The sequence below is a fragment of the Acidobacteriota bacterium genome (assembly GCA_030774055.1).
Lineage (GTDB): Bacteria > Acidobacteriota > Terriglobia > Terriglobales > Acidobacteriaceae > JACPNR01.
Genome location: JALYLW010000120.1, coordinates 1 through 42,536, shown reverse-complemented (window position 1 = coordinate 42,536; position 42,536 = coordinate 1). Strand labels below are relative to the sequence as shown.

Genomic DNA, 42,536 nt, shown 5'->3' with positions numbered 1-42,536 from the left:
CGTCTCCCATGCTCGAGAAAGTCCTGCAACTCCTCTCCATCACCTGCCGGCATAGCCGGACGTCGCAGCCATTTACCGCCTTCACCGCCGCCGCCACTTCGCCGAGCGCGTCGTGGGACCCCGTCGGACTCGGATCATCGCACTACGTGGTCTGTTTGGGGTGTGGCAAGAGGTTCACCTACGACTGGGACCATATGCGCGTCGTGCGCTAGCTCCGTTTCTAGGGTGCCATGCCGCGGTCTTCGCGGTCGGTCTCATCCACCTCGATCGCATCGGCGGGCACAGCCTCGCTCGGAATCTCCGGCGCTGTCGCCGGTTCCCGCCGCCGCAGCAGCATCGTCAGCAGGTCGGAGCTCGTTACCCACAATCCCGCGGCCACCGCCGCGGCCCACGTGAGGGTGACCACGGCGAGGTTCAGCACGTCTGCGAGGCGGGTGCCATCCAGATAGACGAACTTCGCCAGGCCGAATCCAGAGGCCGCGGCCACGCCCGCAGCGAACAGCGCCTTCATCAAGCCTCCCCAGGGCAAGCGGGTCAGGGGGACGACCTTGCGGGTGGATAACAGCAGCGCCAGCACCACGGTATGCAGCACAATGCCGATGTCAGACGCGATGGCGAGGCCGACCACGCCGTAGCGCGCGAACAGCGCCGAGTACACCGGCAATGACGCTACCGCGATGATGGTGCCGGCGACCATGGGAGTCAGCGTGTTCCCTGCCGCGTAGAAGGCGCGTGCATACAAGCCCTGCGCCGCCCAGAACGCGAGCGAGAGGGCGAAGCACATGAAGAAGAGAGCGGTCTCGCGCGCGTCCGAGATCTGGAAGTGTCCGCGGCGGTAGACCAGGTCAACCAGCGGGAAGGCCGCAGCCGCCATCCATGCACTCGCCAGCAGCGCGAGCGCGGTCACGCGGTAGACGGCGCCATTCACCGTGGCGGAAAAATCATCGTAGCGCTTCTCTCCCCAGAGCCGCGCGAAGAAAGGCAACGAGGCCTGCCCGGTCGCCTGCCCCAACACCGCGATGGGCACCGCGAACAGGCGCTTGGCATAGTTCAAGCGCGTGATGTCCCCAGCGCCGCCCGAGGCGAAGAAGCGCAAGATCCATTCGTCGGCGGTGACGAGCGAGACGCCAAGCATCAGCGGGATGGTCAGCGCGACCCAGCGGCGGAAGCCGGGATGCGAGACATCGAAATCGAGCGAGAAGCGCAGCCCGACCTTGGCCGCGCCGATGGCGTTGATGAGGAATGGTCCGGCGACGGCGCCCGCCACCGCGCCGACTGCGAGTGACGCGATGCCCATGCGGGAAGACAGCAGCACGCCGCCCAGGATGATGCCCAGGTTGTAAAGCAGCGGCCCGAGCGCAGGGTAGAGAAACAAGCGGCGCGACAAGAGCACGGCTGAGACCACGCCGCCCACATAGAAGAAGATCTGCGCCGGCAGCAGGATGCGCGTGAGGTAGACGCACTGCGCCATCTGCTCGGCGGAGAACTTGGGAAACATGAGCCGCACGATCTGCGGCGTGAACATCTCGGCGATGGCCACGCCCACCAGCAGCACGGCAGACATCACCGTCACCACGACGTTGAACGCCTTCTGCGCCTCCGCTTCGCGGTTCTCGGCGAGATAGCGCGTGAAGATGGCGATGAAGGTGATGGAGGCGGTGCCGCCGGCAACGAGATAGTTCAGCCAGTCCGGCAGGGTGAAGGCGGCAACGTATGCGTCCGTCTGCGGGCCGGCGCCGAAGGCCCACGCGATGTACGCCTCGCGCGCGTAGCCGATCACGCGCGAGAGCAGCACCGCGAACATCAGCAGCACGGTGGCGGAGTATGCCGAGTGCTGGTGCGATGGACGCAGTAGGCGCAGCGTGCGCGAGGCTAGGTTCGGCGGGCGGTCCTCAGCCATGAAGCCGCGATTCTACAGACGCCCGTGATAAGTGGCCAGCGGTCCGCTCACATCCGCGTGCTGTTGGTGAGTGCTGCCAGCGCGCGGTTGCGTTCGTACTCGCTCTTGATGCCGTTCGCGGCCTGCAGATACGCGCTGCGGGCCGGCCCGGAGACGGCATACTTCTCGGCTGTGGTGGTCAGCACGCGCGCGCGCTCGTAGTCTGACTGGATGCTCGCGGTCGCCTGCAGCAGCCGCACCACGATCTGCTGATTCAGCGGAACGTGGTTCAGCAATCCGATGAGCGTGCGCGAGTGCTCGTAGTCGCTCTTGATGCCGTCGGCGGCGGCGAAGAACACTTCTTGCATGCTGGCGTCTACCATGCGCGCGTCGAGCATGGACATGAGCACGCGGGCGCGCTCGTAGTCCGACTTCAACCGCGCCGCCGAGTTGAGCGCCATCCGCGAATTCTCTTGCGAGAGGTTAGGGCGCTTGAGCAGCTCGATGAGCACGCGAGCATGTTCGTAGTCCGACTTCAGCGAATCGGCGCCCACGAGGAACGCCGACCGGCTGGCTTCGTCGGCTAACTCATACTTCTGCGCGACGGTCATCAGGATGCGCGCCTTCTCGTAATCCGAGCTGATCTGCCGGGTCGATTGCTCGATGGTGCGGCGCAGCGTGGCGGCGTCGAGTTTGGTGAGCTCGAGCATCTTGCGCAGATAGATCGAGGCCACGTAGTCGCTCGATATCTGGTTCACTTCGTTGAGCAGCGCATTCGGGCCGCCGCGCTGCAGGATGGCCGGCACGCGCGTGTCGGCGGAGTATCCGGTGTGGCGCTCGAAGGCGAGCAGGAAGCGCCCGAACCACTCGCGCGCGCCGGCATCGAACTCCTGCTGCTGGCCGTTGCGCCAGTACTCGTACTTCAGTGCGCCCGCCGCGGGCGTGACCTTCACGCGCCGCGTGCTCGAGCCGATGGTCTCGGTGACGTCGAAGAACCCGTCGTCCGAACCGATGCTGAGCAGCTGCGTACCTTCGGCGCTGAACACCAGCTTGCCCGCCGCGTGGATGCGCAGCGTGCACTCACCCTTGATCCACGAGCCGCTGAGCGTGTGGTAGCCGGAATCGTCGGTGTTGCTGCTCATGCTGTTGTGCGTGGTCGCGGATGTGCTCTTGCAATCGGGATCAGGGAAACCCTTTCCGCCCGGCGCCGCCGGGACCGCCGGAACGCTAGGAACTCCGGGAACTCCCGGGACGCCAGGAACGCCTTGCGCCACCGGCGTTGGCGTCGAATAGGAGAAGTCGTAACCCGAACCGGAGCCCGAGCCCGAACCGGAACCGGAACCTGCTCGCGGAGCTTCTGACGGGCGCGGCGTCGGGCCTTCCGACGGACGTGCTTCCGGAGCGGGCGCGGCATCTGGCGTGGGTGTTTCCTGCGCTTCTTCCGCGGGGGGCGCTTCGGCTTGGGTTGCGGCGGTCGCGGGTTGCGATTCGTCATAGTCCGCAGAGACGGCCGCAGCGGGCGAAGTCGGCACGACAGCGATGCTGGGTTGCGCGGGCTGTGCCGGTTGCGCGGGCTGCGCCGGTTGCGCCGGTTCATCTTGCTGCGGCTGCATGGCGGCAAGCGGCAGCACCAGCGCGGCGGCGAGCACGACCGTCCCCAGGACAGCGGCGCGAGAGAGTGAGCGACGATCGCGGCGCGGATCGAGCAGCGCGAGCAGGCGTCCTTCAAACTGCGTCTTGCGCGCCATCGCCAGCGCGACGGCGTACTCGCGCCTGGTGCCGAGCTGCGTCACGATCTCGAGCAGGTCACGCGCGTAGTCGCTGGGCTTGGCGCCGGCGGCGAGCACGAAATCGTCACAAGCTTTTTCCCGCTCCAGGCGCATCTGCCGCACCGCCAGCCAGGCCAGCGGATTGAACCAGTGCAGCGCGAGCGCGGCCTGCGCTATCAGTTGCGTGAGCGCGTCGAAGCGCTTCACGTGCGCCAGCTCGTGATTGAGCACGGCGGTGGCGCGCGCGGGCGTCCAATCGTCCGCGTCCGGCGGCAGGATCACGCGCGGATAGATGGTGCCCGTGGTCAGCGGCACGTCGATGTCATCCGACCGCAACAGTGTGACCGGGCGCCGTATACCGAGCGAGTTCGTCACGCACCGCAGCAACGCACTCCACTCCGGATCATTCACCGGCTGGGCATGGCGGATCACGCTGCTGAGCCGCGCCACGCCTGCCAGCACGCGCAGCACGAAGAACAGCGCGCCGGCAAGCCAGGCGGCGGCGAGGAGGGTGGGCCAGCGGAACATGGTCCAACGGAACATGGTCCAACGCGGGGTCGAAGACACGGGCTGCGTGGTGGAAGTCGTGGGCGCAACGGTTGCGGCGGTCTGCGGCTCGGAAGACGGAGCAAGCTCCGTCTCTACCGTTGCGGAGTCGGGGCGCCTGGCAGCCGATTTCGCCGGCGCGGCGTGAACCGCGACTCGCGTCTCAGCCGCTGGTTGCGGGCTGACTTGCGACGTCTGCGCCTGCGTGACGGGCGCAACAACTTGCGGTACGGTCGTCGCGATGGCCGGCGCAATGCCGGGCAGCCATGGCGCTGGGATCCGGGGAAGCACACGCTCGGCGAGCGGCAACGCGCACGCGGCGGTGAGACCGATGACGAGCACGAGGTGGCGCAGCGCGGCAGAGCGCCGCCGCAGCAGGCGGTCGGCGGCAAGCGCCACGCCGAGCACGATGGTGGCTTTCAGGCTGACGTCAAAGAGCAGCGCATAGGTGTTGCGCGAGATGAGTTCGACAGAAGTTGCGTCAAGAGACATGACTACCTTCCCTCCTGCTGGGCCTTCTTGATCATTGCGGCGAGGCGGCGGCGGTCTTGCGCGGAGAGCTTGGAATCGGGCAATTCGAGGAGCGCCGCCACCGCGTCTTCCGAAGACCCGCCAAAGAACGTGGTCACCAGGTGGCGCAGAGCAGAAACGCGCGCCTTCGCCGGCGTCACGGTCGGCATGTAGACATACTTCAAGCCGTCCTGGCGGTGCTGCAAGTAACCTTTATCCTCGAGCAGCCGCAGCATGCCACGCACGGCCGAGTAGGTGGGGGGATCGGGCAGCGCGGCGCGGACGTCTGCCACGCTCGCCTTCCCCAAACGGTAGATCACATCCATGATCTGCCGCTCGCGGCGGCCGAATCGGGATTCCAAGGGTGACCTCCTGCTGCTAATGGACTAGCAGATGCTAATACACTAGCAGACGAAGTCAAGCGAAAAAGGTGAGCAATATTCGCGACGTCTAGTGGTGGTGGTCCATCTGCTTTTCGAGCGACCACACCTGTTGCGGGTCGCTCTCCCACGGATACAGGTGGACCATCCAGCCGAAGACTTGCGGCATGAAGCGGCCGCCCGCGGCCTCGCACTCTTCCCTGCTGATGATGGCGCCGGCGAGGCCAAAGCGGGCATTCCTCTGGGACATTTGGGCGCGCTTCTCTTCATTCGACAAGCCCTTGGGCGGCAGGCACATGTTCACGTGTGCGTGCCACTGCGCCACCGACAGCGGGACGCGCTGCTCGAGCGCTTCCGGCGCGGCGTTCTTGGGCGCGGTGAACATCGCGCCGATCAGCTTGAGGCCGCCGCGGCCGTCGTCCTGATAAAGCAAGGACGTGGGATGTTCAGGATTGAAACGGAAGGCGGCCTCGGCCGCGTACCAGTAATTGGTGTAGTGGTACATCTTCTGCTGCTTCAGGTTGGGTGCGAACCGCTTGTAGCCATCGCGCTCGGCCACGCTCACGTCGGTGTACTTCCCGATGGCGTTGCGCGTCTGGCTCGCGATCTCGGCGGCGCGCTCGCGGTCTGCCTTCGTCGCCGGGCGCAGCGGCGTGAGCTTCATGTGCGGGCCCATGTCGATGTGGTGGTGGTCCATCTGCTGATCGGCGTTCGCGCTGGTGTGCGCGTCTGTCGGTTCGGGCCCGGCTTTGTCGCCCATGCCGTGATGATCGTGCTGCGCGTACAGCGGGACCGCGAGCATGAGGACCAGTATCAGCTTCTTCATGCCAACTCCTTATTCACTCTCACTAACCCGGTTCCGCGGCGAACGTTTCTCGCGGGAATAGGGCTTCCTCGCCCGCGGCGGGCTCGGAATGACAAAACTAAATCCGGGGCGGGCTCGGAATGGAAAAGATAAGGCAAGACCCAGGAGGAACTTACTCGTAGCGCAGGGCTTCGACCGGGTCGAGCTGCGCGGCGCGCGTGGCGGGCAGCGTTCCGAAGATGATCCCGACCAGCGATGACACCACGATGGCGATGATGGCGGACAATCCCGAGATGGGGATGCGGACGCTGGTGAAGAGGCGCACCGAGACCGGAAGCGCGAGCCCGAGGACGGTCCCGATCACGCCGCCGGCGACCGAGATGATGATGGCCTCGGTGAGGAACTGCCAGCGGATGGCGCGGCTGGTCGCCCCGATGGCTTTGCGGATGCCGATCTCGCGCGTGCGCGAGCGCACCGTGACCAGCATGATGTTCATGATGCCCACGCCGCCCACGATCAGGGTGACGGTGGCGACCAGCAGCAGCACCAGGGTGAGGGCCTGCGCGCTTTTTGCCGCGACGTCGAGCAGTTGCGTGAGGTTCTCCACGCGATAGACGGATTCCTGCCGGTGGCGCGACTGCAGCACCTGGCGGATCTGCTCGGTCGCGCGCTGCACGTCGCCGGCGTCGGCGGTGGAGAAGAATATCTGCCGCACCGCGTCGGTGCCGCTGAAGTATTTCGCGACGGTGTAGGGGATCACGATGGTGTCCGACGCCAGCTCCGACTGCCCAAACGTCTCCACGCGCTCGCGGAACACGCCCACGATCACGAAGGGGAGGTTGCTCACCTTCACCGTCTGGCCGATGGCGCCATCCACCGAGCCGAACATGCGCTTCGCGAAATCCTGCGTGACCACGGCGACTTTGGCGCGCCCGCGCGTGTCATCGTCATCGAAGAAGCGCCCGCCGAGCACCAGGAGATTACGCACCACTTGATAATCGGGCGAGACCCCAAGGATGAGGATGTCGCGCTCCTTGCCGCCGCCGACGGCGATGCGATCGTGCATCTCCGTCATGGGCGAGGCCGCCTGGATGCCCGGCACCTGCTGCTGCACCGCGGTCATATCGTCCACGGTGAGCGGATCAGGCGCGGCATTCGACGTGACGCCGTTGCCGCCGCCTTCCTGATACGCGTAGATCATGTTGGCGCCGATGGCCTGGATCTGATTCATGATGTACTGCTTGCCGGTCAGGCCGATGGTCGTTACCAGGATGAGCGAGGCTGTGCCGATCACCATGCCGAGCGCGGTGAGCGCGAACCTCACCTTGTTGGTGCGGAAGGTGTCGTAGGCCACCTTCATCGTTTCGGTCATCAACAGCGGGCCTTCCATAGCTCTAGGTTAGTGGCCGCGGAGGGTGGCGGCAAGTGCGGGAGGAAGAAAGCAGAAAGCGGGACGCATTCGCGTCCCGCTCGGTCATTCGGCGCCAAGGCTTGCTAGACGATCGCGGTCCGGATCTCCGGGGATCTCGGTTGCGGCTGGGCGGCCGGCGTTTCCTGCGCGGCGAACTGTGCCGTCTCGGTGGAGCCGGCGAGCGCGGTGGTCGAAGACTGCCCGCCGGCGATGACTTGCGCCACCTCGTCGAAGTATCCGGTGCCGACGAAGCGCTGGTGCTTCACCGCGGCGTAGCCGTGCTCGCGCTCCGCCTGGAACTCGCGCTCCTGCAGCTCGGAATATGCCGCCATGCCGCGCTCGCGATAATCGCGCGCCAGCTCGAACATCGCGGTGTTCAGCGCGTGGAAGCCGGCCAGGGTGACGAACTGGAACTTGTATCCCATTTCGGCGAGGCGCGGCTGGAACTCGGCGATGGACTGCTCGCTCAACTTCTGCTTCCAGTTGAATGAAGGCGAACAGTTGTAGGCGAGAAGTTTCCCGGGAAACTTGGCGTGCACCGCGTCCGCGAACGCCTTGGCTTCCGCGAGATCGGGATGCGACGTCTCGCACCACAACATGTCCGCATAGGGCGCGTAGGCCACGGCGCGGGCGATGGCGGCGTCAATACCGCCGCGGATGCGGAAGAAGCCTTCGGGTGAGCGGGCGTCGCCGTTTTTCATATTGACGACGAAGGAACGGTCGCGCTCGTCCACGTCGCTGGTGATTAGGCCGGCGGAATCGGCGTCGGTGCGCGCGATCACGAGGGTCGGCACGCCCATCACGTCGGCAGCGAGCCGCGCCGCGACCAGCTTCTGGATGAACTCCCCGGTGGGCACCAGGACCTTCCCGCCGAGGTGTCCGCATTTCTTGACGGAAGACAACTGGTCTTCGAAGTGGACGGCCGCAGCGCCCGCTTCGATCATCGCCTTCATCAGTTCAAAAGCGTTGAGGTTGCCGCCGAAGCCGGCCTCGGCATCGGCCACGATGGGCGCGAACCAGTGGACGCCGTTCTTTCTTTCGGCGTGCGGGCCTTCGGCGTGCGGGCCCTCCGCGTGCCACACCTGATCGGCGCGGGCGAGGGCGCGATTGATGCGGCGCGCGACCTCGGGAACGCTGTCCGCGGGATACAGGCTTTGGTCGGGATACATCTGGCCGGCATTGTTGGCGTCTGCCGCGACCTGCCAGCCGCTCAGATAGATGGCCTGCAGCCCGGCCTGCACCTGTTGGATGGCCTGGTTGCCGGTGAGCGCTCCGAGCGCGTGGACATACGGCCGCGTGTGCAGCAGGAACCAGAGCCGCTCGGCGCCGAGCTGCGCGAGGGTGTGCTCGATGCGCACGCTGCCGCGCAGACGCACCACATCCGCGCCGCGGTAGGGACGTTGGATTCCCTGCCAGCGCAGGTCGGTCTTCCATTGGCGTTCCAAGAGTGCTGCCTGGCGACGCGCAGCCGTTGATCGCGCAGCCCCAGCTGCTGATGAGGTTGATGTGGAAGCCTGCATGCGCTGCCCTCCGGATGAGACGAGTGGGCGCGGGGCCGGCGCCTTGGCTTCGTACTCAGCCAACCAGTGTTCAATATGCTGAACACGACTTCAGGCGTAGCCGCAGCGTAGGGCTGGACTTCCAGGAGGTCAAGACGTATGTTCAATTCCTTGAACACTAGTTTTGTAAACCAGAGTTTCAGGAAGTAAGAAGAACAGGAACAAACCGTGGCCCGCAACGCACGTTCGACCGGAGGCGTTACCCGAACCCAGGTCGCCGAGTCCCCTTCCATCGCCGTGCATCGCGCGCTTGGCATGCTGGAGGCGATCTCGAAGTCCGGCGCCGGGCTCTCCAACTCCGAACTCAGCCGCAAGCTGAAGGTGCCCAAGAGTTCGACCAGCTACATCCTGCGCGCGCTCGAGGCCGGCGGATACGTCCGCCGCGAGCCCGATGGAAAGTATCGCCTCGGCCTGGCGCTGCTCTCGCTCTCGAGCCGGGCGATGGAATCGCTCGACGTCCGCCAGATAGCGCTGCCCATCCTGCAACATTTGGTCGAACGGAGCGGTTTGACGGCGCACCTGGCAGTGCTCGACCACGGCCAGGCCGTCTACATCGCCAAGGCCGACGCTCCCGGCTTCATCAAGATGAACACCTGGCCGGGCCGCAGGATGAACCTGCACTCCACCTCGGTGGGCAAGGCGCTGCTCGCGTGGCTTCCGGAAGAAGAAGTGCAGGGCATTCTGGGAAAAGGGATGAAGAAGTGGACGGCGCACACCATCGCCACGCCGGCGAAGCTGTTCGCCGACCTCGAGCACATCCGGCGCCGCGGCTATGCCATCGACGAACAGGAGAGCACGATGGGCATCCGCTGCGTGGCTGCGCCGGTGTTCAGCGCGCAGGGCGTGGCCGCGAGCGTGGGACTGACCGGGACGGTCACCCAGTTCCACGCCTCGGAGATCCCTCGCTTCGCCGAGATGGTAAAGGATGCCGCGCGCCGCATCTCGTTGCAGTTGGGCGGGCCGGCATCGTCGTCTGCGGTGACGCGCGGGGCTTCCTTGCATTAGACCCGTCTCACTAGAAGTCGCTGCGTCAGACCCGGCGCACTAAACGTCGCGCAGTTGTTCTTCGCTCATCCCAAAGTAGTGGCCGACCTCGTGGATGAGCGTGAGCCGGACCTGCTCGCGGATCTGCTGCTCCGTCCGGCAGACGGCCTCGATGTTTTTCTGATAGAGGATGACGCGGTCGGGCCCGCCGGGGATGGCGAAGACGCTGCGCTCGGTGGCGGCGGTGCCGATGAAGTGTCCGAGGATGAGCGTCTTCGGCGGCGCCGAGCGCGGACGCGGTGGCGAGTCGCGTTCGCGCTCGCGCTTGCGTTGTTCCATCGGGACGTCTTCCACCAGCACGACGACATTCTTCATCCGCCGGCGAAACTCCGCCGGCAGGCTGTCGAGCGCCTCCGCCACCAACTCGGTGAACTGTTCTCGCCGCATAGCAGCATTCTAAGCGTTCGCAAGATTATGCTAATCTCCCGCCGTGATGGCTGCGGCGACTGCTCCCAAACCAATATCCCGGCCGGGCGCGCGCGACCGCGTCTTCTTTAGCGGCATGGCGATCGCGATGGCGCTGGCCGTGTTCATCGGCTTTTCCCGCACTTACTTCCTCAGCTGGTTCTTTGGCACACACGCGACCGTCACCGGCGCCCCGTTCACCACCGTGGTCCACGTGCACGCGGCGCTCTTCACGGCTTGGGTCTTGCTGTTCATCGTGCAGACGGCGCTGGTGGCCACGCGGCGCGTCGCTGTTCATCGGCGTCTTGGTGTGGTGGGCGCTGCGCTGGCGGCTGGAATGATCGTCGCCGGCATCGCCATCTCGATCGCCGCGGCACGCCGCGGCGCGGCGCCGCCCGGCCTCACTCCCGAGGGATTTCTCGTGGTGCCGCTCGGCGACACCGCGCTGTTCGCGCTGTTCGTGGTCGTGGCGCTCCTGCAGCGGCGAAACAAAGACGCGCACAAGCGCCTGATGCTGCTCGCCTACACCGCTATCGCCGTCGCCGGGGTGGCGCGTATCCCGGGCGTCCTGGCGCATGGTCCGCTGGCCTTCTTTTCGCTCACCTACATCCCGGTGCTGCTCCTCGGCATGAGCTACGACTTTTTCACCATGCGGCGGGTGCATCCGGTGTATCTCTGGGGCGGCGCGCTGCTCATCTTGTCTGTCCCAGTGCGCCTCGCTCTCTCCGGCACGCAGCTGTGGCAGTCATTCGCGGGCATGCTCATGGGCAAGTAGGACGCGCACCTGGCGCGCATTGCTTTCGCGGCTGCCGAGAACAGCCCGTGGGATACAATCCGCGGCGATGTCCCCCTGCCCCAGTTGCGCGGCGGAGGTGCCGGAGGCGGCGCGGTTCTGCTCGTCGTGCGGAGCGCCAGCCAGTTCGCCATCGTCACCGACGGCGCTGCCCTCGGATGCGCGCCGGCTGCTTTCTCCGCGCCCGGTGGGCCACGTCTCGACCCCGGCGGAGGGCCGCGGCTTTGCGCCCGGAGCGGTGCTGGCGGAGCGCTTCCGCATCATCGGCCTCTTGGGCCGCGGCGGGATGGGAGAGGTCTATCGCGCCGACGACCTGAAGCTGGGCCAGCCGGTGGCGCTGAAGTTCCTGCCCCATGCCTCTTTTCAAGATGCCGCGCTGATCGACCGCCTCCACGGCGAGGTGCGCAACGCGCGCCAGATCTCCCACCCCAGCGTCTGCCGGGTGTACGACATCGGCGAGGTCAACGGCGACCACTTCATCACCATGGAGTACGTGGACGGCGAGGACCTGGCCACGCTGTTGAGCCGCATCGGCCGGCTCCCGGGAGCCAAGGCGCTGGAGATCGCGCGGCAGCTCTGCGGCGGGCTGGCGGCGGCGCACGAAAAGGGCGTGCTGCACCGCGACCTGAAGCCCGCCAATGTGATGATCGATGGCCACGGGCACGCGCGCATCACCGACTTTGGTCTCGCGCTGCGCACCGAGGAAGCGGCGGGGGACAAGTCCGGCACTCCGGCATACATGGCGCCGGAACAACTGGAGGGCAAGCCGGCGTCGGTGCGGAGCGATATCTACGCGCTCGGCCTGGTGTTGTACGAGCTTTACACCGGCAAGCCGGCATTCGAGGCCGCGAACCTGGCGGCGTGGAAGCGGCAGCACTCCGAGACGGAGCCCACGGCACCTTCCAGTCATGCGGCCGATGTGGACCCGGCGGTGGAGCGCGCCATCCTGCGGTGTCTGGAAAAGGACCCGCGCAAGCGGCCGGGTTCCGCGCTGCAAGTGGCGGCGGCGCTGCCGGGCGGCGACCCGCTCGCGGCCGCGCTGGCGGCGGGCGAGACGCCCTCGCCGGAGATGGTTGCGGCGGCGGGAGAAACCGAGGGCCTGCGCCCGGTGATCGCATGGCTCTGCCTGGCGGGGATCGTGCTCGGCGTGGTGGCCGCGGTCCTGATGAGCGGGCAGGCGAAGCTCTACCGGCGCGTCCCGCTGGAGAAGCCTCCGGAGGCGCTGGCGGAACGGGCGAAGGACGTGTTGCGCAGCGTTGGACACGCGGAGCCACCGGCGGACAGCGCGTTCGGTTTCTACGAAGGGAACGACTTCCTCCGCTACGTCAGTGAGCACGACGCCTCGAAGACCCGCTGGGACAACATGGAATATGGGCCCTTCGCGTTCTGGTACCGAAGCAGCCCGCGGCCGCTCGGCGCGCACGACTTCGCCACGGACGCTCCCACCGGAGGGGCGGTGTGGACGGATGACCCGCCGCTGGATGTTTCCGGAATGACGCTGGTGCGGCTCACGCCGCGCGGACATCTGGTGCAACTGGTGGTGGTGCCGGCGCAGGTGGAGGACTCGCCCGGAGCCGCGGTCCCGGTGGATTGGGGACAACTGTTCGTTGCCGCCGGGCTGGATGCGTCCAAATGGACTTCGGCGCAGTCCACGTGGACGCCTCCGGTTTACAGCGACACGCGCGCCGCCTGGACGGGAGCGCTAGCGGAGCGGCCGGAGATGCCGATGCGGATCGAGGCTGCTGCCTACCGGGGCAAGCCGGTGTACTTCCAATTGATCGGGCCGATGACCCGTCCCGAGCGTGAGCAGGCGTACAAGCCGACGCCGGCGGAGCGGGCCGCGCAGGTGGCTGGGATCTTTCTCCTGCTCTTGCTGCTGACGGGAAGCGCGATACTCGCCCGGCGCAACCTGCGGCTGGGCCGGGGAGATCGACGCGGCGCTTTCCGGCTGGCGACCGTGGTCTTTGCCGCCTCGGCAGTGGCCTTTCTCCTGGGGGCGCACCACGTCGCCGATTTCTACGAGTTCGCGCTCTTCTTCGCCGCTCTCAGTCTGGGGATCGCGGGTTCTTTCTACATCGGGATAATCTACATCGCGCTGGAGCCTTACGTGCGGCGGCGCTGGCCCGCTACCTTGATTTCCTGGAGCCGTTTGTTGGCCGGGGGTGTCCTCGATCCGCTGGTGGGACGCGACGTGCTCTTCGGCTGCCTGCTCTCCATCACCGGCATCTGCGTGGTGCGACTCGCCTGGTTCGTTCCCCTTTGGTTGGGCCGTCCTCCGGTGCAGCCCTATAGCGGGCCGACGTGGCAACTTCTGGGCGCCCGCGCCATCATCTCCACTCTTTCGAACGGCATCATCTTCGCCATCCTGGCTGGTCTTGCCTCCCTGGCCATTCTGTTCCTCTTCCGGACGCTGCTGCGCAAGGACTGGGCGGCCGCGGTTGCGTTTGTCCTCTTCGTTGGGCTGGTGGGCGCCACGGCGACCGGCGGCAGTATTGCCGTTGTTCTAGTGCCCCGCCTGATCTTGGCCGCCTTGGGCGTGTTCCTGCTGATCCGCTTTGGAGTGCTGGCGCTGGTGGCCGCGAACGTGTTCGACGTTTTTCTGGGAAGCTTCCCGCTGACCACGCAGATGTCGTCGTGGTATGCGGACATCAGCCTGGCGGGGATGCTGCTCATGGCCGCCATCGCCTTCTACGCGTTCTACATTTCGCTGGGTGGACGCTCACCCTTCGGGGCGTCCGACCTGGAGGAGTGAGCGGAGCCTCCCCGGAGGAGTTTGTTCGCGGGATGTATCGAGGTGTGCTGGGTTGTGGCGGGAAGCAGCGTTCTGCCGTCAGGGTCCCCACAAAAGTCCCCACATGGCTCCGCCGCTAACGACGTCGAGGATGTATTTGGTCGAGCTCCAGATTTAGCTCCACCACATTGACGCGCCCCTCGCCCAGAAAACCCATCTCGCGTCCGTGCGCGTGCTTAGAGATCAGGCTTCGCAGTTCGGCTTCATTCATTCCTCGTTCCCGCGCGATCCGAGGAATCTGAAAGTCTGCCGCCGCAACCGAGGTATGCGGGTCAAGACCCGAAGCCGACGCTGTGACCAAATCGATCGGCACCGGCGCTCCGGGATTCTCCGCCTGCACTCTAGCGAGATCGGCTGCCACCCTATCGATCAGCTTCTTATTCGTCGCTCCCCAGTTCGTTCCGCCCGAGGCCAGCCCGTCATAGCCATTCCCGGCAGCTGACGGACGCGAGTGGAAGTATTCCGGTCCGGTGAATGGCTGGCCGATGATGCGCGAACCGATGACCTTGCCGTCGCGCTCGATGAGCTGCCCGTTGGCTTGGTCGTGGAACAGCACTTGCGCCATTCCCGTGACCACGAGCGGGTAGACGATGCCGAGCAGGACCGTGGTCACGACGGTCATGAGGAACGCGATCTTGAGTTGCTCTCTCATCAGCTAACCCCCGTTACGCCAATCCCAGGTGCGTGATGATCACGTCGATGAGCTTGATGCCCAGGAACGGGGCGATCAGTCCGCCCAAGCCGTAGATCAGGAGGTTCTGCCGCAGCAGCGCTTCCGCGCTCATCGGCTTGTATTTCACACCGCGCAGCGCCAGCGGGATGAGCGCCACGATGATGAGCGCGTTGAAGATCACCGCCGACAACACCGCAGACTGCGGCGTGGCGAGACGCATGATGTTCAGCACCTGCAAGACCGGGAACGTCCCGGCGAACATCGCCGGGATGATGGCGAAATACTTCGCTACATCATTGGCGATGGAGAACGTGGTCAGCGCGCCGCGCGTCATCAGAAGCTGTTTGCCGATCTCGACGACCTCGATCAGCTTGGTGGGATTGGAATCGAGGTCCACCATGTTCCCGGCTTCCTTCGCCGCCTGCGTCCCCGTATTCATCGCCACGCCAACGTCGGCTTGAGCCAGCGCGGGCGCATCGTTCGTGCCGTCGCCGGTCATGGCGACGAGTTTCCCCAGGCTCTGCTCGCGCTTGATGAGGTCCATCTTGTCTTTCGGCGTCGCTTCCGCGAGGAAGTCGTCCACACCCGCCTCGCGCGCGATCGCGGCAGCGGTGAGCGGATTGTCTCCGGTGATCATCACCGTCTTGATGCCCATGGCGCGGAGTTGCGCAAAGCGCTCGCTCATCCCGCCTTTCACGATGTCTTTCAGATGGATAACGCCCAGCGGACGCCGGTTCTCGGTGACGACCAGCGGCGTCCCACCCGAACGCCCGATCTCATTGACGGCTTCCTGTACCTGCAGCGGAATGGTTTGACCCTGCTCCGCCATGTATTTCGCGATGGCGTCGGCTGCGCCCTTGCGTATCTCGCGGCCATCGGTGTTCACGCCCGACATGCGCGTCTGTGCGGTGAAAGGAACGAAGTGGGCATCCATGGTCGCCAGGTCGCGACCGCGCAGTCCGTACTTCTCTTTTGCCAGCACCACGATCGAGCGGCCTTCCGGAGTCTCGTCGGGCAGTGAGGAGAGTTGCGCGGCGTCGGCGAGATCGCGTTCCAGAACACCGGGCGCAGCGATGAACGCTGTCGCATGCCGATTGCCGAGCGTGATCGTCCCAGTCTTATCGAGCAGCAGTGTGTTCACGTCGCCAGCGGCTTCCACCGCGCGGCCCGACATCGCTAGAACGTTGTGCTGGATAAGCCGGTCCATGCCGGCAATGCCGATCGCCGAGAGCAGTCCGCCGATCGTGGTCGGGATCAAGCAGACGAGCAACGAGATGAGCACGAATATTGTCTGCGGCGCGTTGGAGTAGATCGCGAACGGCTGAAGCGTGACTACGGCCAGCAGAAAGATGATGGTTAGTCCAGCGAGCAGGATGTTCAGCGCGATCTCGTTCGGCGTCTTCTGCCGCTCCGCGCCCTCCACCAGGGCGATCATGCGATCGAGGAAGGTGTGTCCCGGTTCCGCCGTGATGCGGATCTTGAGCCAGTCGGAAAGGACGCGCGTCCCGCCCGTAACCGCCGAGCGGTCGCCGCCAGATTCGCGGATGACCGGCGCGGATTCTCCCGTGATGGCAGATTCGTCCACTGACGCGACACCTTCGCTCACGTCGCCATCGCCGGGGATGAACTCGCCCGCCTTGACCAGGACCACATCTCCCACTCGCAACTTCGAACCGAGAACGATGTCCTCGCTGCCATCCAGCAGGATTCGCCGCGCCATGGTCTCGGACTTCGCCTTTCGCAGCGTCGCAGCCTGCGCCTTGCCACGGCCTTCCGCCATGGCTTCCGCGAAGTTCGCGAACAGCACCGTGAACCAGAGCCAAAGTGTGATCTGCAGCTCGAAGCCGGTCCCGTGGTGACCCGCGATCACATCACGCACCAGGAACGCTGTAGTGATCACACTCCCGACCTCGACCACGAACATCACCGGGTTCTTCACCATCGTTCGGGGATTCAGTTTCGCAAACGCGTCCCCCAGTGCGTGGGAAACGATGTCCAGGTCCCACACCGGCCGCGTTGTCGTCTGCTTACTCATTGTTTTGGGAAATCATGGCTTAGAAAGTCATTCCCGCTTTCATCAATAGGTGTTCGAGGATCGGCCCCAAGCTCAGGGCCGGGAAGTAGGTTAGCGCGCCGAGGATCAGGATCACGCTGACGAGCAGGACCGTGAACGTGGCATTCGTGACCGGGAACGTCCCGAGCGACGCCGGCACCGCTTTCTTCCGCGCCAGGTTCCCGGCGATGGCCAGCATGGGGATGATCACCATGAAGCGGCCAAGCAGCATGGTGAATCCGAGCGTCGTGTTGTACCAAAGCGTGTTCGCGTTCAGTCCCGCAAACGCAGAGCCGTTGTTGCCGACCGCGGAAGTGAACGCGTAGAGGATTTCCGATAGGCCATGCGGCCCCGCGTTGTTCAGGCTCGAAACGCCGAAAGGTTTGATGGCAGAGATCGCGCTGAAAACCAGCAGCGGCAACGGCAGAACTAGCACTGCCAGCATCGCCATCTTTACGTCGTAGGCTTCGATCTTCTTGCCGAGATACTCCGGCGTCCTGCCGACCATCAGCCCCGCGATGAATACCGTTAGGACAACGAAGATGAGGATCCCGTAGAGTCCCGCGCCCACACCGCCGAAGATCACTTCGCCCAGCTGGATGTTCACCAACGGGACTAGCCCGCCGAGCGGCGTGAACGAGTCGTGCCAGCTATTGATGGCGCCGCAGCTTGCGGCTGTCGTGACGGTAGCGAACAGCGCCGAATTCGCAATGCCAAAGCGGACTTCTTTCCCCTCCATGTTGCCGCCGGCCTGCCGCGCGCTGGCGCGCTGGTCCACTCCCTGAAGCAGAGGATTCCCTTGCGCCTCGGCCCAATATGCCGTGGTCACTCCCACGAGGAACAAGACCATCATGGCGGACCACACCGCCCAGCCGTGCCGCTGTGAGCCGGTCATCCTGCCGAGCGTGTAAGTCAACCCGCTGGGGATGGCGAAGATCATCAACATTTCGAGGAAGTTTGAAAGCGGCGTCGGATTCTCGTAAGGGTGTGCGCTGTTGGCGTTGAAAAAACCGCCACCGTTCGTGCCCAGTTCCTTGATCGCTTCCTGCGACGCGACCGGCCCTTGCGGAATCGTCTGCGTGGTGACGGCGCTGCCATCCGCGCCCTTTTGCGGCTCGATGAGCTGGACCGTCGCGTAGGGATTCAGGTTCTGTACCACCCCCATCGAGACCAACGCCAACGCGCCGACGATGCAGAGCGGCAGCAGGACCCAGAGCGTCGCGCGCGTCATGTCCACCCAGAAGTTGCCGATGGTGTCCTGCTCCTTGCGCGCGATGCCACGCACGAAAGCGATAGCCAAGGCGATGCCGATCGCGGCGGACGTGAAATTGTGGTACGCCAGTCCGGCCATCTGGGTCAGGTAGCTCATCGTTGTCTCAGGAATGTATGCCTGCCAGTTCGTGTTCGTCGTGAATGAACCGGCAGTATTGAAAGCGAGATCGGGAGCGACCGCGCCGAGTTTTTGGGGATTCCACGGCAAGAATCCCTGTACGCGCTCGATGGCATAGAGCAACAACATCGAGACCACACTGAATAGCAGCATCGCAATGGCGTATTCCGTCCATCGCATCTCGCGTTTCTCGTCCACGCCGGTCAGGCGATAGAGCAGGCGCTCGACGGGTTGCAGCACCGGATCGAGGAATGTCCGCTGCCCGGAGAACACGCGGGCCATGAACACCCCAAGCGGCTTCGTCACCGCAAAGACGGCAAGAACGTAAAGGGCGATCTGGAGCCATCCATTCGCGGTCATGGCTAGAACTTCTCCGGTCGCAGCAGCGCAAACGTGAGATAGCCCATCAACAAAACGCAGATCGCGAGGATGATCAGGGTTTCGAGAGACATATCCCCTCAGCGAATCCGTTCACAGAAACGCACGTAGCCGAGCGCGAGCGCGAAGAATGCCAGCGTTGCGCCGATGAAGATGAGATCAGGCATCACTGCCTCCCACTTCTGAATGTGCCGTCGAAGGTGAAGATGGTGCCGAAGATGAGCAGGTTCTGCGTTGGTTTCAGGCGCGGGATACCGGGCGCTGCATAGCCATCGTCGAAAAACCCGCCCTGCGGACCGCGCGAGTCGTCTATCCGATGCTCAAGGCGCAGGATAGTGTTCACCTTTCGGACAGGAAACCTGTACTCGACCGTAGTCGTCAGCGCTTTGACTGTCTGCTTTGCCAGCGTCCAGCGACCTTCGCTATCCCACGCAACTTCGGGCCGCGCCGCGAGTGCCCAGCGCTTGGTCACCTGCCATTTCACCGGCAACTGGGCTGACACCCAGGCTGCCTGCGGTTCGCCAAGCGTCGCCACCTTTTCGGTGGCACCGATAAACTCGAAGGCGACGGTCACCGGATCGCGCTTCCACTCCAGGATGGTGTCGCTCAGGTAGCGCCAGAACTCGAATGACGTTTCCGCCTGGTGTGGCCCCATGAGGCCCGTCTGCTTGATGGTCCATTGCGCAGTGGGCTTGTAGGCGATCTGTCCGCCAAAGCTCGGCACTGCATTCGCGTCGGCGAGATGCCAGTACCCGTTCACGACGAAGCCCGCGAGCGTGATTTTGTCGTTCACCGGATAGCTCGCATTCACGCCCAGCATCAAGTAGGGCGTGAAATCCGCTCCCCACGGGCGCGTGTAATTGAGATTGTCTTTCGCATAGAGCGAGTCGTATCCGATCAGACTGCTGAAGATGCCGCCTTGGATAGTCAGGCCCTTCCCGACCGGCGCGAGGTACGAGACATTCGCAGGACCGAGGTGACGGAGGGCTTCGGCCACTTCAACGCCTCCAAGAACCGGGGCGGTCGCAGAGTAGCCGAAGATCTCTGTGTCTTTCCCCGCTTGCGCCGTTAGCTCCACTCCCCAACGCGATTGCTCCGTCGGCTTCTTTCGCAGATAGGCCGCAGCCATATTCACATCCCCCTCATTTACGTGGAATGTTGTGCCGCGGCCGCGGAATAGATGATTGACCGGATAATTGAAGTCGTGTAGATAACCGACATCGATGAAACCGCCGTATTCCCAAGTCGAGGTAGTGTCATTGGCCGGCTGGGTTGAGGGAGCGACCGGAGGCTGGTCCTGGCTATGGACCGTCAACGAGCAGCTAAGAAGCAATCCGAATAGTCCGAGGAACACCCGCCGTTTTGTGTTGCCCTGCGCCTGTTCACCCTCGGTACGGTGGTCTCTCATGGTCAACTTTCGTGCGGCGGTAAAACTCAAGACCGGATCTCGCTCTCGGGTGATCTGTAAACCATATTGGATTTCTTGCCGGAGGTCTCGCGGATCAGGGCGACGAGGAACCAGATCAGAAAGCCCTCGCCGCAGACCAGCACCACGATCTCAAATATTAACGCCATTGGGATTCTCGCCTTCCTTGCTCCCAATGACGATTAGATAGTCCCGCCCGTAAACATCGGCTAAAACGAAAATAAACAATCCATAAACGGGAAAATGCCGCGATTCATCGACACGGGCTTGTTCCTCAGTGACAATAGGCGCGATGGCGAAGACGCCCGAACAATGGCTTCATGAAACGGGGCACAAGCCCAAGGAAGCGATCTTCAAGCTATTTCTTGGCTACGCTCCGGGTGTGGGCAAGACCTACAGCATGTTGAGCGAAGCCATCCGTCGCCACGAGCGCGGCGAAGACGTGGTGATCGGCGTGGTGGAAACGCATGGACGCAAGGGCGTCGCGGAACTGGTGACCCAGCTAGAGACCGTGCCCCGCCGCAAGCTGGAATACAAAGGGACAGTCTTCGAGGAAATGGACGTCGATGCGATCCTGGCGCGTAAACCCCAGGTGGCGGTGGTCGACGAGTTGGCGCATACCAACGTGGAAGGCAGCAAACACCGCAAGCGCTACGAGGATGTCTTTGAGCTGCTCGATGCCGGCGTCGATGTGGTGTCGACGATGAACATCCAGCATCTGGAGAGCGTGAGCCCGACGGTCGAGAACATCACCGGCATAAAGATCCGCGAGACCGTTCCCGATTGGGTATTGCAGCGCGTGCAAGAGGTCGTGATGACGGATGTGACGCCCGAAGCGCTGCAAACGCGGATGCGGCGCGGCGATATATATCCGAAAGAGCGCACGGAACGCGCGTTGGAGAATTTTTTTAAGACCAAGAACATCATGGCGCTCCGCGAACTTGCCCTGCGGCATGTAGCTCAGGTCGTCGATCGCAGCCTGGAACCCTACCTCGACAAGAATCAGGGACTGCAAAGCGGCGTCCGCGAGCGGATCGCGGTCTGCATCAGCTCGAATCCGGCGGCGCAGCACTTGATCGCGCGCGGCGCGCGCATGGCGCACGGCATCGACGCCGAGTTATACGTCGCCTACGTCGAAGTTCCCGCGGACACCCTCGACGAGAATCAGCGCACCCTCAGTGCGAATATCCGCTTCGCGCAGGACCTGGGGGCGACGATCGTGCGTCTGCCCCCCGGCGACGTCGCCGAGCGAGTCGCGGAATTTGTGCGCGACAAGCACATCACACAGGTCATCTTCGGTCACTCCGCGACCAAAGGATGGCGGCGCTATCTCTACATGTCTGCGTTGCACCGCTTCCTGCGCGATGCTCCGCCGGTCGACGTTCATATCGTCTCGCAGGAAGCGTCATGAGTGCGGAAACGCGGAGTCCTGAGCCAAAAGATCGGCGGCGCATCCTGGTGGTGGACGATGAGCCGCAGATCACCCGTGTCTTGCGAACCACTCTTTCGTCGCGCGGTTACGACCTGCGGGTGGCGAATGATGGCGAGACGGCGCTGGAGATCATGAAGGATTGGACCCCCGATCTCGTCATCACCGATCTTGGTATGCCGAACATGAATGGACTTGAGCTGTGCAAACACATCCGGGCGACGACGCAGCTTCCCATCATCGTGCTTTCGGTCAAAGGCGAAGAACGGACCAAGGTGCAGGCGCTCGATGCCGGCGCAGATGATTACGTGACCAAACCCGTCGGAATGAATGAATTGATGGCGCGTGTGCGGGCGAATCTGCGCCGCCAGCCGGTTGCAGAAGCGCCGAATGTGATCGAGGCCGGGGACCTTCGCATCGAGCGCGCGGGGCGGCGAGTGACGATTCGCGGAGAAGAAATCAGGCTGACGCCGAAAGAGTTCGATGTCCTGGTCTATCTCGCGCAGCAACCGGGTAAAGTGGTCACCCATCGCGCGCTGCTGGGCGCGGTGTGGGGCGGCCAGAGCACAGAGCAGATCGAGTACCTGCGTGTCTTCATCAACCGGCTCCGCAAGAAGCTGCAACCATCGCCAGACTCTCCCCGTTACATCATCACGGACCCTTGGGTCGGCTATCGCTTTGACTCAGGCGCGGCGAGAACAGCATGAGAGTCGGCCAGGTGATCTTCCGCCTCACGGTGTGCGCCGTGAGCGTGGCAGCCGTCGTATTCTTGTATCGCGAAGTCATCCCTGCCAACCCAACCACCGTCGCACTCACGTACCTGCTGATCGTCCTCGGAGTATCGGCAGCCTGGCGATTGCGCTATGCAGTGGTCACCGCAGTGCTTGCCACAGCCTGCTTCAACTTCTTCTTTCTGCCGCCGATCGGCACGTTCACCATCTCCGACCCTGAGAATTGGGCGGCGCTGCTGGCATTCCTTATCGCGGCTGTCGTGGCGAGCCAGCTCGCAGAACGCGCGCTGAAGAATGCGGACATCGCTAACCAGCGCCGCCGCGAGGTGGATCGGCTGTATGCGTTCAGTCAGCGGCTTCTGCTTACCGAGAATGCGAGCGAGTTGCTCAACAAGATCCCGGCCTACATCGTGGAGATCTTCGGCGTCTCGACTGCGGCCCTGTTTGTTGCGACGCGGCGAGAGCTGTATCGATCCTCTCCCGACGCGCTTGCGCTGGACACACAGAAGCTACAGACGACGAGCCTTCGAGGTGAGGCGGAGAACGATGTCGAAGCCGGAGTCTGCATCGCGCCGGTCCGCATCGGCGTGCAGCCGGTCGGCAGCATTGGCGTAAGTGGCGGGTCGCTCTCCCTCCAAACACTTGAGGCGATCGGTAGCCTGATCGCCATCGCGATCGAGCGCGTTGCCGCGATCGAGAAACTTAGCAAGACGGAAGCGGCTCGACAGAGCGAGCGCCTGCGGTCCGCCCTGTTGGACTCTGTGACGCACGAGTTCCGCACACCGTTGACCTCGATCAAGGCGTCCGTCACCGGCCTGATCTCGGATAGCAACCTGTCGAGTGCAGACCGCTCGGAGCTACTGACGGTGATTAACGAAGAAACCGATCGGCTAAACCGTCTGGTGGGCGAAGCGACCGAGATGGCGGCGCTGGACGCGAGCGAGGTCGAACTGCAACTTGAGTCGCGGCGGATCGGAGAAGTGATCGAGATCGCGTTAGAGGAATATGAGCAACGCCTGAAAGATCATCCTGTCGAAGTTCACCTTGCCCCGGACCTTCCATCCGTTCGCATGGACGCGGCGCGGATCAAGGAAGTGCTTCTGCAATTGCTTGAGAATGCCGCTAAGTATTCTCCGCCCGGCTCGCCGATCAGCATCACCGCCGAGACCAAGGATCGGCAGCTGGTGACCAGCGTTGCCGATCGCGGCGCAGGCATCGACGACTTTGAGCAGTCGATGATCTTTGACAAGTTCTATCGCGGCCAGCAGCAGCGCGGCCATAGCCCAGGAACGGGAATGGGACTCTCCATCGCGAAGGCCATCATCGAGGCCCACAACGGAACGATCTCCGCGACCAGCCAACTAGGGCATGGCTCTGTTTTTAGTTTCAGTCTGCCGGTCTGACTCGTAGGCAACGGGGACGACCGCTGGCGGCTCGCAAACTGTTGATAGACTTGTATCGGAGAGGTGCGTGAGTGGTTTAAACGGGCGGTCTTGAAAACCGCTGTACCCTAACGGGTACCGGGGGTTCGAATCCCTCCCTCTCCGCCATTCTCGCGCCGCTTATCTGTTGTTGCCCTTTGTGACCAAGGCCGGGAAATTCTTTTTGGCCCACGCCGCGAACTTGGTCGGTTGCCGGCCGGCTATCTTGTTGGCGAGCGCGATCCGGTCGCGCGAATCCGAACCCAAGTAGGTGTACGCCTGGAAGTAACCGAACATATTTGCGATCTCCCCGGCCCCGGGAAAGCCGGAAGCAGCGAAGACTTCCTTGGGCACTTGTCGAAATGAGAACTCTTGACCCAGTCGACTCAGGGTCTCGACGATCTCATCGAAGCTCAGGAAATCCCCAACAAGTGGCAGGTATTCGCCATGGCCGGCCTCATCCGGGTGTGCGAAGGCTCCGGCCACGATGGCGCCGAGTTCGGTGATGTCGCCCATGTGGAGACAGCGCACCTCGGGATCGAGCGGGAGGACCCAGCCAGTGGAGCCGTCTGGCTGCTTCTGCGGAGCCATCGCGCCGAGCAGGCCCTGGTAGTACATCGGAGCGATGACGAACGTATGGTTCGCAAACCCCGCTGCCTGGACTATCCGATCGGCCTTCGCTTTCCCGGTGAAGTGGGGAACGTGGAGCTTGCCGCCGCTGATCGTTTCCACATCGGGCAGCGTGGACCAGACGAAGTGTTTGACGCCGGCAGCCTTGGCCGCGCGTACCGCCGCGGTTGCCTGCTCAAGTTCGCCGGCGCCTTGTTCCCAAAAGCTGGTGACCAGGAATACGCCGTGCGCGCCGGCAAATGCCGCCTTGAGGGTTTCGGGACGGTTCAGATCAGCTTCGACGACTTCGTCGGCAAGTCCGCGATGCTTCTCTGGATCGCGAGTCAGAGCGCGGACCGTGAACCCGGCGCTGGCCTGGAGGGCGCGGGCGACGGTGCCTCCCTGCTGGCCGGTTGCGCCGACCACGGCGATCAGTTTCTTACCTGGGCGTTTCATTCGTGTGTGCCTTTCCTTAGTTGAGGTTGTTATTGCAACGATGGATCGGTCTCGGCGATGTGCCGCTCGCCGGCCTGAAGCGCAGCCGGGCTGGTGTGCACCGAGTAGTTTCCGAGAGCGAGTTCGTAGGGATGACGTGCCGCCGACCCATCCATCCGCGAATGTATGAGCTCAGGCCTCATTAAGTTTCCTGGCTGCGGACATCCCGACTTTCTTCAGCGCCTCGTAGACCTGCCGCTTTTCTCTCTCCGAGAGCACTGACATCAGCTCCTCCAATTCTCTGGCATGCTGCGCGAAGGACGCCGCCGCCACCTGCCTGCCTTTCGGCGTGAGCGCGATGAGCCGCGCCCGGCGATCGCGTGGACTCGACTTGCGCACGATCAGTCCGTGTTTTTCGAGACGGTCGATGGCGGCCGTCATCGAGCCGGTGGCAAGCAGCACCTTCTCCTGGATCTGCGTGATGGTGAGCGGGCCCTTGTGCAGCAACGCCTCGAGCGCGGCGAAATCCGTGAGACCGAGTTTCGAAGCAATGCCCCTCTCCAGGAGAAGCCGCACCGCGTGCTGGCTCCTCATGATCACGATCCAGAGGTGGGGAGCAGTGATGCGGCTGGTCTTCTTTTTCACGTTTTTCACGGTCTCTTCTCCTCAATCAGCTTGGGGCGTCAGGCAGCTCGAGCCGCCGCATGGTGGTTCTTGACGCCCGCTAACAGGCGGTCGATGGAAGCTGCGCCAGCGCCATGGAGCATGAGGAACGCCGTGCCGGCGAGGGCGAGCAGATGGTACTCATAGCCTTCTCCCTTTTGCGTCCCGCTCCAGTTCATGAAGAAGCCGAACTGGAAGTGGACCATCACGATGGCGACGACCATGTTGACGAAGATGCCGAAGGCCGCGACGCGGGTCAGCGCTCCGAAGATGAGTCCGAGTCCGCCGAAGAATTCCGCCGCGATGGCGAGGAACGCCAAGGGCGCGGGAATGTGCAGCATCCCAGTGAAGAAGCCCATGGTGCCGGTGTAGCCGTATCCGCCAAACCAGCCCAGCATCTTCTGTGCGCCATGCGCGAAGAAGACCACGCCGATGACCACGCGCAGGATGGTGGTCGCAGTGTCGTTGTCAGTGTTGATCAATCTACGGATCATGAGAGACCCTCCCAGTAAGTTCCCTGCTCACAATGGCAGGCACAGGATAGGATTACTAATCCTTACATAAGGATTCTTTATATCATAATACTTTCGCCCCCCCCGCCTCCCCCGCCTCCTCCTCCCTCTTTCCTTCTTTCTTTCCTTCCTTCCGTATTTCCTGCCGGTTTGGCATTCCGCCGTGTCCAACTACGCAAGGCGAGTCACAGGCCTGTTTCGGCGTCCACCATTTTCCAAGGTATAATTCGCGGGCTTCCCCCACAGACTGTTCATGCCGCTCGCTCCCGGGACAAAACTCGGCCCTTATGAGATCAGTTCGCCCCTCGGCGCCGGAGGGATGGGAGAGGTGTATCGCGCCCGCGATACGCGCCTCGACCGCGACGTGGCGCTCAAGGTGCTGCCGCAACATCTTTCTACCAGCGGCCAACTGCGTGAGCGGTTCGAGCGTGAAGCGCGAGCCATCTCATCCCTCAAGCATCCCAACATCTGCACGCTTTTCGACGTGGGCCGCGAGGGCGAGGTGGACTACCTCGTGCTCGAGTACCTGGAAGGCGAGTCGCTGGCACAGCGTCTGGAGCGTGGGCCGCTCGCGGTGGAGCAGGTGCTGGCCTACGGCATCCAGATGGCGGACGCGCTCGAGCGCGCGCATCGGCAAGGCGTTGTCCATCGCGACCTGAAGCCCGGCAACGTGATGCTGACCAAAGACGGCCTGAAGCTACTCGACTTTGGGCTTGCGAAACCAATGGCGGGCGCGGCGCTGGCCGCCAGCGCGTTTGGCGCGCTGACCGCCTCGCACGAATACAAGCCGCTGACCGCCGAGGGCACCATCGTCGGCACGTTCCAGTACATGGCGCCGGAGCAGATCGAAGGGAAGGACGCCGATCCGCGCTCGGATCTGTTCGCGTTCGGATGCGTGCTCTATGAGATGACGGCCGGCAAGCGTCCTTTCGACGGCAAGACGCAAGCCAGCGTGGTGGCGTCGATCCTGGCATCCGATCCGCCGCCGCTCAGCACCATCCAGCCACTCACGCCGCCCGCGCTCGAGCGCGTGGTGAAGACGTGCGTGGCGAAAGATCCCGACGAACGCTGGCAGACGGCGCATGACGTGAAGCTGCAACTGCGCTGGATCGCCGAGGGCGGTTCGCAAGCCGGCGTGGCCGCCCCGGTGGTGGCGCATCGCAAACATCGCGAGTGGACGGCGTGGGGGATCGCGGCCGTGCTTTTATTGTTGGCTATCGCCGGCGGCCTGGCCTATTGGCGCACGGCTTCGACGCAGCAGCCGGTGGTCCGCAGCTCGATACTGCCGCCGGATAAGGCGGGATTCAGCCTCACGGGAATCTATGGCGTCCCGGCGATCTCGCCGGACGGCACCAAGATCGCGTTCGTTGCGGTGAAAGGTACGCAACGCTCGATCTGGCTGCGCACCCTGAGTACCGGCGAATCGAAGAGCCTTGCGGGCACCGAAGACGGATACGGCCCGTTCTGGTCGCCCGACAGCCGCTATCTAGCATTCTTCGCCAACAGCAAGCTGCAAAAGGTGGCGGCGGAAGGCGGGCCGGCGGAGTCCATTTGCGATGCAGAGGACGCGCGCGGCGGGTCGTGGAGCAACAAGGGCGTGATCGTCTTCACCCCCACGCGTTTCAGCCCGCTGTTCAGCGTTCCCGCAACCGGCGGTAAACCCACGCAGGTCACCGAGCTGGGGACCGCGCTCAGCCATCGTTGGCCAAGCTTTCTGCCCGACGGCGAGCATTTTCTTTTTGTCAGCAGTCTCTCGGGCTCGGCTTCGAGCGCGAGCAACGTCCTGCTCGGTTCCATCAAGAGCAAGACGGCCAAGGTCGCGGTGGCCTCCGCGTACAACGCCGAGTACGCCCGGGGAGAGTTGTTCTTCATCCGGGATGAGAAGCTGGTCGCGCAGCAGTTCGATCCCGATCGCGGCGAACTTTCCGGCGAGCCAACGGTCTTGAGCTCCGATCTGCAGATCGACGGTCTCTTCAGCCACGCCCTGTACTCCGTTTCCGCCAGCGGCCTGCTCGTCTTTGAACCAGGAACGGTGACCAACGAGGCGCAGTTGATCTGGTACGACCGCCAGGGGAAACAACTCGGGATCCTGGGGACGCCCGGCCGGTTCATCGAAGTAAAGATCGCGCCCGACGAGAACACAGTTGCGATCGTGGAATACCGGCAGTCGGCGATCGATCTGTGGCTGTATGACGTCCAGCGCAAGCTCGACACGCGCTTCACCACCAGCAGCGCTAACCGGTATCCACTGTGGTCGCCGGATGGTTCCAGCCTCGCATTCTCGTCCAACCGGCAGACGCCGCGGCTGAACCTTTTCCGGCAGCCGGTCGGCGGCGGCGCTGCCGAGGCGCTTTACACCTCGAGCACCGGGGACGTGATCCCCACCGACTGGTCGCGCGATGGACGCTTCATCACTTTCACTATCTCGGCCGGCACGACTAAAGGCGACATCATGGTGCTGCCGCTCGAAGGCGAGCGCAAGCCGGTCCCCTTCATGCAGACGACGTTCAACGAGCGCGCGGCGAAGTTCTCTCCCGACGGCCACTGGATAGCCTTCGACTCCGACGAGTCCGGCCGCAACGAGGTCTACGTCGCCCCCTTCCCCGGCGGTGGCCGCAAGTGGCAAGTCTCCACCAGCGGCGGGCGGCAGGCACTGTGGCGCAGGAGCGGTACGGAGCTCTATTACCTCGCGCCGGATAACATCCTGACGGCAGTGAGCATTGCTACATCCGGCAGCGAGCCGAAGATCGGCACGCCGGCCGCGCTCTTCAAGACGCATCCCCGGAACTTCGATTACAGCATCTACGACGTGACCAAAGACGGCCGCTTCCTCGTGAGCAGCGCTCCCGATGAGAGCAACGCGCCGCTCACCTTGATCAGCAACTGGCCGGTGCTGCTGAAGAAGTAAGCGGAACTTTTCTGAACCCCGTTCCGCCTGCGCGACATCCGAAACGAATCAGACATTGTCCAAAGGAGAACCCCCATGCACGACGAACTGCAAGCCTTCCTGAAGCTGTGGGATGAGGAAGCGAAGAAGACGGTCGCGGTGCTGCGCGAGCTGCCGCGCGCTCAATATGACTTCCGCCCGGACGCCGGCGGCCGCTCGCTGGGCGAGCTGGCGTGGCACTTGTCTGAGTTGGACGGCTACATCTCTTACGGGGTCGAGCAGGGCAAGTTCGACGTGGGCGCGAAGCCGCCGCACATCGAGCGGCCCAAGACTGTGGAGGCGTTGGCGCCGGGATACGAGCGCATCCATACGGAGGCCGCAGAGCGCATCCGCAAGCTCACGTCCGCGGACCTCGACCGCAAGATCGTGGCCTTCGGCGGCACCGAGACGGCCATCCGCGACCTGCTATGGTCGGGGATACTGCTGCACCTCGCCCACCATCGCGGACAGCTCTCCGTGCTGACGCGCCTGGCCGGCGGCGGCGTGCCGGGACTCTTCGGCCCGAATCGCGAAGAGACGGCGGCAATGCGCGCGCGCGCCGCGAACGCTCCGAAGCCAGCCTGACGGCGAGCGCGCAGCGCTACATCTTCGTTCCAGCGCCCGCTACAGCTTGGGTGCGTCGATGGTGATGGGCTTGTTCCAATCGGAGTAGGTCATCACCATTTGGCCCGTCTTGATCTGGCGCGGCAGATTGTCGCTGCCGATGCACATGGTGGAGCTGGTCTGCCCACCCTTGCCATCGGAGGCGGTGGTGGTCCAATCGGTGCAGCTCTCGCCGTTCACCGTCTCGGTTCCGCCCTTGGTCATGGTCACGTTGGGATCGACTGTCGGCATCTTCGAGCCGGGGGCAGCCGTGTTGCCGCACACGCTCGCGGGCTGTCCGGTGGCGGGCACCTTCATCCATTTTCCTCCCGCCTTCATGTACATCGCCGGTCCAACGCGCACGGTCTCGGCGCTCCTGCTGCCCGTCTTCGACACCGTTCGCATTTTGTCGGGACAGACCACGTCCATGGTCATGTCCACGTTGGGGCCCTTCATCGTCACGTGCCAGCTCGTCGCCTTTTGCATCGCCGAGCTGATCGACGCACCGTTGACGGCCATCTGCGCTTTGCTCACCGGACTCGTGTAGGACGACTCCGGAGTGCTGGTGCTGCTGCATCCCAAGGCAAATGCCAATCCGAGGAACAGAGAAAGCCCGAGGCCCGACTGCATCAGTCTGCGCCGCATATGCGACCTCCTGTTTTAAGCAGGGCGGGATTGTACCCACTAGGCGCCGGGCTGGAAAGCCGCGAGTTTCAAAGGAAGAGCGGCGCAGTCGACCCGCGGCCGAATCACGATCCGCGAATGATGCGCAGCGGATCCACCACCGGCTCGCGGCCGTTCGACGCTTCCGTCTTTGCATCGGCCGTCTCGATGGTGTCGCCCTCGCCGGGAGCGAGGAAGAGATTCGTCTCCAAGCCGTGCTGCTTGTTGTAGAGATCGAAGTAGCGGCCGCCCAGCGCGTAGAGCACTTCGTGCGTCCCGCGCTCCACGATCTTCCCGTTCTCAACCACCAGGATCTGGTCGGCGCGGCGGATGGTCGAGAGCCGATGCGCGATCACGAAGGTGGTGCGTCCCTTCATCAGGTAGGCAAGGCCTTCCTGGATCATCTGCTCCGACTCGGAATCCAGGCTCGAGGTCGCTTCGTCGAGGATGAGGATGCGCGGGTCCGCGAGCACCGCGCGCGCGATGGACACGCGCTGCCGCTGCCCGCCGGAAAGCTTCACGCCACGCTCGCCGATGATAGTGTCGTAACCGTCTTTGAAGCGCTCGGCGAATTCGTCGACGCGCGCGATGCGGCACGCGCTCAGCATCTCTTCTTCCGACGATTCCGGGCGCGAGAACATGATGTTCTCGCGGATGGTGCCGTCGAACAGGAACGAATCCTGCAGCACCACGCCGAGGTGGGTGCGATAAGAATCGAGCCGCACCGTTGCCAGGTCGGTGCCATCCACCAGGACTTTTCCGGAGAGCGGCACGTGGAACGCGGCGACCAATCCGATGATGGTGGATTTTCCCGAACCCGATGAGCCGACCAGCGCCGTCACGGTCCCGGGCTGCGAGATGAACGAAACGTCTTGCAAAACCGGCTTGCCCGGGTCGTACTCGAAGACCACGTCGCGGAACTCGATCTCGCCGTTGATGCCAGAGAGGGTCGCCGTCCGTCGCGGGTCAGTATCTTCCGGAGACTCGCTCAGCACTTCGCGCGTGCGCTCGAGGCCGGCGATGGCTTCGGTCAACTGCGTGCCCACGTTGACCACGCTGAACAGCGGCGCTGCCATGAATCCGAGGAACATGGTGTAGGTGAAGAAATCGCCCAGCGTCATGGTGCCGGAAAGGATCTGCCGCGAGCCCACGTACATCACGATGGCGCCCACCAAGCCGAGCAGCACGCTCGATGACAGGCTCATCACCGACATCGCCGTGAGCGTCTGCAGCACGTTATCCAGCAAGCGGCCCACGCCGGCGCCGAACACGGCATGCTCGCGCGCTTCCGCGTGATATCCCTTCACCACGCGGACGCCGCCCAGCGATTCGGTAAGCCTTCCACTCACCTCGGCGTTGATCTTTCCGCGCTCGCGGAAGATAGGACGCAGCGTGCCGAACGCCTTGCGCAATGCCAGCGCGAACACGCTGAGGAAGGCGATGGCGATCAACGTCATCTTCGCGCTGATGTGGAAGAGCACCACCAGCGCGATCGCCGCCGTGAGCAGCCCGCCGAGGAAATCCACCAGGCCCGTGCCCACCAGGTTGCGCACGCCTTCCACGTCGGTCATGATGCGCGAGACGAGCGCGCCCGTTTTGTTCGCGTCGTAGTAACTCACCGCGAGCCGCCCGACGTGTCCCTGCACCTTCAGGCGCAACTCGGCGATGAGCCGTTGCGCGGCTTTCGAGAGCACTTGCGTCAGCGAGAACGAGGTGATGCCCTGGACCATCGTCGCCAGCAGCACCGCGCCCACGATGGGCAGCAGCAGGTTGGTCTGGTGTTTCGTGATCACGTTGTCGATGAGGAAGCGTGTGGAGTACGGCAGCACCAGCCCGGAGACGCGGTTGATGGCCATGAGCAAGAGCCCAAGCAGCAGCAGCCATTTGCGCGGCTTCATCAGCGCCCAGATCTCGGGCCACGCCGCGCGCAGGTTCACCGGCTTTTTGGCAGGTTTGCTCTCCGGCTTGGGTAGTGGGGAAGCGCTCATCTGGATGGTCTGCGAATGGATGTTTAATAAGATTGGACGCGGCCAGAGCCCGCGCCGCTGCAAAATCTCTGACGTCACGGAGCTTGAAAGCGGTTACGCGGACTTCCCTGTCCGCGGCAGCTTCTCGATCTTCGCCGCCAGGATGAAGTCGCTCTCCGTCAATCCGTCGATCTTGTGGGTGTAGCTGGTGACTTCGACCTTGCCCCAGGTGAAGCAGATGTTGGGATGGTGGCCTTCCTGCTCGGCGACGTTGCCGATCTTGTTCACCAGTTCGAGCGCGCTTTTGAAGTCAGGAAACTCATAGGTGCGCGACAGGTGATGCTCGTTGACGACCTTCCAGCCGGGCACTTGCTTCTCCAACTCGTGTAACTCCTTGCCCTTCAGCGCGGGAACATCGCCACGGCACGGCACACAGCTCTTGCTCGCTAAGTCAGTCATAGTCCGCGATTATAGTCCTCAGCAAGCGGGCAGATTCGCTCGCCGCCGCCTTCAGGGTGTGGTACAAAGCCCTTCTGTCTTCTGTCTTCCGTTCTGGAGCAAGGGCGGCGACCCGTAGTAGTAGACCTAAGGGGCGTAGACCAGGGGTATTTGTATGGCAAAGATATCTGACATCCTGCGCGACCACCGCGTGCTCTCCGTGGACGCGGAACAGACGGTGATCGAAGCCGCGCGCCTGATGACCGAGTTCAACATCGGCGCGGTGCCGGTGTTGCGTGATGGCGACTTGATCGGCATCTTTTCCGAGCGCGACCTGATGCGGCGCGTGGTCGCCGGCGGCCGTAGCCCGGCGATGACGAAGGTGAGCGAGGTGATGACCTCGAAGCCGCAGACGGTCACCGCAGACGCTGACATCGATGAGTGCATGCAGCTGATGCGCGAGGCCGGCTTCCGCCATCTGCCGGTCATGGAAGGCACGAAATTGCTCGGCTTGATCTCGCTGCGCGACATCATGATGCGCGAGCGCAAGTCTGCCGGCAGTGCCTGAGCAAAACTCTGGCCGGTCGAGGCTTTAATCGCTCGAGGCTTTATTCGCGCGAAGCGGCGGCCACCGCGCCGCGCCCGATGGTCTCGCGCACCTTCCGGCTCAGCGTCTCGAAGGTAAAAGGCTTTCGATGGGCTGCGGGGGAGCGTCATTTTCCTGCGGTTTTCGCGTGCGTGCAACCTCGTGTTTCCCAGCCGTCTATAATCAATGGCTCAAGATCCAAGGAGAAGCGATGGCAGAGCACATGGTGAAGTGCATCAAGCTGGGCAAGGAGATGCCCGGGCTCGACGAGCCGCCGTTCGATGGCGAGCTGGGACAGAAGATCTACGAGAACGTCTCGCAGGAAGCGTGGCGGTTGTGGGGCGAACACGCCAAGATGGTGATCAACGAATATCGCCTCAACCCCGCTGACAAGAAGGCGCAGGAGATCATCGTCCAGCACATGGAGCAGTTCTTCTTTGGCGAGGGTGCGCAGCTTCCGCCTGATTACGTCCCGCCCCAGCAGAAACAGTGATCTCATGACGGGTCAGGCTGAGTGACCGAGGGGTCCCCGCCGCTTTCTCCCGGCGGGGTATCGGTCGCGAAGCATCTTGGATTCCGTCCGTCCGCGCGCGCCCAGACCCATGAACGTCCTCCTCATCTCGACCTACGAGCTTGGTCGCCAGCCCTTTGGACTCGCCTCGCCCACGGCCTGGCTCCGCGAAGCGGGACACACCGTCACGCAGCTCGATCTCTCGCGCCAAAGGCTGAATGATGCGGAGGCTGCTGGGGCTGTTCGCGACGCGCAGCTCATCTGCTTCTATCTGCCCATGCACGCCGCCACGCGCCTGGCGCTGCCGGTGATCGCCAGAGTCCGCGCATTGAATCCGGCGGCTGGGCTCTGCGCCTTCGGCCTCTACGCACCGCTCAACGCGGAACTGCTGCGCGACGCGGGAGTGGCCACCATCATCGGTGGTGAATTCGAAAGCCAGCTGCTGAAGCTCGCGCAGGCGGTTGGTGGGAACGGGGCTCGCTCCGTTTCCCCGCCGGACGCCTCCCCGCCAGACATATTTCTCGACCGCCTCCGCTTCCGCGTCCCTGACCGCGCCGGACTGCCCGCGCTCGCCGAGTACGCGCGGCTGCGCATGCCCGATGGCTCGCTGCGCACCGTGGGATACACCGAAGCGAGCCGCGGCTGCAAGCATCTCTGCCGCCATTGCCCGGTCGTGAATGTCTACAACGGGAAGTTCTTCATCGTGCAGCGCGAGATCGTGCTGGAAGACATCCGTCGCCAGGTCGTGCACGGCGCCCAGCACATCACCTTCGGCGATCCCGACTTCTTCAACGGTCCCACGCACGCCCTGGAGATCGTGCGCGCCCTGCATCGCGAGTTTCCCGGCGTGACCTACGACGCCACCATAAAGATCGAGCACCTGCTCCAGCACGCCGGGCTCGTGCCCGAGTTGCGCGCGACCGGGTGCGCCTTCGTCGTCAGCGCGGTCGAATCGCTCGATGACGCCGTGCTCGCGCGCCTGGAGAAGCACCACACGCGCGCCGGCTTCCTCCGTGCGGTTGCGCTCATGCGTTCGGCCGGCCTGCCACTCTCGCCAACGTTTATCCCATTCACGCCCTGGACGACGCTGGCGTCTTACTGCGAGATGCTTGCGACGCTCGCGGAACTCGACCTGGTCGAGCACATTGCGCCGGTACAGCTTGCCATCCGGCTGCTTATCCCCGCCGCTTCACGTTTGCTGGAGTTGGAAGAAGTCCGGGCACTGGTCGGCGAGTTCGATCGCGCGAAGCTGGCTTATCCGTGGCAGCATCTGGATCCGCGCGTCGATGAATTGCAGCGAGAGGTCGAGGCCGTGGTCGCGCTTGGATCGACACACCTTGGGTCGACACACCTTGGGTCGACACATGAAGACGCCGAGCACGACGTCCAGCGCGGCGCCGTGTTTGCCGCGGTCCGCGAGTTGGTGCAGGACCCGGCGCTGAAGGAGGCACCGGCATGGCAAGTGGCGCCGCTGCCCGCGCGCGCGACCATCCCGTACCTCACCGAGCCTTGGTATTGTTGAGCGGAACCCACGTCCGGCCAGTTGGCCGGAGTCTGATCTGTCCACAGATCTAGCCGCGCAGCACCGGGATCTCGGCTGCGACTCTGAACGTCAGCCTGCCATGCGCTTGGCGCAGCGCGCTCTCCACAAACTCCGGCGACTTTCCAAACGCAAAGACGAATCCCAAGTAGCTCGCGCCCTCGGGCAGCGGCACCAGCTTGCGTGCGGGCTGCGCGGTGATCTCGATCGAGTCGATGCCCGCAACCGCTCGCGCCTCTACGAGTCCTTCCACGCCTTGGAACACGCCGCCCTCGGAGATGGGGATCATCATCACGCCCGCCGCCTGCGTTTCGCGGACGACGCGCCGTGTGTCCATGCCCATGGCGAGGCGGATCACCACTTCTTCCAGCGACATCTCCTCTTCCACCAGCGGCAGCTTGAAGCGCAGCGCGCGCGCGCACAGTCCACCGATCGACCGCGCCGCGATCTCGAGCGGATAAACACCTTTCTCGTTCAGCCGGAATTCGGCGTGTACGGGACCGTGGGTCAGTCCGAGCGCGGCAACGCATTTTTCCAACGTGCGCACGATCGCCGTCTGCTCGGCCGGCGAGCGTCGTGACGGCGTGACGTAGATGGTCTCTTCGAAGAACGGGCCGGCGAGCGGCTCCGGCTTATCGAAGAGGGCCAGCGGATGCAGCCGTCCGCGATCCATCACCGCCTCGAGCGCGACCTCCACGCCCGGGATGTACTCCTCGGCCTGGATGAAGTCGCTGGCCTCATCGCGCAGCACGCGCACGTCCGGCTTCTTCAGCAGCGCACGGATGCGCTCGAAGGCGCGCACCGCGGCTTCTGGATCGTCGGCGCGGATCACGCCGCGGCTGCCGGAAAGCGCGAGCGGCTTGAGCACGCACGGGAATCCGACGTCGAATGCCGGCGACGAAAAGATCTGTTCCGTGTCACTGGGGAGTGGAAACCGGGAAAGCGGGAAGCGCTGGAAGCGCGGCATGAGCAAGCCGGCCTCGCGCAGTCGCTGGCGGGAACGATGCTTGTCGCGGCAGAGGTCGGCGGCTTGCGCCGGATGCGATGGCATCCCGAGCGCGGCGCATGCACGTGCGGCCACCGGCGTGGGACGATCTCCGATGGCAACGATCGCGGCCACGCCGTTCGCACGCGCGTATTCCGCGACTCTTGCCGCGGCGTCTTCGGGCTCATGGAACTTCAGCGGCAGGGCCTGATCCTGCCACGGGTCGTCGAGTTTGTCGCAGCGGTCGCTGCCGAACACGATCGCGAGACCGAGCTTCTTCGCCGCCGCCACGAACGCGCGCGTCTGGTAGCCGGTCGTGGTGGTGAGCAGGAGAAGTTTGGATGTGCCTGGTTCGCTCGGTTTGCCCATGGCAGAGGCGCGCATGACGGATGACCGATGATGCAGCGCCGCAGCTATTGTAGATTGCCGGACGTGGCTGCCGCGGACCCCGCCGCCGCTGCGGGCGTCGATGCGGCACCAGGCGTCTTCGACTTTGCTTTGGCGCGCGCGGCGCCTGCCGGGTACAGCGGGCGGTAGTGCTCGTAATCATGGATGGCGATGCCCAGCAGGCCGGGCGCGCTTTTCAATCTCTTCTCGATGGACTTGACCACATTCTCCACCTGCGCACGCAGCGGCTGGTCGCGCTTCATGTCGGAATCATAAAGCTGCGCACTCATCCCGACCCACACGCCCTTGCCCTGGCGACGCGCCGCTTCGAGCGCATAGCGGCTGCTGCCGCCGATATCCCTGACTTGGCGGGCGTACGCCATCAATCCGATCTGGTCCACACGTTCGACCACCGCGGCCAGTAGCGACCGGCCCGCCGTCGCATCCATTTCGACGGTCGAATACCAGGGCGGGACGTCGGCCGCGAGCGGCAGCGCGCCGATTCGCGCGCGCGTGAACTCCAGCATCTCCAGGTACTGCTTCCCCACTGCGGCCGGCCCCGCCTTCCACTCCGCTGTGTCGTAGGGTTCCACGTCGAGATGGATGCCTTCGAAGCGGGCCTCCGCCGGGCCCTCTTGGTTGAACTTGAGCACCGCTGCGAGAAACCCGCTCAGCCGCTCGCGCTTGTCGGCGAACACCCACTCAGGCGCTCCTGCCAACGCCTGCACCTTGAAACCCTGCTCATGCGCCTGCGTCAGGAAAGCGCGAAAGTCGGCTGAGCGGACGCTCAGCTCTTCCGGCAAGACGTGCAAGAAGAGGACGTTGATGCCGCGCTGCCGGCAGAACGCGATCAAGTCATCGCGACGCTCCGGGTCGCTCGCCACCCAGTTGTTCCATACCCAGACGGCCCGCTGCGGCTGCCGGGGCGCGCCTGCCGCCCCCGCCGATGTCGTCGATATTGCTCCCACCAGCGAGACCACCGCCAACAGAAGAGTTCCGAACCCTGTACGCATGGTTGCAACCAGCATGGACTGAACCAGCCCTCGCGCGCAAGCTCTTTGCGGTCGTCCCGTTCTAGAGTTGCGGGCGTTATGTCGTTGCCGGGAGTCTACGGTTGCAGGCCGGGGCCGCACAGGCTATGGTTTGCGGAACCCAACCGCGGAACCAAAAGACAGCGGGATCAAAGACAGCGGGATCAAAGACAGCTGCAACCGAACCCTTCCTTATGGCGATCGCACCGAAGCTCGAGACGAAGCTCGCCGAGTGGACCGCCGCGTCGGTGATCGACGACGCCACCGCCGCACGCATCCGCGCTTTCGAGGATGCGCGCGTGGAACCCAAGTTGCGCTGGCCCATCGTGCTGGCGGTCGCCTTCGGCGCGCTGCTCATGGGCGCGGGCGTGCTGCTCTTCGTCGCCGCGCACTGGGATGAACTCTCACCTGCGGGACGCTTCTCGCTCGTGCTCGCCATGGTGGCGCTCTTCCATGTAGCCGGCGCGTTCACGGCAGAGAAGTTCGAGAAGCTGGCCATCGCACTGCACGCCGTGGGCACCATCACGCTCGGCGCCGGCATCTTCCTCGCCGGACAGATCTTCAACCTTGAAGAGCACTGGCCGGGCGGCGTGCTGCTGTGGGCGCTGGGCGCGTGGATCGCGTGGGCCATCCGGCGCGACTGGCCGCAGGCGTTGCTCGCCGCCATTCTGACGCCGTGGTGGATCACCGGTGAGTGGTGGGTGCGCACTCAGCATGTGGCCGGCAGCGATTGGGTGGCTGCGCAATTCGCCACGCTGCTCGCCTTCACGTACCTGTCCGCCCGCATCGCGGAAGACTCGCAGCCCGTCCGGCGCGCGCTGACATGGCTGGGCGCGCTCGCGCTCATCCCCGCGACCGTCTGGCTGTTGCTGAGTTATCCCAACTACGACTTCAGCTATCGCGCCCACAACCTTCAAACCATCATCATCGGACTGGTGGGCGCGATCGCGTTGCCCATCGCGCTCGCCTACTGGCTGCGCGGCAGCGCTGCCTGGATGAACCTGGTCGCCGCGCTCTGGGTCATCGGCCTCGGCGCCTTCGTCTTCAAGAACCGCGGCGACAACATCCTCGCGTACGTGTGGGAGGCGCTCGGCGCCATCGGCCTGATCGCCTGGGGGATGAAGGAATCGCGCCGCGTACGCATCAACCTCGGCGTTGCCGGCTTCGGCGTCACGGTGATGGGTTTCTATTTCTCCAGCGTGATGGATAAGCTCGGCCGCTCGCTCTCGCTCATCATCCTCGGCATCCTGTTTCTGCTCGGCGGATGGCTGCTCGAGCGCACCCGCCGGCGCTTAGTCGCCAGCATGGGGGTCCAAAGTATGACGCGAAGGGAGCCGCCGCGTGAAGCCGCTCTATAAAGGATTGGTCATCGCCGCCATCCACGTGGCGCTCGTCACCTCGCTCGGCGCCAAGCTGCTCTACGACCGCCACACTCGGCCGCGTGTCTGGGCGCAGGCGCGGCCCTACGATCCCGACCTGCCCATCCGCGGCCGCTACCTGAGCCTGCAATTGATCATCGACGCCGAAGGTTTCCCGCCGCCCAAGACGCGCAGCGAGCTATGGCAATGGGGCTCGGGCGAGCGCCGTGCCCGGCTCGAGGTGCGCAGCGGCAAGCTGGTCGCGGTCCGCGACGAGACTGGCGATCATTTGGTGTGGTTCGCGGCCGCTCCCGGCGTGGTCATGCCGCGCGTCCCCGATAATCTCGATTCCGGCAAGCAGCCCGTCGATTTCCCCGTCGTCGCGGTGCTCTCGGATGCAGTGCTCTACTTTATCCCCGAGCACGCGCAGGATCCAACGCCGCGCGCTAACGACGGCAGCGAGCTCTGGGCCGAGGTCACCCTCCCGAAGAAGGGTCCGCCACGGCCCATCCAGCTGGCGCTGAAAAAGAATGGCGCCTGGAGCCCGCTCGATCTTCGTTAAGGTCGCCGCGGAACCCAAACAGGAGGAGGGGAGGAGCGGAGGTTTTTTGAGTTTTGAATCTTGAGGTTTGAAGTTTGAGTTTTGAAGTTTCTGACTTCTCTTCTTTATGTTTGCCCTTCCCTCCCTTCCTCCTTTCCTCCTGTCGTCATTCCATATCCCGCTAGACGACCCGCTCACCTCGCGAACTTTCCGCCGTCTAATCGCGTATCAGATCCAGAGGTACGGGTGTGCCTGCGGCTTGCATTTTCGCGGCCGTTCCGTCACGCTATTGGGTTTCTGCCCTGGTCCTGCACCATTCTGAAGGAGCTGCAATGAGAATCCACCGCATCACCGGTCTGGCACTCTTGCTCGCGCTGGCGCTTGCGCCGCTCGGCCTCGCGCAAAAGTCCGGCGGAACGACGGCCGAAAAGAAGCCCGCAAAGAAGGCCGATAAGAAAACGGCGCCGGCCACAGAGACGATGCCCGCCGCCGCCGCCAAGCCCGCCGGCATCGCGCCGCTGAAGTTTTCCGACACCAAGCTGGCCAACGGCTTGCGTGTGATCATCGCCGAAGACCACAGCGCTCCCGTCTTCGGCATCGCCATCACCTACAACGTGGGCTCGCGCAACGAGCGGCCGGGACGCACCGGCTTCGCCCACCTGTTCGAGCACATGATGTTCGAAGGCTCGGAGAACGTGGGCAAGGGCGAGCATTTCATCCTCATCGAGAACAACGGTGGTGGGATGAACGGCACCACCAATGAGGATCGGACCAACTATTACGAGATCCTGCCCAAGAATCAGCTCGAACTCGCGCTCTTCCTCGAGGCCGACCGCATGGGCCGGCTCGCCTTCACGCAGGAAAAGCTCGACAACCAACGCAAGGCGGTGCAAGAAGAGCGGCGCCTCTCTTACGACAATGAGCCTTACGGCAAGTCGGGGCTCGAGCTCGACAACCTTGCCTACGACAACTTCAGCTACAAGCACTCGACCATCGGCGAGATGAGCGACCTCAACGCGGCTTCGCTTGCGGACGTGGAAGACTTCTTCCGCATCTACTACGCGCCCAACAACGCCGTGCTCACTCTGGTGGGGGACCTCGACACGCAGCAGACACTCACGCTGGCGAACAAGTATTTTGGCGGCTTCAAGGCGCAGACGGAACCACCACACCCCAACCTCGCCGAGCCTGAGCATTACGGTGAGCGCCGTGAGACGATCATTGACCCGCTAGCGCGCCTGCCGCTGATCCTGATCGCGTACCACATCCCGGCCGGCAACACGTCCGACAACTACGCCATGCAGGTGCTGGCCAACATCCTCTCTACCGGGCGCAGCTCGCGCCTCTACCAGCGCCTGGTGAAAGAGAAGCAGTTGGCCACCTCTATCAGCGTGGACCCCGATTCGCGCATCGGCCCCAGCATGCTCTACATCCAGGCCATGCCGCGACCCGGCGTGAAGCCCGAAGACCTGGAGAAGGCGATCTACGACGAGATCGCCGCCGTTCAGAAAGACGGCGTCACCGCGGCCGAGCTGGACAAGGCGCGCACCCTCGAGCGCCGCTCGCTCATCCAGGCGCGGCAGTCGTCGCTGCAGACGGCCATGCGCCTCGGCCAGTACGCCGTCTACTTCAACGATCCCGAGCTCATCAACCACATCTACGACAAGTTCGCTGCCGTCAACGCCGACCAGGTGAAAGCCGCCGCGAGCAAGTACCTTGTCCCCACCGAGCGCAGCGTGGTCATCACCCTGCCGCCCGCCAAGCCCCAGGCGCCGGCGACGGCGGGAAACTAAGGAGACGCGATGACGAAGACACAGATGAAACGCGCAGCTTCAGTCCTGCTCTTCTTCGCGGCGCTGGCGATCTGCAGCCCAGCGCTCGCACAACAGCCCGGCGGTGATAAGGGGACCTCTGCCAAATCGGTGCAGCGGCTCAACAAGGCGCCGGTCAGCCATGAGGTGTTGCAGGTCCAGCTGCCGCGCCCGACCGAGACCAAGCTGAAGAACGGGCTTTCCGTCATCGTACTCGAGCAGCATAAGCTGCCCACCGTGGCCTTCGTCCTGTGGGTGAAGGGCGGCGCGCTCGCTGATCCGAAGGACCTTCCCGGGTTGGCGGAGACCTCCGCCGCGATGCTGCGCGAGGGCACGGCGAAACGCAATTCCTCCCAGATCGCCACGGCTACCGACCAGCTCGGCGCCACGCTGAGTACCAACGCCGCTTTCGGCTCGGGCATCACCAGCGTCTCCATCTCCGGCCTGGTGGAATCGGCCGACAAGATGGCCGAACTGATGAGCGACGTCGCGTTGAATCCCGCGTTTCCCGAGCCGGAGCTCGCGAAATACAAATCGCGCAAGCTGCCGCAGCTCGAAGAGCAGCGCTCCGATGCCAGCTTCCTGGCGGAGGAGAAGTTCTACGAAGTGCTGTATCGCGACTTCCCCGCCGCGGTGATCTCAGCCACGCCGGAATCAGTGAAGGCCATCACCGTCTCCGACTTGAAGAAGTTTCATGACACCTGGTTCGCCCCCAACAACGCCATCCTCGGCGTGGTAGGAGACGTGACGCAGGCGCAGGCGCTCGCGCTGGCGAACAAGTACTTTGGCGGATGGGCGATGCACGCTGTCCCGGCTTCGACCCTGCCGCCCGTGCCGCAGTCGCAGCCGAAGAAGGCGTATCTGATCGACCGGCCGGGTTCGGTGCAGACCAACCTCGTCACCGGCAATCTCGGCATCAAGCGTACCGACGCCGATTACATCTCGCTGGTGGTGATGAACCGCATCCTGGGCGCCGGCGCCTCGTCGCGTTTGTTCCTCGAGTTGCGCGAGGAGAAGGGCTACACCTACGGCTCCTACAGCGGCTTCAACGCCAATCTCTATCCCGGCGTGGTCGAGGCGACCAGCGAGCAACGCAACGCCGTCACCAAGGCAGCGATGGACTCGCTGCTCGACGAGCTGCGCAAGATGCGCGAGGAGCCTGTCCCCGCGGCGGAACTCGACGAAAGCAAACGCTCCATCGTGGCCGTCTTCGCGCTCTCGCTCGAGAGTCCCACCAATCTGCTCAACCGCTGGCTCACGGTGAAGTACTACGGCCTGCCGGTCGACTACTGGGACACCTACCCGGCAAAGGTCAACGCCATCACCGCCCAGGACATCGAGCAGACGGCAAAGAAGTACATCGACCTCGACCACCTGCAGATCGTGGTGGTGGGCGATTCGAAACAACCCGGCACGGAAGAGAAGGAGAACGCCAAGACCATCAAGGACGTGGTCTCCGGCTTCGCGCCCACGGAGATGTTCGACGCGGAAGGCAAGCCGATGAAGGCAAAAGCCGCAGCGGCGGAGAAGCCCACCGGCGATTGATTCACTTTTGGTGTTCCGGCGCCCGCCACGGC

The 42,536-nt window shown here is 64.0% G+C and carries 37 protein-coding genes, 1 tRNA gene and 1 pseudogene; 17 read left to right on the top strand and 22 right to left on the bottom strand.

Annotated features, from left to right (window positions below; translation table 11 throughout):
• On the top strand, positions 1–212 hold a 212-nt coding region (locus tag M3P27_10095; GenBank protein MDP9268655.1), incomplete at its 5' end, for a hypothetical protein.
• Positions 213–220: 8 nt separating this feature from the next.
• On the opposite strand, the gene murJ is transcribed toward M3P27_10095, so the two are convergent.
• The 6 genes from murJ to aceA form a co-directional block, all read right to left on the bottom strand.
• Entirely contained in the window at positions 221–1,900 is a 1,680-nt protein-coding gene (murJ, locus tag M3P27_10090) for a murein biosynthesis integral membrane protein MurJ (protein MDP9268654.1), read from the bottom strand.
• A gap of 47 nt (positions 1,901–1,947) precedes the next feature.
• Positions 1,948–4,686 carry a hypothetical protein gene (locus M3P27_10085; protein MDP9268653.1) on the bottom strand — a complete coding sequence of 913 codons (2,739 nt, stop codon included), beginning with the start codon at positions 4,684–4,686 and terminating at the stop codon, positions 1,948–1,950.
• 2 nt (positions 4,687–4,688) lie between these two features.
• A complete protein-coding gene (locus M3P27_10080; GenBank protein ID MDP9268652.1) occupies positions 4,689–5,066 on the bottom strand; it encodes a BlaI/MecI/CopY family transcriptional regulator in 378 nt (125 codons plus the stop codon).
• Positions 5,067–5,154: 88 nt separating this feature from the next.
• Positions 5,155–5,910, bottom strand: coding sequence for a hypothetical protein (locus M3P27_10075; GenBank protein ID MDP9268651.1), 756 nt, complete (start codon positions 5,908–5,910; stop codon positions 5,155–5,157).
• Positions 5,911–6,061: 151 nt separating this feature from the next.
• Entirely contained in the window at positions 6,062–7,279 is a 1,218-nt protein-coding gene (locus M3P27_10070; protein MDP9268650.1) for an ABC transporter permease, read from the bottom strand.
• A 104-nt stretch (positions 7,280–7,383) separates the two neighbouring features.
• Positions 7,384–8,820 carry an isocitrate lyase gene (gene aceA, locus M3P27_10065; protein MDP9268649.1) on the bottom strand — a complete coding sequence of 479 codons (1,437 nt, stop codon included), beginning with the start codon at positions 8,818–8,820 and terminating at the stop codon, positions 7,384–7,386.
• Positions 8,821–9,027: 207 nt separating this feature from the next.
• Between aceA and M3P27_10060 the strand changes: the two genes are divergently transcribed.
• A complete protein-coding gene (locus M3P27_10060) occupies positions 9,028–9,864 on the top strand; it encodes an IclR family transcriptional regulator (GenBank protein MDP9268648.1) in 837 nt (278 codons plus the stop codon).
• 39 nt (positions 9,865–9,903) lie between these two features.
• Here the strand turns inward: M3P27_10060 and M3P27_10055 are convergent, their stop codons facing one another.
• Positions 9,904–10,290 carry a metallopeptidase family protein gene (locus tag M3P27_10055; protein MDP9268647.1) on the bottom strand — a complete coding sequence of 129 codons (387 nt, stop codon included), beginning with the start codon at positions 10,288–10,290 and terminating at the stop codon, positions 9,904–9,906.
• Between the two features lie 46 nt (positions 10,291–10,336).
• Between M3P27_10055 and M3P27_10050 the strand changes: the two genes are divergently transcribed.
• Both M3P27_10050 and M3P27_10045 read left to right on the top strand, forming a co-directional pair.
• Positions 10,337–11,083 (top strand): hypothetical protein, encoded by a 747-nt coding sequence (locus tag M3P27_10050; protein ID MDP9268646.1) that lies wholly within the window; start codon positions 10,337–10,339, stop codon positions 11,081–11,083.
• Positions 11,084–11,150: 67 nt separating this feature from the next.
• Positions 11,151–13,853 (top strand): protein kinase, encoded by a 2,703-nt coding sequence (locus M3P27_10045; protein ID MDP9268645.1) that lies wholly within the window; start codon positions 11,151–11,153, stop codon positions 13,851–13,853.
• Between the two features lie 115 nt (positions 13,854–13,968).
• Here M3P27_10045 and kdpC read toward each other — a convergent pair whose 3' ends face one another.
• From kdpC to M3P27_10015, 6 genes are all read right to left on the bottom strand, one after another.
• A complete protein-coding gene (gene kdpC / locus M3P27_10040) occupies positions 13,969–14,544 on the bottom strand; it encodes a potassium-transporting ATPase subunit KdpC (protein ID MDP9268644.1) in 576 nt (191 codons plus the stop codon).
• Between the two features lie 13 nt (positions 14,545–14,557).
• Entirely contained in the window at positions 14,558–16,600 is a 2,043-nt protein-coding gene (gene kdpB, locus M3P27_10035) for a potassium-transporting ATPase subunit KdpB (GenBank protein ID MDP9268643.1), read from the bottom strand.
• Positions 16,601–16,619: 19 nt separating this feature from the next.
• Positions 16,620–18,368 carry a potassium-transporting ATPase subunit KdpA gene (gene kdpA, locus M3P27_10030; GenBank protein ID MDP9268642.1) on the bottom strand — a complete coding sequence of 583 codons (1,749 nt, stop codon included), beginning with the start codon at positions 18,366–18,368 and terminating at the stop codon, positions 16,620–16,622.
• A gap of 2 nt (positions 18,369–18,370) precedes the next feature.
• Positions 18,371–18,460: a K(+)-transporting ATPase subunit F gene (gene kdpF, locus M3P27_10025; GenBank protein ID MDP9268641.1), complete on the bottom strand. Its 90-nt coding sequence runs from the start codon at positions 18,458–18,460 to the stop codon at positions 18,371–18,373.
• Positions 18,461–18,552: 92 nt separating this feature from the next.
• A complete protein-coding gene (locus M3P27_10020; protein ID MDP9268640.1) occupies positions 18,553–19,824 on the bottom strand; it encodes a porin in 1,272 nt (423 codons plus the stop codon).
• A complete protein-coding gene (locus M3P27_10015) occupies positions 19,821–19,961 on the bottom strand; it encodes a hypothetical protein (GenBank protein ID MDP9268639.1) in 141 nt (46 codons plus the stop codon). Before M3P27_10015 ends, M3P27_10020 begins: the two co-directional genes overlap by 4 nt.
• Positions 19,962–20,104: 143 nt before the next feature.
• Here M3P27_10015 and M3P27_10010 point away from each other — a divergent pair, with 143 nt between their 5' ends.
• From M3P27_10010 to M3P27_09995, 4 genes are all read left to right on the top strand, one after another.
• A complete protein-coding gene (locus M3P27_10010; protein MDP9268638.1) occupies positions 20,105–21,223 on the top strand; it encodes a histidine kinase in 1,119 nt (372 codons plus the stop codon).
• The gene (locus M3P27_10005; protein ID MDP9268637.1) at positions 21,220–21,948 is read left to right on the top strand and encodes a response regulator transcription factor; all 729 of its coding nucleotides are present in this window, start codon (positions 21,220–21,222) and stop codon (positions 21,946–21,948) included. The genes M3P27_10010 and M3P27_10005 overlap by 4 nt, the downstream gene beginning before the upstream one ends.
• Positions 21,945–23,375, top strand: coding sequence for a DUF4118 domain-containing protein (locus M3P27_10000; protein MDP9268636.1), 1,431 nt, complete (start codon positions 21,945–21,947; stop codon positions 23,373–23,375). The genes M3P27_10005 and M3P27_10000 overlap by 4 nt, the downstream gene beginning before the upstream one ends.
• A 57-nt stretch (positions 23,376–23,432) precedes the next feature.
• Positions 23,433–23,522 (top strand) — tRNA-Ser (locus M3P27_09995).
• A gap of 12 nt (positions 23,523–23,534) precedes the next feature.
• Here M3P27_09995 and M3P27_09990 read toward each other — a convergent pair.
• The 4 genes and pseudogenes from M3P27_09990 to M3P27_09975 form a co-directional block, all read right to left on the bottom strand.
• Positions 23,535–24,458 carry an NmrA/HSCARG family protein gene (locus M3P27_09990; protein ID MDP9268635.1) on the bottom strand — a complete coding sequence of 308 codons (924 nt, stop codon included), beginning with the start codon at positions 24,456–24,458 and terminating at the stop codon, positions 23,535–23,537.
• Positions 24,459–24,487: 29 nt separating this feature from the next.
• Positions 24,488–24,613, bottom strand: a pseudogene (locus tag M3P27_09985) (pirin family protein).
• 16 nt (positions 24,614–24,629) lie between these two features.
• Positions 24,630–25,091: a MarR family transcriptional regulator gene (locus M3P27_09980; GenBank protein MDP9268634.1), complete on the bottom strand. Its 462-nt coding sequence runs from the start codon at positions 25,089–25,091 to the stop codon at positions 24,630–24,632.
• Positions 25,092–25,120: 29 nt separating this feature from the next.
• On the bottom strand, positions 25,121–25,594 hold the full coding sequence (locus tag M3P27_09975; GenBank protein ID MDP9268633.1) for a DoxX family protein: 474 nt from the start codon (positions 25,592–25,594) through the stop codon (positions 25,121–25,123).
• Between the two features lie 271 nt (positions 25,595–25,865).
• Here M3P27_09975 and M3P27_09970 point away from each other — a divergent pair, with 271 nt between their 5' ends.
• Together M3P27_09970 and M3P27_09965 are read left to right on the top strand one after the other, a co-directional pair.
• Positions 25,866–28,520, top strand: a complete 2,655-nt coding sequence (locus tag M3P27_09970; protein MDP9268632.1) for a protein kinase — start codon at positions 25,866–25,868, stop codon at positions 28,518–28,520.
• 75 nt (positions 28,521–28,595) lie between these two features.
• Positions 28,596–29,123 (top strand): DinB family protein, encoded by a 528-nt coding sequence (locus M3P27_09965; protein MDP9268631.1) that lies wholly within the window; start codon positions 28,596–28,598, stop codon positions 29,121–29,123.
• Between the two features lie 39 nt (positions 29,124–29,162).
• Here M3P27_09965 and M3P27_09960 read toward each other — a convergent pair whose 3' ends face one another.
• From M3P27_09960 to M3P27_09950, 3 genes are all read right to left on the bottom strand, one after another.
• Positions 29,163–29,786 (bottom strand): DUF4412 domain-containing protein, encoded by a 624-nt coding sequence (locus M3P27_09960; protein ID MDP9268630.1) that lies wholly within the window; start codon positions 29,784–29,786, stop codon positions 29,163–29,165.
• Between the two features lie 104 nt (positions 29,787–29,890).
• Positions 29,891–31,792, bottom strand: a complete 1,902-nt coding sequence (locus M3P27_09955; protein MDP9268629.1) for an ABC transporter ATP-binding protein/permease — start codon at positions 31,790–31,792, stop codon at positions 29,891–29,893.
• Between the two features lie 93 nt (positions 31,793–31,885).
• Positions 31,886–32,230, bottom strand: coding sequence for a 4a-hydroxytetrahydrobiopterin dehydratase (locus M3P27_09950; protein MDP9268628.1), 345 nt, complete (start codon positions 32,228–32,230; stop codon positions 31,886–31,888).
• A gap of 154 nt (positions 32,231–32,384) precedes the next feature.
• On the opposite strand from M3P27_09950, the gene M3P27_09945 reads away from it, so the two are divergent.
• The 3 genes from M3P27_09945 to M3P27_09935 all read left to right on the top strand — a co-directional run bounded on the left by M3P27_09945 (position 32,385) and on the right by M3P27_09935 (position 34,828).
• Complete coding sequence (locus M3P27_09945; protein MDP9268627.1) at positions 32,385–32,777, top strand: CBS domain-containing protein; 393 nt, start codon at positions 32,385–32,387, stop codon at positions 32,775–32,777.
• Between the two features lie 229 nt (positions 32,778–33,006).
• Positions 33,007–33,288, top strand: a complete 282-nt coding sequence (locus tag M3P27_09940) for an oxidative damage protection protein (GenBank protein ID MDP9268626.1) — start codon at positions 33,007–33,009, stop codon at positions 33,286–33,288.
• A 109-nt stretch (positions 33,289–33,397) separates the two neighbouring features.
• Positions 33,398–34,828 carry a CUAEP/CCAEP-tail radical SAM protein gene (locus M3P27_09935; protein ID MDP9268625.1) on the top strand — a complete coding sequence of 477 codons (1,431 nt, stop codon included), beginning with the start codon at positions 33,398–33,400 and terminating at the stop codon, positions 34,826–34,828.
• 49 nt (positions 34,829–34,877) lie between these two features.
• On the opposite strand, the gene M3P27_09930 is transcribed toward M3P27_09935, so the two are convergent.
• Entirely contained in the window at positions 34,878–36,215 is a 1,338-nt protein-coding gene (locus M3P27_09930) for an ATP-grasp domain-containing protein (GenBank protein ID MDP9268624.1), read from the bottom strand.
• 29 nt (positions 36,216–36,244) lie between these two features.
• Complete coding sequence (locus M3P27_09925) at positions 36,245–37,231, bottom strand: hypothetical protein (protein ID MDP9268623.1); 987 nt, start codon at positions 37,229–37,231, stop codon at positions 36,245–36,247.
• Between the two features lie 212 nt (positions 37,232–37,443).
• On the opposite strand from M3P27_09925, the gene M3P27_09920 reads away from it, so the two are divergent.
• From M3P27_09920 to M3P27_09905, 4 genes are all read left to right on the top strand, one after another.
• Positions 37,444–38,607 carry a DUF2157 domain-containing protein gene (locus M3P27_09920; GenBank protein MDP9268622.1) on the top strand — a complete coding sequence of 388 codons (1,164 nt, stop codon included), beginning with the start codon at positions 37,444–37,446 and terminating at the stop codon, positions 38,605–38,607.
• Positions 38,591–39,169 carry a hypothetical protein gene (locus M3P27_09915; protein ID MDP9268621.1) on the top strand — a complete coding sequence of 193 codons (579 nt, stop codon included), beginning with the start codon at positions 38,591–38,593 and terminating at the stop codon, positions 39,167–39,169. Before M3P27_09920 ends, M3P27_09915 begins: the two co-directional genes overlap by 17 nt.
• A 311-nt stretch (positions 39,170–39,480) precedes the next feature.
• Positions 39,481–40,941, top strand: a complete 1,461-nt coding sequence (locus tag M3P27_09910) for an insulinase family protein (protein ID MDP9268620.1) — start codon at positions 39,481–39,483, stop codon at positions 40,939–40,941.
• Between the two features lie 9 nt (positions 40,942–40,950).
• Entirely contained in the window at positions 40,951–42,504 is a 1,554-nt protein-coding gene (locus M3P27_09905) for an insulinase family protein (GenBank protein ID MDP9268619.1), read from the top strand.
• Positions 42,505–42,536: the final 32 nt, after the last annotated feature.

Bases quoted from the DNA above. Each gene is read 5' to 3' on its own strand.
- M3P27_10070 (MDP9268650.1), bottom strand. From the start codon at position 7,279: ATGGAAGGCCCGCTGTTGATGACCGAAACGATGAAGGTGGCCTACGAC.
- M3P27_10015 (MDP9268639.1), bottom strand. From the start codon at position 19,961: ATGGCGTTAATATTTGAGATCGTGGTGCTGGTCTGCGGCGAGGGCTTT.
- kdpA (MDP9268642.1), bottom strand. From the start codon at position 18,368: ATGACCGCGAATGGATGGCTCCAGATCGCCCTTTACGTTCTTGCCGTC.
- kdpF (MDP9268641.1), bottom strand. From the start codon at position 18,460: ATGTCTCTCGAAACCCTGATCATCCTCGCGATCTGCGTTTTGTTGATG.
- M3P27_10045 (MDP9268645.1), top strand. From the start codon at position 11,151: ATGTCCCCCTGCCCCAGTTGCGCGGCGGAGGTGCCGGAGGCGGCGCGG.
- M3P27_10050 (MDP9268646.1), top strand. From the start codon at position 10,337: ATGGCTGCGGCGACTGCTCCCAAACCAATATCCCGGCCGGGCGCGCGC.
- M3P27_09920 (MDP9268622.1), top strand. From the start codon at position 37,444: ATGGCGATCGCACCGAAGCTCGAGACGAAGCTCGCCGAGTGGACCGCC.
- M3P27_09955 (MDP9268629.1), bottom strand. From the start codon at position 31,792: ATGAGCGCTTCCCCACTACCCAAGCCGGAGAGCAAACCTGCCAAAAAG.
- M3P27_09910 (MDP9268620.1), top strand. From the start codon at position 39,481: ATGAGAATCCACCGCATCACCGGTCTGGCACTCTTGCTCGCGCTGGCG.
- M3P27_09935 (MDP9268625.1), top strand. From the start codon at position 33,398: ATGAACGTCCTCCTCATCTCGACCTACGAGCTTGGTCGCCAGCCCTTT.
- M3P27_09965 (MDP9268631.1), top strand. From the start codon at position 28,596: ATGCACGACGAACTGCAAGCCTTCCTGAAGCTGTGGGATGAGGAAGCG.
- murJ (MDP9268654.1), bottom strand. From the start codon at position 1,900: ATGGCTGAGGACCGCCCGCCGAACCTAGCCTCGCGCACGCTGCGCCTA.
- M3P27_10055 (MDP9268647.1), bottom strand. From the start codon at position 10,290: ATGCGGCGAGAACAGTTCACCGAGTTGGTGGCGGAGGCGCTCGACAGC.
- kdpB (MDP9268643.1), bottom strand. From the start codon at position 16,600: ATGAGTAAGCAGACGACAACGCGGCCGGTGTGGGACCTGGACATCGTT.
- M3P27_09970 (MDP9268632.1), top strand. From the start codon at position 25,866: ATGCCGCTCGCTCCCGGGACAAAACTCGGCCCTTATGAGATCAGTTCG.
- M3P27_09925 (MDP9268623.1), bottom strand. From the start codon at position 37,231: ATGCGTACAGGGTTCGGAACTCTTCTGTTGGCGGTGGTCTCGCTGGTG.
- M3P27_10005 (MDP9268637.1), top strand. From the start codon at position 21,220: ATGAGTGCGGAAACGCGGAGTCCTGAGCCAAAAGATCGGCGGCGCATC.
- M3P27_09945 (MDP9268627.1), top strand. From the start codon at position 32,385: ATGGCAAAGATATCTGACATCCTGCGCGACCACCGCGTGCTCTCCGTG.
- M3P27_09990 (MDP9268635.1), bottom strand. From the start codon at position 24,458: ATGAAACGCCCAGGTAAGAAACTGATCGCCGTGGTCGGCGCAACCGGC.
- M3P27_09930 (MDP9268624.1), bottom strand. From the start codon at position 36,215: ATGCGCGCCTCTGCCATGGGCAAACCGAGCGAACCAGGCACATCCAAA.
- M3P27_10085 (MDP9268653.1), bottom strand. From the start codon at position 4,686: ATGTCTCTTGACGCAACTTCTGTCGAACTCATCTCGCGCAACACCTAT.
- M3P27_10010 (MDP9268638.1), top strand. From the start codon at position 20,105: ATGGCGAAGACGCCCGAACAATGGCTTCATGAAACGGGGCACAAGCCC.
- M3P27_09940 (MDP9268626.1), top strand. From the start codon at position 33,007: ATGGCAGAGCACATGGTGAAGTGCATCAAGCTGGGCAAGGAGATGCCC.
- M3P27_09975 (MDP9268633.1), bottom strand. From the start codon at position 25,594: ATGATCCGTAGATTGATCAACACTGACAACGACACTGCGACCACCATC.
- M3P27_09905 (MDP9268619.1), top strand. From the start codon at position 40,951: ATGACGAAGACACAGATGAAACGCGCAGCTTCAGTCCTGCTCTTCTTC.
- M3P27_10000 (MDP9268636.1), top strand. From the start codon at position 21,945: ATGAGAGTCGGCCAGGTGATCTTCCGCCTCACGGTGTGCGCCGTGAGC.
- kdpC (MDP9268644.1), bottom strand. From the start codon at position 14,544: ATGAGAGAGCAACTCAAGATCGCGTTCCTCATGACCGTCGTGACCACG.
- M3P27_09960 (MDP9268630.1), bottom strand. From the start codon at position 29,786: ATGCGGCGCAGACTGATGCAGTCGGGCCTCGGGCTTTCTCTGTTCCTC.
- aceA (MDP9268649.1), bottom strand. From the start codon at position 8,820: ATGCAGGCTTCCACATCAACCTCATCAGCAGCTGGGGCTGCGCGATCA.
- M3P27_10075 (MDP9268651.1), bottom strand. From the start codon at position 5,910: ATGAAGAAGCTGATACTGGTCCTCATGCTCGCGGTCCCGCTGTACGCG.
- M3P27_09950 (MDP9268628.1), bottom strand. From the start codon at position 32,230: ATGACTGACTTAGCGAGCAAGAGCTGTGTGCCGTGCCGTGGCGATGTT.